Origin of the sequence: Pseudomonas sp. SAS7, assembly GCF_052112345.1 — a bacterium.
In the GTDB taxonomy this organism is placed as follows: domain Bacteria; phylum Pseudomonadota; class Gammaproteobacteria; order Pseudomonadales; family Pseudomonadaceae; genus Aquipseudomonas; species Aquipseudomonas putida_Q.
In genome coordinates this window covers 1-56,803 of the sequence record NZ_JBEGGO010000010.1, presented here as the reverse complement: position 1 = coordinate 56,803, position 56,803 = coordinate 1, and the positions used below count along the sequence as shown (strand labels likewise).

Genomic DNA, 56,803 nt, shown 5'->3' with positions numbered 1-56,803 from the left:
GCATTGGTGCCACCAATGTCGCCAACCAGCAGGTCCTTCATTTGAGGTTCTCCAGGGCCGAGGTAAAGGCACTGGCGCCCTGCTCTGCCGGGCTGAACGCCATGCGCATGAAGCCGAACAGCTCGCGCCCGCAGCCCAGGTCGTTGCCCTGGGGGGCCGGCGGCAGGTCGCGGCTGGCCAGTTCTTCGGCCGACACCATCACCCGCAATGTGCCTTCGACACCATCGACCCGCACGATATCACCATCGCGCACCCGCGCCAGCGGGCCGCCATCATAAGCCTCGGGGCAAACGTGGATGGCCGCCGGGATCTTGCCCGAGGCGCCGGACATGCGCCCGTCGGTGACCAGCGCCACCTTGTAGCCACGGTCCTGCAGCACACCGAGGAACGGTGTGAGCTTGTGTAATTCGGGCATGCCGTTGCAACGCGGGCCCTGGAAGCGCACCACGGCGACAAAGTCACGCTCCAGCTCGCCGGCCTTGAACGCATCGGCCAGCGACTGCTGGTCCTGGAACACACGCGCCGGGGCTTCGACCACCTGGTGCTCGGGGGCGACAGCAGACACCTTCATCACGCCACGGCCCAGGTTGCCTTCCATCACCCGCAGGCCGCCTTCAGCCGAGAACGGCCGCGCCACCGGGCGCAGGATGCTTTCGTCCAGGCTCTGTTGCGGCCCCTCGCGCCACACCAGCTTGCCATTGTCGAGGAACGGTTCCTGGGTATAGCGGCGCAGGCCATGGCCAGCCACGGTGTTGACGTCTTCGTGCAGCAGCCCGGCATCCAGTAGCTCGCGAATCAGGAAGGCCATGCCACCGGCGGCCTGGAAGTGGTTGATGTCGGCCTTGCCGTTGGGGTAGACGTGGGACAGGGTTGGCACCACCTCGGAGAGGTCGGCCATGTCCTGCCAGGTCAGCTGGATACCTGCCGCCTGGGCAATCGCCGGGATATGCAGGGTGTGGTTGGTCGAGCCGCCCGTGGCGTGCAGGGCGACAATCGAATTGACCAGTGCCTTTTCGTCGACGATTTCGCCCAGCGGCATGAAGCTGCCGCTGGCCTTGGTCATGCGCGTGACCTGCTGCGCGGCCTCGGCGGTAAGCGCGTCGCGCAGCGGCGTGTACGGGTTGACGAACGAGGCGCCCGGCAGGTGCAGGCCCATCACTTCCATCACCAGCTGGTTGGTATTGGCGGTGCCGTAGAAGGTGCAGGTACCCGGGCTGTGATAGGAGTTCATCTCCGACTCCAGCAACTCTTCACGGCTGGCCTTGCCTTCGGCATAACGCTGGCGCACATCGGCCTTCTGTTTGTTGGATATGCCCGACACCATCGGCCCGCCCGGGACGAAGATGGTCGGCAGGTGGCCGAAGCGCAGCGCGCCCATCATCAGGCCTGGGACGATCTTGTCGCAGATGCCCAGCATCAGCGCGGCATCGAACATGTTGTGCGACAGCGCTACCGCCGTGGACATGGCGATGACTTCGCGGCTGGCGATGGCCAGCTCCATGCCAGGCTCACCCTGGGTCACGCCGTCGCACATGGCCGGCACGCCCCCGGCGAACTGCCCGACCGAACCGACCTCACGCAGGGCCTGCTTGATCTGCTCGGGGAAGTGCAGGTACGGCTGGTGGGCAGACAACATGTCGTTGTAGGCCGAGACGATAGCCACGTTGGCCGCGTTCATCAGGCGCAGCGTCTGCTTGTCCTCGCTGCCACAGCCGGCCACGCCATGGGCGAAGTTGGCGCACTGCAGGCTGGCACGCATGGGGCCTTCACTGGCCGCCCCGCGAATCAGCTGCAGGTAGCGTTCGCGGGTGGCACGGCTGCGTTCGATCAGCCGCTGGGTGACCTCAAGGATGCGCGGATGCATGTACTGGACTCCAGGCTAATTGTAAGGGCGGTTTACCGGGCATTTCCCCTCCAAACGATTGCGGCCTAGGCTCAAGGTAAGGAGCCTGCTGCATCGGTGGAAGCACATCGCCCATCCGCTCGTTGTATGTTTAAACAAAATACTGCCACTAAAAAGGCTTGTTTTCTATCGGCCAGTGAATAATCTTGTAATTCCAACAACAAAACCGTTTCAGTGAAGCTCCTTTTTGCCACAGGTTTCACTCGGACTGCCAGAGGTACTGCCATGACCCTACGCATCGCCATCAATGGATTCGGCCGCATCGGGCGCAACGTCCTGCGCGCACTGTATACCCAAGGCTACCGCCAGGACCTGCAGGTCGTCGCCATCAACGACCTGGGCGACAGCGCCATGAATGCCCACCTGCTCAAGTACGACAGCGTGCACGGCACGTTCGACGCCACGGTGGAGGCCGACCACGAAAGCCTCACGGTCAATGGTGACCGTATCGCGGTCAGTGCTATCCGCAACCCGGCCGAACTGCCCTGGAAGGCCGAGGCGATCGACGTGGTGTTCGAGTGCACGGGGCTGTTCACCGACCGCGCCAAGGCCGCAGCACACCTCGCGGCAGGGGCGGGCAAGGTGATTGTCTCGGCGCCGGCCAAAGGTGCCGATGCCACCGTGGTGTACGGGGTCAACCATGACATCCTGCGGGCCTCGCACCAGGTCATTTCCAACGCCTCCTGCACCACCAACTGCCTGGCACCGATCGCCCAGGTGCTGCACCGCGAGTTCGGCATCGAGCAAGGCCTGATGACCACCATTCACGCCTACACCAACGACCAGGTGCTGACCGACATGTACCACAGCGACCCGTACCGCGCGCGCTCGGCCACCCAGTCGATGATCCCGAGCAAGACCGGCGCCGCCGAGGCCGTGGGCCTGGTGCTGCCGGATCTGGCCGGCAAGCTGACCGGCATGGCAGTGCGGGTGCCGGTGATCAACGTGTCGTTGGTGGACCTCACCGTCAACCTCAAGCGCGAGGCCACGGCCGAGCAGGTCAACCAGCTGTTCCTTGAAGCCAGCCAGCATTCCAAGGTATTGGGCTACAACGCGTTGCCATTGGTTTCCTGCGATTTCAACCACAACCCGCTGTCGTCCATTTTCGATGCCAACCATACCCGGGCCAACGGGCGCATGCTCAAGGTGCTGGCGTGGTATGACAACGAGTGGGCGTTCAGCAACCGCATGCTGGATAACTGCCTGGCGTTGTGCCAGGCCCGCTAAGATCTGGCACGCTCCCTGTAGGAGCGGCCTTGTGTCGCGATGGGCTGCGCAGCAGCCCCACAATCTCAGCTACACAGCACATATTGCAGGGGGCTGCTGCGCAGCCCATCGCGACACAAGGCCGCTCCTACAGGGGACCGCACAGGGCGGGGACTCACAATCTTTACCATTTCCTAACACATCCACACTTGACCAACGGCACAGATGATAAGCATTATCATTAACCTTTCGTCGGCCAGGTCCCACCGTGAGTCAGTCCCGGTTCAACTCCGTCTTCCTCGTCCAGCGCCTTACCCTGTTGCGCACCTTGCAGCGCATGGTTGGCAACCCCAGCACGGCCGAAGACCTGCTGCAGGAAACCTACCTGCGGGTGTCACGCGCCCTGGGCGAGCGGCCCATCGAGCACATCGAGCCGTTCGTGTTCCAGACCGCGCGCAACCTGGCACTGGACCACCTGCGCGCACGCCGGGTGCAGGCACGCATGCTGGTCGACGACGTGCCCGACGAAGTGCTGCACAGCGTGGCCGCACCCGCCACCAGCAGCGAGGATGCAGCCCATGCCGAGCAGTTGCTCAAGCACCTGAGCGTCAGCCTCAATCAACTGAGCGAACGCCAGCAGCGCATTTTCATCCTCAGCCGCCTGCATGGCGCCACCTACCTGGAAATTGCCGAACAACTCAGTGTCTCGCCGAGCACGGTGCAAAAGGAACTGAAACTGATCATGGCGATCTGCATGGGTGTTGCCGAACGCCTCAAGTAAGCTGACCGCAGGCGAAGGGCGACGCAAAGCCCTTGCCACACCCCGCCTTAGCCTTGATCATTCGCAAAAAACCATTCAAGGATTCACCGTGACTGACAGCCCTGCCCCTCGCCCGTCACCTGCCGGGCCAAGTGCCCGTGCTCGTGCCATGGACGAGGCGCTGGACTGGCTGGTGCGCCTGCAATGCGCCGATGCCGCAGACACCCAGGCCTTTGAAGCCTGGCTGAGCGCCGCGCCAGAAAACGCCGAGGCCTATGTAGAGGCAGAGGCACTGTGGAACGGCACGCCGTTGCATCAGGCTGCCACGCAGATGCACCAGCAGCAGCGCCGCTCCTGGCGCGGGCGCCTGCGCAGCCACTGGAAGCCCCTGGCCTCTGCAGCGATGCTGCTGGTCGGACTGTTCACCGTCGGCAACCTGCCCACCCGCCTGCAGGCCGACCACCTGACTGTGGTGGGCGAGCGCCAGCGCCTGCAACTGGAAGACGGTGCAAAAGTGCTGCTCAACACCAACTCGGCATTTGCCAGCGACCGCCGGGACGGCCGCCCGGTCGCCCGCCTGCTGCAGGGTGAGGCCTACTTCCAGATACCCGAGGGCGCGCTGCTGCCACTTGAGGTAGAGGCCGGGCCGTTGCGCGCACAGGTGCGCGATACTGACTTTGCCGTGCGCTACCTCGATGGCGAGGCCCAGGTGCGGGTGCAACGCGGCGATGTCGACCTGCAAGGGGCACGCGACCAGCGCATCCGCCTGAGTGCCGGCGACAGCATCAGCGTGGGCCCGCAGGGCTTCGGCCAGCGCCAACGCGCCGACATGCAAAAGGACCTGGCCTGGGTCGACGGCCGCCTGGTGTTCGAGAATTGCCCGCTGAGCCAGGTGCTGGCTGAAGTGCGGCGCTACTACCCGGGCTGGATCATCAACCGCAATGCGCAGCTCGAAGACGTTGCAGTAACTGGTAACTACCGCCTCGACCAGCCGTTGGAAACCCTGCGCGCACTGGCCCACATCACCTCGGCACAGCTGCATGAGTACCCTGCGCTGGTGATTCTGAACTGACCCCGAAATTATTTTTACGCGATCGCCCTGCCCCGTCCGTCTCGTTATAGCCAATGCAACTGATTCTTGTTTGAAAACGAGAACAGCAATCGCCTATAACAGCCCGCGCATCAGGGAGCGCTTTCGATGTCCACTGGTCCTACCCGCTCGTCCACCCTTCCCCGCCGAACCGGGCAACTGTCCCTGTTGACCCTGGCCCTGCTCGCCAGCGGCGCCTGCAGCCTGCCGGCGCTGGCCGCCGAACCGGCCCAGGCCAGCAGCCCGCGCATGGGTGACTACCGCTTCAGCATCGGCCAGCAGCCGCTGGTATCGGCGATCAACGCCTTCAGCCAGGTCACCGGCTGGCAGGTCGGCTTCAGCGCCGAGCTGGCCGACGGCGTGGCGTCGCCGGGTGTGCAAGGCTCGCTGCCACCAGATGCCGCCCTCAAGCGCCTGCTGCAGGGTACCGGGCTGAGTTTTCGCAAGATCAGCAACGGCAACGTGGTGCTTGAGCGCCAGACTGGCGGCAACGTAATCGCCCTGCAGCAGGTGACCGTCAGCGCCACCCGTAGTGCCCAGGACGTCAGCCAGGTGCCAAGCACCGTCAGCGTGCAGACCCGCGAGCAACTGGACCGGCAGAACGTCAACAACATACAGGACCTGGTGCGCTATGAGCCGGGCGTGTCGGTGGCCGGTACCGGCCAGCGCAGCGGCCTGAACGGCTATAACATCCGTGGTATCGACGGCGAGCGGATCCTTACCCAGGTCGATGGTGTATCGATCCCGGACAGCTTCTTCTACGGCCCCTACGCCCAGACCCAACGCAACTACGTCGACCCGGAAATCGTCAAGCGCGTGGAAATCCTCCGCGGCCCGGCCTCGGTGCTGTACGGCAGCAACGCCATCGGCGGCGCGGTGAGCTACTTCACCCTCGACCCCGACGACATCATCAAGCCCGGCAAGGACGTAGGCGCGCGGCTGAAGACCGGCTACAGCTCGGCCGACGAAAGCTGGCTGACCTCCGCCACCGTCGCCGGCCGCGAGGGTGATTTCGATGGCCTGCTGCACCTGAGCCAGCGTAACGGCCACGAGACCGAAACCCACGGCAGCCAGAGCGGTGCCGGCCTGTCGCGCACCGAAGCCAACCCGATGGATGTGCGCACTACAAACGTGCTGGCCAAGCTGGGCTGGAACTACGGCGACGACGCGCGCCTGGGCTTCACCTACGAACGCTACAAGGATGACCGAGACCAGAACATCCTCAGCGCGGCGGGCGGGCCGTTCATTCCGGGCTTTGGTGGCATGGGTTACTACAAGGCGCGCAGTGGCAACGACACCATCACCCGCGAGCGCTTTGGCATCAACCATGAGTTCGGCCTGGATTCGCTGGTCGCTGACCACGTCAAGTGGAGCCTCAACTACCAGATCGCCAAGACCGACCAGCACACCGAAGAAGTCTACGCACCGCCTGGCCGCCAGGTATTGCGCACGCGTGACACGACCTACAAGGACCGCCAGTGGGTGTTCGATGCCCAGCTGGACAAGGCCTTCAGCATCGGCGCCACCGACCACCTGCTGACCTATGGCACCACGATCAAGCACGAAAAAATCACCGGTACGCGCAGCGGCACGGGCACCTGCCTGGCCGTGGGCTCCGGTTGCTCCGCCGCCGGCGCCGAACGCCCGGCAGACGGCCAGGTTCTGGTCAGCGACTTCCCGGACCCGACCGTGAACACTTACAGCCTGTTCGTGCAGGATGAAATCCGCTGGAACAACTGGACCTTCATGCCCGGTGCGCGCTACGACTACACGCGCATGGAACCTAAGTTCACCGACGAATTCCTGCGTGGCCTGGAGTCCACCGGCACAGCGCCCACCTCCCAGGACGACTCGGACAAGAAGTGGCACCGCGTCTCGCCCAAGTTCGGCCTGACTTACGCCTTCAACGACAACTACACCTGGTATGGTCAGTACGCCGAAGGCTTCCGCACCCCGACCGCCAAGGCCATGTACGGAAAGTTCGTGAACCTTGAGGAAGGTTACCGCGTAGAAGGCAACCCGGGCCTGGAACCGGAAAAGAGCAAGAGCTACGAAACCGGCCTGCGTGGCAACTTCGACGCGGGTAACTTCGACGTGGCGGTGTTCTACAACAAGTACCGCGACTTCATCGACGAAGATGCGGTGCAAAGCGCCAATCTGGAACAGACCTTCCAGGCCAATAACATCAAGCACGCCACCATCAAGGGTGCCGAGGTCAAGGGCCGCCTGAACCTCGACCACTTCGGCGCGCCGCAAGGCCTGTATACCCAGGGCTCGATTGCCTACACCTATGGTCGTAACGACGACACCGGTGAGCCGCTGAACACCGTCAACCCGCTGAAGGGCGTGTTCGGTCTCGGTTACGAGCAGCAGAACTACGGCGGCCTGCTGAGCTGGACACTGGTGAAGCGCAAGACCCGTGTCGACGACTCCAGCTTCTACTCGCCAGATGGTTCGAGCGCGAAGTTCCGCACCCCGGGCTACGGCGTGCTGGACCTGACCGGCTACTACAAGGTCACCGACGACGTGACCATCAACGCCGGCCTGTACAACCTCACCGACAAGAAATACTGGCAGTGGGACTCGGTGCGCAGCTACGACGGCCAGGGTGAAGCGGCTGTGACCCAGCCAGCCAACATCGACCGCCTGACCATGCCGGGGCGCAACTTCGGTATCAATGTGGTTTGGGATATCTGAAGCCTTTCTCCTACAGGCCTGCGCAATGCCTGTAGGAGCGGCCTTGTGTCGCGATCGGGCCGCGAAGCGGCCCCGGCAATCTTTGTATGAGTGCTGAAATCCTGGGGCCGCGCTGCGGCCCGATCGCGACACAAGGCCGCTCCTACAAAAAGCTCTGCGGCCTGCAGGAACGATGTAAAACCCGGTTTTTTTACTGTCCCGCCGCCGCTGTTTCGTCTTGTATCTAGACGCCCCTCTTTCCAAGGACTGCCCCCATGACCGAACGCCCAGCCCTGCGCTCCCAGCGCCTGAACCAGATCACCCACGCCCCGCACGCCGAGCTGGATGCCCTGGTCAAATCTCACGCACCCTTCGACAGCCGCGAAAGCTTCGCCCGCTTCGTCGTTGCCCAGTACCTGTTCCAGTCCGAGCTGCAAGCCCTGTACAACGATCCGCAGCTGATCGCCATCGTCCCCGACCTGGCCGAGCGCTGCCGTGCCGACCAAGCCCGCCTGGACCTCGCCGACCTCAACACCGAAGTGCCGGCCGCCGTGCCAGGCGCCGTGGGCAAGCCGAGCCTGGGCGAGGCAATGGGCTGGATCTTCGTCTCTGAAGGCTCCAAACTGGGCGCTGCGTTTCTGATCAAGCGTGCCGTGGCCCTGGAGCTGTCCGACACCTTCGGTGCCCGCCACCTGGGCGAGCCTGCCGGTGGCCGTGCCGAAGGCTGGAAGCAGTTCACCCGCATCCTCGATGGCCTTGAGCTGTCGGCTGAAGAGGAAGCCGCTGCCGAACGCGGTGCAGTTGCCGCATTCGAGCGTTTCACCGAACTGCTCAAGCATGCCTATGCTGCGGATGCCGCGCTGGTCTGATATGCCGTACCCGGCCACCCTACCGGTGGCCGAACCGCTTTTTGCAGTGAGACCATGACCCAACCTGCCCGCTCGAAGATCGCCCGCCTGTTGTATGGAATCCTGGCTTACGTGAGCCTCGGGGTGGGCTTGGTCGCGATCGTCATACCCGGTTTGCCGACCACCGAATTCATCCTGCTGGCCGCCTGGGCGGCGACCCGCAGTTCGCCGCGCCTGTCGGCCTGGCTGGAGAACCACCGGCTGTTCGGGCCAATCCTCTACAACTGGCGCAATGGCAAGGTGATCCAGCGCCGGGCCAAGGTAAGCGCGACCATCAGCATGCTGCTGTGTGCAGGCCTGATGCTGACGTTTCTGGAACACCACTGGCCGGTGTTCCTGGCGATCGCCGGCATGACCCTGGGCAACCTGTGGATCTGGTCACGCCCGGAGCACGCCTGCCCTGCCCCGTCACAAGCTCAGCAACCCTGAATACAGGCCGTAGGCCGCCAGTGCAGCGCCTGCCAGCACGGCGGCGAAAATCAGCTTTTCCCAGGTGGTGAACAACGCCTGGCCCTGCTCATGCTTGGCCCTGGCAAACAGGATTACGCCGGGGGCATACAGCAGCGCCGACAGCAGCAGGTACTTGAGCCCGCCGGCATACAACAGCCACACGGCATACAGCAAGGCAACCAGCGCCACCAGCAAATCCTTGCGCCGCAACCCCGTTTGCCCGGCGTAGGTTTCTGCACGCACCGCCAGCAGCACGGCATACGCCGCCGACCACAGGTAAGGCACCAGGATCATCGACGAAGCCAGGTAGATGAGGCTGGTGTAGGTACCGGCCGAGAACAGCGTAATCAGCAAGAAGCCCTGGATCATGCAGTTGGTCAGCCACAGGGCGTTGGCAGGCACATGGTTGGCGTTTTCCTTGGCCAGAAAGCGCGGCATGGTCTTGTCCCGAGCCGTGGCAAACAGGATCTCGGCACACAGCAACGCCCACGACAGCAACGCGCCCAGCAGCGAAACCGCCAGGCCGAGGCTGATCAGCAACGCCCCCCAAGGGCCGACGATATGCTCCAGCACCGACGCCAGCGACGGGTTCTGCAAACCGGCCAGTTCCGGCTGGGTCATCACCCCTAGCGAAAGCACGTTGACCAGCACCAGCAGCGCCAGCACACCAAGAAAACCAATGACGGTAGCCTTGCCCACATCCGAACGACGCTCGGCGCGCCCGGAGTACACGCTGGCGCCCTCGATGCCAATGAACACGAACACGGTCACCAGCATCATATTGCGCACCTGCTCCAGCACGCTGCCGAATTGCGGGTTGCTCAAGCCCCAGATGTCACGGGTGAAGATATCGGCACGAAAGGCGAACGCCGCAATCACCACGAACATCAGCAACGGCACCACCTTGGCCACCGTGGTCACCTGGTTGATGAACGCGGCTTCCTTGATGCCGCGCAGCACCAGAAAGTGGACTGACCACAGCAGCAACGAGGCACAGCCGATGGCGATCGGCGTGTTGCCTTCGCCGAAAACCGGAAAGTAGAAGCCCAGGGTGCTGAACAGCAGCACGAAATAGCCGACATTGCCCAGCCAGGCGCTGATCCAGTAGCCCCAGGCCGAAGAGAAGCCCATGTAGTCGCCGAAACCCGCCTTGGCGTAGGCGTACACCCCCGAGTCCAGTTCCGGCTTGCGGTTGGCCAAGGTCTGGAACACGAAGGCCAGGGCCAGCATGCCGACGGCGGTGATGCCCCAACCGATCAGCACCGCCCCGACATCGGCACGCGCCGCCATGTTCTGCGGCAGCGAGAAGATCCCGCCACCGATCATCGAGCCGACCACCAGTGCGATCAGCGCGCCCAGGCGCAGCTTCTGTCCCGGTTCGCTCATGCATCCCCCATTTTTTTACGCGCTGTCATGCCTTTGAAACAGCCCTGCGGGCCATATAAATGTGGTTACTTATAATAGAACACGCCATTCAAGCTATAGCACTCATAACTGCTTTGTCTATGCACCATTCCTTAAAAGCTAGCAGCTGGACAGCAACTAGAACAGTTCCTGATAAAACTCAAAATTTTTGTGAAAAATTTGCGAAAGCGTCAAAAGCGGCTAGCTTCAAGCATCGCAGGCTGAACAGAGCGTTTGCTCTAGAAAGACATGGAGGTGCCAGCGCGCAAGGCTTGCAGCTTAAGCTGTCGGCACTCTCCAGGAGCACCCGTGAAGGAAATTTCCTACCTTCACGTCGCCTTAAACTGACACAAGTCAGCTTACGGCAACGGCGTCGGATTTATGCTGACGTCAACTTTCTCCTGGCAGGAGTTGTTAAATGTCTGATTCATCCGGAAAACTAAAGCTCGGCGCGTTAGTTGCACTTGTCGTCGGCTCGATGATTGGCGGCGGGATCTTCTCGCTGCCGCAAAACATGGCCGCCAGCGCAGGGGTTGGTGCTGTGCTGATCGGCTGGGGCATCACCGCGGTCGGCATGCTGACCCTGGCGTTTGTGTTCCAGACCCTGGCCAACCGCAAGCCTGACCTGGATGGCGGGGTGTATGCCTACGCCAAGGCCGGTTTCGGCGACTATATGGGCTTTTCCTCGGCCTGGGGCTACTGGATCAGTGCCTGGCTGGGTAACGTCGGCTACTTCGTGCTGCTGTTCAGCACCCTGGGTTACTTCTTCCCGATCTTCGGTGAAGGCAACACGCCAGCCGCCATCATTGGCGCGTCGGTGCTGTTGTGGGCGGTGCACTTTCTGGTGCTGCGCGGCATCAAGGAAGCCGCATTCATCAACCTGGTCACCACGGTGGCCAAAGTGGTGCCGCTGGTGCTGTTCGCGCTGATCTGCCTGTTTGCCTTCAGGCTAGATATCTTCACTGCCGACATCTGGGCCTTGGGTACGCCAGAGTTGGGCAGTGTGATGAACCAGGTGCGCAACATGATGCTGGTCACCGTGTGGGTGTTCATCGGCATCGAGGGCGCAAGCATCTTCTCGTCCCGGGCGGAAAAGCGCTCTGACGTGGGCAAGGCCACGGTCATCGGCTTTGTCACCGTGCTGCTGTTCCTGGTGCTAGTCAACGTGCTGTCGCTGGGCATCATGACCCAACCGGAACTGGCCAAGCTGCAGAACCCATCGATGGCTGCCGTACTGGAGCATGTGGTCGGCCACTGGGGCGCGGTACTGATCAGCGTCGGCCTGATCATCTCGCTGCTGGGGGCCCTGCTGTCGTGGGTACTGCTGTGCGCCGAGATAATGTTCGCCGCCGCCAAAGACCACACCATGCCGGAGTTCCTGCGCCGCGAAAACGCCAACCAGGTACCGGCCAACGCCCTGTGGCTGACCAATGCCATGGTGCAGATCTTCCTGGTGATCACGCTGTTCTCCAACAGTACCTACCTGTCGCTGATCTACCTCGCCACCTCGATGATCCTGGTGCCTTACCTGTGGTCGGCGGCCTATGCGTTCCTGCTGGCCCTGCGCAGCGAAACCTACGAACAGGCCCTGGCCGAGCGCAAGAAGGACCTGATCATCGGCGGCATCGCCCTGCTGTACGCCATCTGGCTGCTGTACGCCGGCGGCGTGAAATACCTGTTGCTCTCGGCCCTGCTCTACGCACCTGGCGCCATCCTGTTCGCCAAGGCCAAGCGTGAGGTCGGCCAACCTGTCTTCACCAACGTGGAAAAACTGATCTTCGCAGCCGTGGTCATCGGCGCCCTGGTGGCAGCCTTTGGCCTGTATGACGGCTTCCTGACGCTTTGATCCACGTCTTCGTTCAATTGGAGGAATGAAACCATGTCCGCTGAAAAACAGAAGTACGGTGTCCACTCCGAAGCCGGCAAACTGCGCAAAGTGATGGTTTGCTCGCCGGGCCTGGCGCACAAGCGCCTGACGCCGAGCAACTGTGACGAATTGCTGTTCGACGATGTGATCTGGGTCGACCAGGCCAAGCGCGACCATTTCGACTTCGTCACCAAAATGCGCGAGCGTGGCGTGGATGTGCTGGAAATGCACAACCTGCTGACCGACATCGTGCAGCAACCCGAAGCCCTCAAGTGGATCCTTGACCGCAAGATCACCTCTGACACCGTGGGTGTCGGCCTGACCAACGAGGTGCGTAGCTGGCTCGAAGGGCTGGAACCACGCCACCTGGCGGAGTTCCTGATTGGCGGCGTGGCAGGCCAGGACCTTCCAGTAAGCGAAGGCGCCGAAGTGATCAAGATGTACAACAAGTATCTTGGCCACTCCAGCTTCATTCTGCCGCCACTGCCTAACACCCAGTTTACCCGCGACACCACCTGCTGGATCTACGGTGGCGTGACGCTCAACCCGATGTACTGGCCTGCGCGACGCCAGGAAACCCTGCTGACCACAGCCATTTACAAGTTCCACAAGGAATTCACCGGTGCTGACTTCCAGGTCTGGTATGGCGACCCGGACAAGGATCACGGTAACGCCACCCTCGAGGGCGGCGACGTGATGCCGGTCGGCAAGGGCATCGTGCTGATCGGCATGGGTGAGCGCACCTCGCGCCATGCCATCGGCCAACTGGCTCAGAACCTGTTCGAGAAAGGCGCGGCCGAGAAAATCATCGTCGCTGGCCTGCCGAAGTCCCGCGCGGCGATGCACCTGGACACCGTGTTCAGCTTCTGCGACCGCGACCTGGTAACGGTATTCCCGGAGGTGGTGAAAGAGATCAAGCCATTCATCATCACCCCAGATTCCAGCAAGCCCTATGGCATGAACATCGCGCCGCAGGATGCTTCGTTCCTGGAGGTGGTATCCGAGCAGTTGCTGGGCAAGAAAGACAAGCTGCGCGTGGTCGAGACCGGCGGCAACAGCTTTGCCGCCGAGCGCGAACAGTGGGATGACGGCAACAACGTGGTGGCTATCGAGCCGGGCGTGGTCATCGGCTACGACCGCAACACCTACACCAACACCCTGCTGCGCAAGGCCGGCGTCGAGGTCATCACCATCAGCGCCGGCGAACTGGGCCGGGGCCGTGGCGGCGGCCACTGCATGACCTGCCCGATTGTGCGTGATCCGATCGACTACTAACGACCATTGCACCCGGCCGCGCCCACAAAGTGCCGGCCGGGACACTACCGAACTCAAGGAGAAGCAATCATGGCGTTCAACATTCACAACCGCAACCTGCTCAGCCTGGAACACCACACCACTCGCGAGCTGCGCTACCTGCTGGACCTGTCCCGCGACCTCAAGCGTGCCAAGTACACTGGCACCGAGCAGCAGCACCTGAAGGGCAACAACATCGCGCTGATCTTCGAAAAAACCTCCACCCGTACCCGCTGCGCCTTCGAAGTGGCGGCCTACGACCAGGGCGCGAACGTTACCTACATCGACCCCAATTCCTCGCAGATCGGCCACAAAGAGAGCATGAAAGACACCGCCCGCGTGCTTGGGCGCATGTACGACGCCATCGAGTACCGTGGCTTCAAGCAGGAAATCGTCGAAGAGCTGGCCAAGTTCGCTGGCGTGCCGGTGTTCAACGGCCTCACCGATGAATACCACCCTACCCAGATGATCGCTGACGTGCTGACCATGCGCGAGCACAGCGACAAGCCGCTGCATGACATCAGCTACGCCTACCTGGGCGACGCCCGCAACAACATGGGTAACTCGCTGCTGCTGATTGGCGCCAAGCTCGGCATGGACGTGCGCATCGCTGCCCCCAAGGCATTGTGGCCACATGACGACCTGGTCGAGCGCTGCAAGAAATACGCTGAGGAAAGCGGCGCGCGCATCACTCTAACCGAAGACCCGGTGGCTGCTGTCAAGGGCGTGGACTTTGTCCACACCGACGTGTGGGTATCGATGGGTGAGCCAATCGAGGCCTGGGGTGAGCGCATCAAGCAACTCAAGCCGTACCAGGTGAATGCTCAGCTGATGAAGTCCACCGGCAACCCACGGACCAAGTTCATGCACTGCCTGCCGGCGTTCCACAACTCCGATACCAAGGTAGGCAAGCAGATTGCCGAACAGTACCCGGACCTGGCTAACGGCATCGAAGTGACTGACGACGTGTTCGAGTCGCCGGCCTGCATCGCCTTCGAGCAGGCGGAAAACCGCATGCACACCATCAAGGCGATCCTGGTGTCGACCCTGGCTGACCTCTGACAACCACCCCGCTCCTGTGGGAGCTGGCTTGCCGGCGATGCAGGCAACCCGGTGCATGGCACCGGCTTCGCCGGTGATCGCCGGCAAGCCAGCTCCCACATAGGACCGGGGTGCTCACCCCATCTGCGTAAAGGACATTCCCCATGCGTATCGTTGTTGCATTGGGCGGCAACGCCCTGCTGCGTCGCGGCGAGCCCATGACCGCTGACAACCAGCGCGCCAATATCCGCACCGCCACCGAACAGATCGCCAAGATTCACCCTGGCAACGAACTGGTCATCGCCCACGGCAACGGTCCGCAAGTCGGCCTGCTGTCGCTTCAGGCCCTGTCCTACAAGCCTGATGAGGCCTACCCACTGGACGTCCTGGGTGCCGAAACCGAAGGCATGATCGGCTACATGATCGAACAGGAACTGGGCAACCTGCTGGATTTCGAGGTGCCGTTTGCCACCCTGCTGACACAGGTGGAAGTGGACGCCAACGACCCCGCCTTCAAGGACCCGACCAAGTTCATCGGCCCGGTCTACAGCAAGGAAGAGGCCGAGCGCCTGGCCAAGGAGAAAGGCTGGGTGGTCAAGGCCGATGGCGACAAGTACCGCCGTGTGGTGGCCAGCCCGAAACCCAAGCGCATCTTTGAAATCCGCCCGATCAAGTGGCTGCTGGAAAAGAAAAGCATCGTGATTTGCGCAGGCGGTGGCGGCATACCCACCATGTACGATGAAAACCGCAAGCTCAAGGGCATCGAAGCGGTCATCGACAAGGACCTGTGCTCTGCGCTGCTGGCCGAGCAACTGGAAGCCGACCTTCTGATTATCGCCACCGACGTCGACGCGGCCTACATTGACTGGGGCAAGCCCACGCAAAAAGCCATTGCCCAGGCCCATCCGGACGAACTCGAGCGCCTCGGCTTCGCTGCAGGCTCCATGGGGCCGAAGGTGCAAGCTGCCAGTGACTTTGCCCGCAACACCGGCAAGGTAGCGGTGATCAGTTCGCTGGAGAACATTGAAGACATTGTCAAAGGTACTGCCGGCACACGGGTTTCCACCGCGAAGCCTGGGATCAGCTACCGTTGAATGCAGTTGGCGGGTGCCAAGTGCCCGCCATTTTCGACCTCCGGGAGGATTCGCCATGGCTCAGTTTCGATCCGGTCACGTGCATATCGAGCGCACTGCGCTGAACAGCGCCGACCACAGTTACGACCTCAACATCGAGTACGAAGCGACGCAAGATCCCAAGGAAGGCCGCGGCATACAGTTCCATATGCATGGCAGCATCGAAGGCAAGACGGTTGATGAAAAGTTCTTTCTACCCAAAGATCGGGTACTACCCAGCTTTTTGATGGAGCTGAGCCGCAGGGCCCAGGCTCAACTTGCACCCCCCAAGAAATTCGAAACCCTCAGCTCACCGCACAAGATCTACGACGCGATGTTCGAAGATATCCGCGCCAAACTGGATGTGAAGTCGGGCGACTCGATCAAGCCTGAACATCTGGAGTGATCTCAGAATTTTGGGGCTGCTTTGCAGCCCATTCGCGGCACAAGGCCGCTCCTACAGGAGAATGCGTAAACTTTGTGTCGCGATAGGGCCGCACAGCGGCCCCGGCAATGTTGAGGCATACTACCGCCCTCACCGGCCACCACTTTGCCCGTTCCCATGCGCATCCACGTCAGCTTCATCGACCGCGTCGGCATCACCCAGGAAGTCCTCGCCCTGCTCGGTGCCCGCAACCTCAACCTGGACGCCGTGGAGATGGTCCCGCCGAACGTCTACATCGACGCCCCCACCCTCAGCCCCGCCGTGCTCGAAGAACTGCACGACGCGCTGTTCGAGGTGCAGGGCGTGCAATCGGTGGACGTGGTCGACATCCTGCCCGGCCAGCGCCGCCACCTGCAGCTCGACGCCCTGCTGGCAGCGATGAGCGATCCGGTGCTGGCGGTGGACAGCGCAGGCTTGGTGCTGCTGGCCAACCCGGCGCTGATCGCCCTGTGCGGCCGCGAATCGGCCGGGCGCTCCGTGGGTGAACTGTTCGGCGCCCCCGCGCTGCTGCAGGCGCTTTTGGACAACAACTTCCACCTGCCCATGCGCGAGATGCAGCTCAACGGCCAGAGCCTGCTGCTGGACGCCATGCCGATCACCAACGCCGGTGGCCTGCTGACGCTGTACCCCCCAACGCGCATGGGCGAACGCCTGTCGGCGCTGCACCACGACCATGCCGAAGGCTTCGATGCCCTGCTCGGCGAGTCGCCCGCCATCCGCACCCTCAAGGCCCGCGCCCTGCGCGTGGCGGCGCTCGATGCACCGCTGCTGGTGCATGGCGAAACCGGCACCGGCAAAGAGCTGGTAGCCCGCGCCTGCCACGCCATCAGTAGCCGCCATGCGGCACCGTTCCTGGCCCTGAACTGCGCCGCACTGCCCGAGAGCCTGGCCGAGAGCGAGTTGTTCGGTTACGCCCCTGGCGCCTTCACCGGCGCGCAACGCGGTGGCAAGCCCGGGCTGATGGAGCTGGCCAACCAGGGCACAGTGTTCCTTGATGAAATTGGCGAAATGTCACCGTATTTGCAGGCCAAGCTGCTGCGTTTTCTAAGCGATGGCAGCTTCCGTCGGGTGGGCGGCGACCGCGAAGTAAAGGTGGATGTGCGCATCATCAGCGCCACCCACCGCGACCTGGAGCGCATGGTTGCCGAAGGCAGCTTCCGCGAAGACCTGTTCTACCGCCTCAACGTACTCAACCTGCAGGTACCGCCCCTGCGCGACAGGGGCCAGGACATCCTGATGCTGGCGCACTTCTTCATGCAGCAAGCCTGCACACAGATCCAACGCCCAGCCTGCCGGCTGACCCCCGCCACCCACTCTGCACTGCTGGCCAACCCTTGGCCGGGCAACGTGCGCCAGCTACAGAACGTGATTTTCCGCGCTGCGGCCATCTGCGAGGGCAACCTGGTGGATATCGGCGACCTGGACATCGCCGGCACCTCGGTAGCCCGCGGGCAGGACGGTGAAGTGGCCAGCCTGGAACAGGCCGTGGGTGATTTCGAGCGTGAACTGTTGCAGCGTCTCTATGTCAGTTATCCCTCGACACGGCAACTGGCCGGGCGCCTGCAAACTTCGCATACCGCTATTGCACAACGCCTGCGCAAATATGGAATACCCGGAAAACCTTGATAGTCGTCGTCAAATCCGACAATTCATTCAGACTTTTCCTAGCCGCGTAGCCGCAATTGACTGGAGTGCTCGCCGTAGAATGGTGACATCGTAATTTCGCATGTCACCTTGAACGAAGAGTACCCTGATGTTTGAACTCGATTTTTACGGGACACTTGTAGCCGCCTCTTTAGTACTGCTACTGGGGCGCGGACTGGTCGCACGCATTGGTTTCCTGCGCGTTTACAATATTCCGGAACCCGTTGCAGGCGGTCTGGTCGTTGCCTTGTCGCTCCTGGCATTGCGCAGCTTCGATGTCCACGTCCAATTTGATACCTCGTTGCAAACACCGTTGATGCTGGCGTTCTTCGCCACCATCGGTTTAAGTGCAGACTTCGCCAGCCTGAAGAAAGGCGGACGTGTGGTCGCCGTGTTCCTGCTGGTGGTGACTGGCTTGCTGCTGGTGCAGAACGCCATGGGCATCGGCCTGGCAACGGCATTGGGGCTAGACCCCTTGATGGGCCTGCTGGCCGGTTCAATCACCCTGTCGGGTGGCCATGGCACCGGCGCCGCCTGGGGCGCGACTTTTACCGAGAAGTTTGGCCTGGCTTCAGCTTCCGAACTGGCGATGGCCTCTGCCACGTTCGGCCTGGTGCTGGGCGGTCTGATTGGTGGCCCGGTCGCCAGGCTGCTGATCAAGCGGGTAAAGACCCATGGCGTCGAAGAAGAAGTACCCCAACTGCCAAAAGGCTTTGAACAGCCGAACAAAGAGCGCCTGATTACATCATTTTCATTTATCGAAACCTTGGCACTGATTGCCGTCAGCTTGCTGGCGGGCACTTTGCTTAACGGTTTGTTGAAAGGTACTGCATTTGAATTACCGACTTTCGTGTGTGTGTTGTTCGTCGGCGTATTGTTACGCAACGGCCTTTCCGCATTCGGCTTTTATCACGTGTTCGAACGTGAAATCTCGGTACTGGGCAATGTCAGTTTGTCGCTGTTCCTGGCCATTGCCTTGATGTCGTTGAAGTTGTGGGACCTGGCCGCACTCGCCTTACCCTTCTTTATCTTGCTGGCCGCGCAAACACTGGTCATGGCGCTGTTCGCGATTTTCGTGACGTTCAGGGTAATGGGCCGCAACTACGATGCGGCAGTGCTGGCCGCCGGGCATTGCGGATTCGGCCTGGGGGCAACGCCGACGGCCATCGCCAACATGCAGGCGGTGACCCAGCGCTACGGCGCCTCGCACATTGCCTTCCTGGTGGTGCCGATGGTGGGCGCGTTCTTTATCGACATCATCAATGTGATCGTGATCAAGCTGTACTTGGCATTGCCCTTCCTTACTGGCGGTTGAATCCCGACACCACCCCAGCTGTATCGATTTCAATACATCGGATTGAAATCGATACACACGCATACGAATGCGCCTGCACAAGGGTTTGATCCCAAAACCCTTTCCTCCTCCTCGCCAACTGTAGCGTTTTCATTCCACAAAAATGACAAATGTATTGCATTCATTATATAAATATCTGATTTAAAAGGATTTTTTGTTATTGGCCGCATTGTTGCTTAGGGAATCCCACCCCAAGAGCGCGGAGCCACCGCGCCCAACGCCCTGCTTCCCGAGGATTCCCCATGAGCGAGTTGCGTTTCACTGAAGATCACGAATGGCTGCGCGTCGAAGCCGATGGCAGCGTCACCGTGGGCATCACCGCCTACGCCCAGAACGCCCTTGGCGATGTGGTTTTCGTGCAACTGCCCGAGTTGCAGCAGTATGAGAAAGGTAGCGAAGCGTCCACCGTCGAGTCGGTCAAGGCCGCCAGCGGCGTGTACATGCCACTGACCGGCGAAGTGGTCGAGGTCAACGGCCAGCTCGAAAGCAGCCCGGAACTGGTCAACGAAGACCCGATGGGTGAAGGCTGGTTCTTCCGCTTCAACCCGGCCGACATGAGCGAAGTCACCGCCCTGCTCGACCAGGACGCCTACGACCGCCTGATCAAAGCCAACGACGACGCTTGAGGAATCCCGCCATGACCATCAACCTCGGCACCGCCAACGAATTCATCGCCCGTCACATCGGCCCGCGCGCCGCTGACGAGCAGGCCATGCTCGCCGCCCTGGGCTTCGACTCGCTGGACGCCATGACCGCCGCAGTCATCCCCGACAGCATCAAGGGCACCAGCGTACTGGGCTCCCACGACGGCCAGAGCGAAGCCGACGCGCTCGCCGCGCTCAAGGCCATCGCCGGCAAGAACCAGCTGTTCAAAAGCTACATCGGCCAGGGCTACTACAACACCCACACCCCGGCGCCGATCCTGCGCAACCTGCTGGAAAACCCGGCCTGGTACACCGCCTACACCCCGTACCAGCCAGAAATTTCCCAAGGCCGCCTGGAAGCGCTGCTGAACTTCCAGACCCTGATCAGCGACCTGACCGGCCTGCCCATCGCCAACGCCTCCCTGCTCGACGAAGCCACAGCGGCGGCCGAGGCCATGACCTTCTGCAAGCGCCTGTCGAAGAACAAGGCCAGCCATGCCTTCTTCGCCTCTGTGCACTGCCACCCGCAAACCCTCGACGTACTGCGCACCCGTGCCGAGCCGCTGGGTATCGAGGTGGTGGTTGGCGACGAGCGCGAGCTGGGCGATGTAAGCGCCTTCTTCGGCGCCCTGCTGCAATACCCCGCCAGCAACGGTGAAGTGTTCGACTACCGTGAAGTGGTACAGCGCTTCCACGCCGCCAACGCGCTGGTCGCCGTCGCGGCCGACCTGCTGGCCCTGACCCTGCTGACCCCACCGGGCGAATTCGACGCCGACGTGGCCATCGGCAGCGCCCAGCGTTTTGGCGTACCACTGGGCTTCGGTGGCCCGCACGCGGCTTACTTCGCCACCCGTGACGCGTTCAAGCGCGACATGCCGGGCCGCCTGGTCGGCGTATCGATCGACCGCTTCGGCAAAACCGCCCTGCGCCTGGCCATGCAGACCCGCGAGCAGCACATCCGCCGCGAAAAGGCCACCAGCAACATCTGCACCGCCCAGGTGCTGCTGGCCAACATCGCCAGCATGTTCGCCGTTTACCACGGCCCGGCCGGCCTCAAGCGCATTGCCGAACGCACCCATGCACTGACCGCGATCCTGGCCGCCGGCCTGAAGACGCTGGGGGTACAGGTAGTGGGCGCCAGCGCCTTCGACACCCTGACCCTGGCCACTGGCACCGCCACCGCAACCCTGCATGACAAGGCACGCGCCCAGGGCATCAACCTGCGCCAGGTCGATGCCGCCCACGTGGGCCTGTCGCTGGACGAAACCAGCAGCCAGGCTGACGTTGAATCCCTGTGGCAGCTGTTCGGCGACGCCAAGGCCCAGCCTGACTTCGCCGCCCTGGCCGCCAGCACCGGTTCGCTGCTGCCTGCCGCCCTGCTGCGCCAGTCGGCCATCCTCGAACACCCGGTGTTCAACCGTTACCACAGCGAAACCGAGCTGATGCGCTACCTGCGCCGCCTGGCCGACAAGGACCTGGCGCTGGACCGCAGCATGATCCCGCTGGGCTCGTGCACCATGAAGCTGAACGCGGCCAGTGAAATGATCCCGGTCACCTGGGCCGAGTTCGGCAACCTGCACCCGTTCGCCCCGGCCGCGCAAAGCCAGGGCTACCTGCAGATGACCACCGAGCTGGAGGCCATGCTGTGCGCCGCCACCGGCTATGACGCCGTGTCGCTGCAGCCCAACGCCGGCTCCCAAGGCGAGTACGCAGGCCTGCTGGCCATCCGCGCCTACCACCGCAGCCGTGGCGAAAGCCACCGCGACATCTGCCTGATCCCGTCGTCGGCCCACGGCACCAACCCGGCCACCGCACACATGGCAGGCATGCGTGTCGTTGTCACCGCCTGCGACGCCCGCGGCAACGTCGATGTCGAGGACCTGCGCGCCAAGGCTATCGAGCACCGCGAGCGCCTGGCCGCGATCATGATCACCTACCCGTCGACCCACGGTGTGTTCGAGGAAGCGATCGGCGAAATCTGCGCGATCATCCACGACAACGGTGGCCAGGTGTACATCGACGGCGCCAACATGAACGCCATGGTCGGCCTGTGCGCCCCGGGCAAGTTCGGCGGCGACGTGTCCCACCTGAACCTGCACAAGACCTTCTGCATCCCCCACGGTGGCGGCGGCCCGGGCGTTGGCCCGATTGGCGTCAAGTCGCACCTGGCGCCGTTCCTGCCAGGCCATGCGCAGCTGGAAAACACCGAAGGGGCGGTGTGCGCCGCACCGTTCGGCAGCGCCAGCATCCTGCCGATCACCTGGATGTACATCCGCATGATGGGCGGTGCCGGCCTCAAGCGTGCCTCGCAGATGGCGATCCTCAACGCCAACTACATCGCCCGCCGCCTGGAAGAGCACTATCCTGTTCTGTATACCGGTGGCAATGGTCTGGTGGCCCACGAGTGCATCCTCGACCTGCGTCCGCTGAAAGACACCAGCGGCATCAGCGTTGACGACGTGGCCAAGCGCCTGATCGACTTCGGCTTCCACGCCCCGACCATGTCCTTCCCGGTGGCCGGCACGCTGATGATCGAACCGACCGAAAGCGAGTCCAAGGAAGAACTGGACCGCTTCTGCGACGCGATGATCCAGATCCGCGAGGAAATCCGTGCGGTCGAGAGCGGAACCTTGGACAAGGACGACAACCCGCTGAAAAACGCCCCGCACACTGCGGCCGAGCTGGTTGGCGAATGGGCCCACGGCTACAGCCGCGAACAGGCGGTCTACCCGCTGCCAAGCCTGGTGGAAAGCAAGTACTGGCCGCCGGTCGGCCGGGTCGACAACGTGTTCGGCGACCGCAACCTGGTGTGCGCCTGCCCGTCGATCGAGAGCTATCAGGACGCCTGATTGCGCTCAGGCCCGCTACCTGACTTGAGGTGTGGACCTCTGTGGGAGCGGGCGCGCCCGCGAATGCGATGATGACTTCACCGACGCATTCGCGGGCACGCCCGCTCCCACAGGGTTCACCGTCCGCCTAATTTTCCTGGCTGGAGGAACCACCATGTCACTGAGCGTCTTCGACCTGTTCAAGATCGGCATCGGCCCCTCCAGCTCCCACACGGTCGGCCCGATGCGCGCCGCCGCGCGGTTCGCCGAAGGGCTGCGCCGTGATGACCTGCTCACCCGCACCGCCAGCGTCAAGGCCGAGCTGTATGGCTCGCTGGGCGCCACCGGCAAGGGCCACGGCAGCGACAAGGCCGTGCTGCTAGGCCTTGAAGGTGAACACCCCGACACCGTCGACACCGACGCCATCCCCGGCCGCCTGCAGGCCATCCGCGACAGCGGCCACATCAACCTGCTGGGCGAACAGCGCATTGCGTTCATCGAAAAGCAGCACCTGGCAATGATCCGCAAGCCGCTGGACTACCACCCCAACGGCATGATTTTCCGCGCCTTCGACGACGCCGGCCTGCAAATCCGCAGCCGCGAATACTACTCGGTGGGCGGTGGTTTCGTGGTCGACGAGGATGCCGCCGGCCACGACCGTATCATTGAGGACAGCACCGTGCTGCCCTACCCGTTCAAGACCGCCAAGGAACTGCTTGGCCACTGCACCACGCACAACCTGTCAGTCAGCCAGGTGATGCTGGCCAACGAGGCCGCCTGGCGCCCGGAGGTAGAAACCCGCGCCGGGCTGCTGCGTATCTGGCAGGTGATGCAGGATTGCGTCGAAGCGGGCTGCCAGCATGAAGGTATTTTGCCGGGCGGGCTCAAGGTCAAGCGGCGGGCACCAGCCCTGTATCGCCAGCTGAGCCGCCATCCGGAGGCCAGCCTGCGCGATGCGCTGTCGGTGCTGGACTGGGTCAACCTCTACGCCCTGGCAGTGAACGAGGAAAACGCCAATGGCGGGCGTGTGGTTACCGCACCCACCAACGGCGCGGCGGGCATCGTCCCGGCGGTGCTGCACTACTACATGCGCTTCGTGCCGGGCGCCAGCGACGACGGGGTGGTGCGTTTTCTGCTCACCGCCGCGGCGATCGGCATCCTGTACAAGGAGAACGCCTCCATCTCCGGCGCCGAAGTGGGCTGCCAGGGCGAGGTCGGTGTGGCTTGTTCCATGGCCGCCGGGGCGCTGTGCGAAGTGATGGGTGGCAGCGTGCAACAGGTGGAGAACGCTGCCGAAATCGGCATGGAACACAACCTGGGCCTGACCTGCGACCCGATCGGCGGGTTGGTCCAGGTGCCCTGCATCGAGCGCAATGCCATGGGCTCGGTGAAGGCCATCAACGCGGTGCGCATGGCCTTGCGCGGCGACGGCCAGCACTTCGTGTCGCTCGACAAGGTCATCCGCACCATGCGCCAGACCGGCGCCGACATGAAAAGCAAATACAAGGAGACCGCCCGCGGCGGTCTTGCCGTCAACATCATCGAATGTTGACCCAACAATAAAACCAAGGAGTCACCGATGTCCGAAACATTGCTCAAGACCCCACTGCATGCCCTGCACCTGGAACTGGGTGCGCGCATGGTGCCGTTCGCCGGCTACGACATGCCGGTGCAGTACCCGCTGGGGGTGCTCAAGGAGCATTTGCACACCCGGGAGCAGGCCGGCCTGTTCGATGTCTCGCACATGGGCCAGATCATCCTGCGCGGTGCCGATGCCGCCAAGGCCCTGGAAAGCCTGGTGCCGGTGGATATCATCGACCTGCCGGTGGGCATGCAGCGCTATGCCATGTTCACCAATGAACAGGGTGGCATCCTCGACGACCTGATGGTTGCCAATCTGGGCGACGACAGCCTGTTCCTGGTAGTCAACGCCGCCTGCAAGGACCAGGACCTGGCCCACTTGCAAGCGCACATCGGTAGCCGTTGCGAGGTGCAGCCGCTGTTCGAACAACGTGCCCTGCTGGCCCTGCAAGGGCCGGCAGCGGTCAAGGTGCTGGAGCGCCTGGCCCCAGAAGTGGCCGGCATGACCTTCATGCAGTTCCGCCCGGTAAAACTGCTGGGTGAAGACTGCTTCGTCAGCCGCTCGGGCTACACCGGCGAAGACGGCTACGAAATTTCGGTACCGGTCCTGGCCGCAGAAGCCTTGGCCCGCCGCCTGCTGGCCGAGCCCGAAGTACAGCCTATCGGCCTGGGCGCACGCGACTCGCTGCGCCTGGAAGCCGGCCTGTGCCTGTATGGCCATGACATGAATACCGAGACCACCCCGATCGAAGCCAGCCTGCTGTGGGCGATATCCAAGGTGCGCCGTGCCGACGGTGCACGTGCGGCCGGCTTCCCCGGCGCCGAAGAGATCTTCGCCCACCAGCGCGACGGAGTGGCGCGCAAACGTGTTGGCCTGTTGCCACAAGAGCGCACGCCAGTACGTGAAGGCGCCGATATTGTCGATGCCAACGATAAACCGGTGGGCAAAGTGTGCAGCGGTGGCTTCGGCCCGACACTCGGCGCCCCCGTCGCAATGGGTTATGTCGATAGTGAACATGCTGCACTCGACACCGCACTGTTTGCAGTGGTGCGCAGCAAGAAGGTTGCCTTGAAAGTCAGCAAAATGCCTTTCGTGGCGCAACGTTACTACCGTGGCTGAAACTGTTTTGTGAAGGTTGTGGTCAGGTTTGAATATTCGATTTCGAACCTGCCCAATAACTTTTGAACATGGCGCCAGGCCAGGCGCCATGCCGTTTCCGACAATCCGGTCGGTTATCGGCAAACGGTCGATTTTCCCTGCGAGCAAGGGCTTGTTTTTCGCTCGGGAGTTGGCGTAGAGTCACTGCACTGTGTTTGCATGGGTCGCAACAGTTCGTGACCTGGGCCAGTAGCCGCAATCTGCTACAACCCGTTCGACGTCTCTTACTTTCCTGCAACCCAGCCCAGTAATCTTTTGCTCACAAACAATGCAGAAGAAACTGTCATCAAAAATTAAGTTTCATAGGAAATAAGACAATGGCTGAGCGTCAGAACGGTACCGTCAAGTGGTTCAATGACGAAAAAGGTTACGGTTTCATCACCCCAGAGAGCGGTCCGGATCTGTTCGTGCACTTCCGCGCCATCCAGGGCAACGGCTTCAAGAGCCTGAAAGAAGGCCAGAAAGTGACCTTCGTTGCTGTGCAAGGCCAAAAAGGCATGCAGGCTGACGAAGTCCAGGCTGAAGCCTGATACTTCTAAAAAAGAGCCCCTGCGTTGACGCGCAGGGGCTTTTTTTTGCTTGCAATTCCATAGAATGAGCTTTTCCCCCTGGAGTTGCCGAGCGATGCGCAAGCCCCACCTTATCCCTCAGGGCGACTTCCCCGCCGCTGGCCTGGGCCGGCGACTGGCCGCGATGTTCTACGACTTCCTGCTTTGTACTGCGCTACTGATCGTGACTGCCGGTGCCTACAAGCTGATCCAGATGGCGATCATCGGCGAAGCGCGCATGCGTGAGCTGACCGAAGCCGGCGCGCTGGATGGCGACCCGCTGCTGTCGACGGTACTGCTGTTCGCCTTGTTCGGCTTCTTTGCCAAGTTCTGGACCCATGGCGGGCAGACGCTGGGCATGCAGGTGTGGGGCGTGCGGGTGCAGAATGCCGATGGCTCAGCCATCAGCCTGTGGCAGGCGTTATTGCGCTTCGTGGTATCGATTGCCTCATGGCTGTGTCTGGGGCTGGGTTTTTTCTGGGTGTTGATCGACAAGCGCAAGCGTGGCTGGCATGACATCTATTCGGAAAGCCAGCTGGTGCGGGTACCGAAGCAGAAGAAATGATCCGAGCGTTGTGCTGCCTGTGCTGGCCTCTTCGCGGGCAAACCCGCTCCCACAGGTACAGCACAGGATTCGAACCCTATGTGATTCCTGTGGGAGCGGGTTTACCCGCGAAGAGGCCTGAACAGGCAACACCCATGAAAAAGCCGACACTGAGGTCGGCTTTTTTGTACAACTCAGGCCACTATCCTGCCCGACGCAACAGCCAGACACCGGCGAGGGCGCAGATCCCCGCCGGGATCACCACCGCCAGCAGCGGCGGGAAGCCGAACACCTGGCTGGATGGCCCCAGCAGGTCCTGGGCGATGCGGAACACGAAACCCACCAGCACACCTGTGAACACGCGCTGGCCAAGGGTTACCGAGCGCAGTGGGCCGAAGATGAAGGAAATCGCCATCAGCACCAGCGCTGCGGTGACCATCGGCTGCAGCACCTTGCTCCAGAACGCCAACCAGTACCGGGCGTTGTTCAAGCCCTGGTCGGACAGGTAGTGAATGTAGTCCCACAACCCGGTAATGGACAACGACTCCGGCGCCAGGATCACGGTATTGAGCAGTTCGGGCGTGAGCGAAACGTCCCAGCGCTCCTGCGGCGCGTTGACCACTTCGGTGTGGTCGCCACGGAAGTAGGTGGTACGCACGTCGGCAAGCAACCAGTGGTCGGTCTGGTACTGCGCGCGGCGAGCGAAGCTCGAAGTGACGATCTTGCGCTCGTTGTCGAAGCGGTAGCGGGTCACCCCCAGCAGCAGGCCGTTGGGCTGCACGGCGTTGATGTGCACGTACTCCTCCCCCTGGCGGTGCCACATACCGCGCTTGGAGCTCTGCGCCTCACCACCGCCCTGGGCCAGGGAACGGTCAGCCTGGGCTTTGTTCTCGGTCACAGGTGCCACGTATTCGCCAATCAGCAGGCCAACCAGCATCAGCACCAGCATCGGCTTCATCACCGCCCAGACAATGCGGCCGATGGACACCCCGGCCGCACGCATGATGGTCAGTTCGCTGCTGCTGGCCAGGCTACCCAGGCCGATCAGGCAACCGATCAAGGCGGCCATCGGCAGCATGTCGTACAGCCGCCGAGGTGCGGTGAGCAGGACGAAGTTGCCCGCCTCCATCACCGTGTAGGTGTCACTCAAGTCGCCCATCTCGTCGATGAAGGCGAATAGCGAGGCCAGGCCGAGAATGATGCCCAGCACGGCCAGGATGGCCAGCAGCACGCTCTGGCCGATGTAGCGGTCCAGCTTACCCATGGGCCACCTCCGCACGACGGGCGGCGCGCTTGAGGCGCATCGGTTCCCAGTACAACAGGCCGAGGCCGATCAACAGGAACAGGCCGTGGACCCACCACATGCCCAGGCCAATCGGCAATTTGCCCTTCTCGAGGGCGCCACGTACGGAAATCAGCATTGTCAGGTAGGCCATGTACAAGAGAATTGCCGGTAGCAGCTTGAGGAAGCGCCCCTGACGGGGGTTGACCCGGGACAGCGGCACTGCCAGCAGGGTAACGACGAATACCAGAATCGGCAGCGACAGCCGCCACTGCAACTCGGCGCGCTCTCGCAGGCCCTCCTTGCCGATCAGCTCGGAGGTGGGGATGGCTTCGCGCTCGGTCACTTCCTCGGCCACTTCCGGTTTGGGCAGCAGCACACCATAAGTGTCGTACTTGATCGCACGATAATCGGCCTGGCCCGGGTTACCGTCATAGCGATAGCCGTTTTCCAGCACCAGGTAGCGGTTGCCGTCGGCCTGGATTTCCTGGTGACCTTTTTCAGCGACCAATACCGACGGGGCGCGGTCCTTGGTCTTGTCCTGGTTGAAGCGCTTCTCGGAGATGAACACCCCGGCCAGGTTGACGCGGTCGTCAGACAGCTGCTCGGTGTAGGTGACCCGCGAGCCATCACGCAAGGTCTGGAAGCGGCCCGGCACCAAGGTGTCGAACTCGGTCAGCGTGTCCTGCTGGGCGATGATCTGCTGCACCTGGGCCACGCCCAGAGGTGCCAGGCTCAGGCTCAGCCAGGCCACCAGCAGGGCGACCAGGGCCGCCGGCGCCATGGTCAGCCCCAACAGGCGCTGCTGGCTCATACCGGTTGCGGACAGCACGGTCATCTCGCTTTCCAGGTACAGCCGCCCGTAAGCCAGCAAAATGCCGAGGAACAGCCCCAGAGGCAGGATCAGTTGCAGGAAACCCGGCAGCCGAAAGCCCATGATCAGAAACAGCACACCCGGGTCGAGCACGCCCTGGGCCGCCTGGGCCAGATACTTGATGAAGCGCCCGCTCATGATGATCACCAGCAGCACAGCGCTGACGGCGCTCAAGGTCACCAGGACCTCGCGGGACAGATAACGAAAGACGATCAAACCAGACACTCCTGGGTTGTCAGGGCGGACTGCCATGCAATGGCGCCAAACAATGACTTAGTACAGCCAAGACCAATGCCGGTTCGCCAAAGGCGAACCTCCATGTAAAGTGCGCGCATTATCCTGTGATTGACCGCGCCTGTCACTTGGCCGCGCATGAAGGCGCATAACGGGGTTGTCAGCACGCTTGCCGCAGGCTCAAACTGGCAGCTTTTCCGCTGGCGCGCGACTACGCCGCCAGGCCCGTCCAGAGCGCTGGAACACACAGCGCCATTTGTATCGATCATTCGGGGACCCTGACATGGAACTGGTTGTAAAAAGCGTAGCTGCTGCATCCGTAAAAACCGCCACCCTGGTCATTCCGGTGGGTGAAGGCCGCAAGCTTGGCGCGGTTGCCAAGGCAGTCGATCTGGCCAGCGAAGGTGCCATCAGCGCCGTGCTCAAACGCGGTGACCTGGCAGGCAAGCCAGGCCAGACCCTGCTGCTGCAGAACCTGCAGGGCCTGAAGGCTGAGCGCGTACTGCTGGTAGGCAGTGGCAAGGAAGAAGCCCTGGGCGACCGCGCCTGGCGCAAACTGGTCGCCAGCGTGGCCGGCGTGCTCAAGGGCCTGAATGGGGCCGATGCAGTGCTTGCCCTGGACGACGTCGCCATCAACAACCGCGATGCACATTACGGCAAATACCGCCTGCTGGCCGAAACCCTGCTCGACGGCGAGTACGTGTTCGACCGTTTCAAAAGCCAGAAGGTCGAGCCGCGCGCCCTGAAAAAAGTCACCGTGCTGGCCGACAAGGCCGGCCAGGCCGAGGTCGAGCGCGCCGTCAAGCACGCCAGCGCCATTGCCACCGGCATGGCCTTCACCCGCGACCTGGGCAACCTGCCGCCCAACCTGTGCCACCCAAGCTTCCTCGCCGAACAGGCCAAGGAGCTGGGCAAGGCGCACAAGGCGCTGAAGGTCGAGGTGCTGGACGAGAAGAAGATCAAGGACCTGGGCATGGGCGCGTTCTACGCCGTGGGCCAGGGCAGCGACCAGCCACCCCGCCTGATCGTGCTCAACTATCAGGGCGGCAAAAAGGCTGACAAGCCGTTCGTGCTGGTGGGCAAGGGCATCACCTTCGATACCGGCGGCATCAGCCTCAAGCCAGGCGCCGGCATGGACGAAATGAAGTACGACATGTGCGGTGCTGCCAGCGTGTTCGGCACCCTGCGTGCGGTGCTCGAACTGCAACTGCCGGTCAACCTGGTGTGCCTGCTGGCCTGTGCCGAGAACATGCCGAGCGGCGGCGCCACCCGCCCGGGTGACATCGTCACCACCATGAGCGGCCAGACCGTCGAAATCCTCAACACCGACGCCGAAGGCCGGCTGGTGCTGTGCGACACCCTGACCTACGCCGAGCGTTTCAAGCCGCAGGCGGTGATCGACATCGCCACCCTGACCGGCGCCTGCATCGTCGCCCTGGGCAGCCACACCACCGGCCTGATGGGCAACAACGACGACCTGGTGGGCCAGTTGCTCGACGCTGGCAAGCGCGCCGACGACCGTGCCTGGCAGTTGCCGCTGTTCGATGAATACCAGGAGCAGCTGGACAGCCCGTTCGCCGACATGGGCAACATCGGCGGGCCGAAGGCCGGCACCATCACCGCAGGCTGCTTCCTGTCGCGCTTCGCCAAGGCCTACAACTGGGCGCACATGGACATCGCCGGTACCGCATGGATCAGTGGCGGCAAGGACAAAGGCGCCACAGGCCGCCCGGTACCCCTGCTGACCCAGTACCTGCTGGACCGCGCTGGCGCCTGACGCCGTGAGGCCGGTGGTGCCTTGCGCACCTCCGGCCGGCGATTACCACCATGAGCAAAGTCGACTTTTACATCCTGCCCACCGACTCGCTGTCGGCGCGGCTCGATTTCGCCTGCAAACTGTGCGAAAAGGCCTGGCGCCTCGGCCACCGGGTCTATCTGCATTGCCAGGATGAAGAACAGCGCAGCGAGCTGGACCTGCGTTTGTGGCGCTTCAAGGGTGAGGCCTTCGTGCCCCACGACCTGGCCGAGCTGCATGCCGATGCCGGCGTGGCCCTTGGCCTGGCTGACAACGCGGGCGATCACCGCGACCTGCTGATCAACCTGGGGGCCGGCGTGCCGGGCTTCGTCGGCCAGTTCGCGCGGGTGGCCGAAATCGTGGTGGAAGAGCCTGGCATCCGCCAATCAGCCCGTGAGCGATTCCGTTTCTACCGTGAACAGGGCTATGCTCTGCAAGACCACCGCTTACAGCGACTTTGACGACGATGGACAAGCCCTCCCCTTTGCCCGACTCCGCCCATCTGCTCGATGACCTCGAGTCGATCCGCCAACTGCTTGGCGACGCCGACCTGCAACCGCCACTGCTGACCGAGACGGTGGAGCAGATCCCGTTACTACTGGAAGAGCCTGCCGGTAACCCTGCGCCTGATGGCGAGCCAATCGCTGTCGAGCCCGAGGAAGACCCGCAGACACGCCGGCAGGACACCCTGCTGCATCTGGAGAGCGAGCTGCGCGCAGCGGCGCAGATGATCATGCAGGACGTGATCAACGACTTTACCCCGCATATCGAGAACGAGATCAAGCGCCGGCTGGATGCGCGGATCGAGCGGTTGATCAAGCGTACCGAGTGATATTCCGGGGCCGCTTTGCGGCCCATTCGCGGCACAAGGCCGCTCCTACAGGGATCGCGGTGCCTGTAGGAGCGGCCTTGTGCCGCGAATGGGCTGCAAAGCAGCCGCAGCGGCTGTCGCCTCAACACCCCAGCTTGGTTATACTTCCCGGCTTTCCCGAATAAATGCACAGGGTCCCGCCGCGCATGGATAAGACCTACCAGCCGCACGCTATCGAAACTTCCTGGTACAACACCTGGGAGTCCGAGAACTATTTCGCCCCACAAGGTGCAGGCGAGTCCTACACCATCATGATCCCGCCGCCGAACGTGACCGGCAGCCTGCACATGGGCCACGGGTTCAACAATGCGATCATGGATGCCCTGATCCGTTTCCGCCGCATGCAAGGCCGCGACACCCTGTGGCAGCCAGGTACCGACCACGCCGGTATCGCCACCCAGATGCTGGTCGAGCGCCAGCTCGAGGCCAAGGGCCAGAACCGGCATGACCTGGGCCGCGAGAAATTCCTGGAAAAAGTCTGGGAATGGAAGGACCAGTCCGGTGGCAACATCAGCCGCCAGATCCGCCGCCTGGGCTCGTCGGTCGACTGGAGCCGCGAGCGTTTCACCATGGATGACGGCCTGTCCGAAGCGGTCAAGGAAGCTTTCGTGCGCCTGCATGAAGACGGCCTGATCTACCGCGGCAAGCGCCTGGTCAACTGGGACACCAAGCTGCACACGGCCATCTCCGACCTCGAAGTGGAAAACCACGACGAAAAGGGCCACCTCTGGAACCTGCGCTACCCGCTGGCCGACGGCGCCAAGACCGCCGAGGGCCTGGACTACCTGGTGGTTGCCACCACCCGTCCGGAAACCCTGCTGGGTGACGCGGCCGTTGCGGTCAACCCCAATGACGAACGCTACCAGGCACTGATCGGCAAATTCGTCGAACTGCCGCTGGTTGGCCGGCGCATCCCGATCATCGCCGACGACTACTGCGACCCCGCGTTCGGCACCGGCTGCGTGAAGATCACGCCGGCTCACGACTTCAACGACTACGAAGTCGGCAAGCGCCACAACCTGCCGCTGCTGAACATCTTCGACAAGAATGCCTTCGTGCTGGCCAGCGCCCAGGCCTTCAACCTCGACGGCAGTATCAACGAGCAGGTCGACACCCGCCTGCCGGCCCAATACGCCAACCTCGACCGCTTCGTCGCGCGCAAGCAGATCGTTGCCGACCTGGACGCCCAAGGCCTGCTGGTGAGCATCGACGACCACGCCCTGAAAGTGCCGAAAGGCGACCGTTCGGGCACCGTGATCGAGCCGTGGCTGACCGACCAGTGGTACGTTTCCACCAAGCCGCTGGCAGAACCTGCCATCGCTGCTGTGGAAGATGGCCGCATCCAGTTCGTGCCCAAGCAGTACGAGAACATGTACTTCTCCTGGATGCGTGACATCCAGGACTGGTGCATCAGCCGCCAGCTGTGGTGGGGCCACCGCATCCCGGCGTGGTACGACGAGGCCGGCCAGGTCTACGTTGGCCGCGACGAAGCCGAAGTGCGTGCCAAGCACAACCTGGGCGCCGACGTGGCCCTGCGCCAGGACGACGACGTACTCGACACCTGGTTCAGCTCGGGCCTGTGGACCTTCTCCACCCTGGGCTGGCCGGAACAGACCGAGCTCCTCAAGAAGTTCCACTCCACCGATGTGCTGGTAACCGGCTTCGACATCATCTTCTTCTGGGTTGCGCGCATGATCATGCTGACCATGCACCTGATCAAGAACGAAGACGGCACCCCGCAAGTCCCGTTCAAGACCGTGTACGTGCACGGCCTGGTGCGTGACGGCCAGGGCCAGAAGATGTCCAAGTCCAAGGGCAACGTCCTCGACCCGCTGGACATCGTCGACGGCATTACCCTCGACGCCCTGCTGGAAAAACGCACCAGCGGCATGATGCAGCCCAAGCTTGCCGAGAAGATCGCCAAGCAGACCAAGGCCGAGTTCCCCGAAGGTATCGCCAGCTACGGCACCGACGCCCTGCGCTTCACCTTCTGCTCGCTGGCCTCCACTGGCCGCGACATCAAGTTCGACATGGGCCGCGTCGAAGGCTACCGCAACTTCTGCAACAAGATCTGGAACGCCGCCCGCTACGTGCTGGACAAAGGCGAAGACTGCGGCCAGAACGGCGAAGCCTACGAACTGTCGCTGGCTGACCGCTGGATCATCTCGCAGCTGCAACGCACCGAAGCCGAAGTGACCCGCCAGCTGGAGCAGTTCCGCTTCGACCTGGCCAGCCAGGCGCTGTACGAGTTCATCTGGAACCAGTACTGCGACTGGTACCTGGAGCTGTCCAAGCCGGTACTGTGGGACGAAAACGCCCCGGTCGAGCGCGCCCGCGGCACCCGTCGCACCCTGGTGCGCGTACTGGAAGTGGCGCTGCGCCTGGCGCACCCGTTCATGCCGTTCATTACCGAAGAAATCTGGCAGCGCATCGCGCCGCTGGCCGGTATCGAAGGCAAGACCATCATGCTGCAGCCGTGGCCGGTGGCCAATGAAAGCCGCATCGACGTGGCTGCCGAAGGCGACATCGAGTGGCTGAAGGAACTGATGGTCGGCCTGCGCAATATCCGCGCCGAGATGAACATCGGCCCGGGCAAGCCGCTGCCGCTGTTCCTGAAAAACGCCAACGCCGACGACCAGCGCCGCCTGCAGGAAAACGAAGCGTTGCTGAAGAAGCTGGCCAAGGTCGAGTCGTTCACCGTCCTCGGCGATGCCGACGAAGCGCCGCTGTCGGCCACTGCCCTGGTCGGTGACCTGCAAGTGCTGGTGCCCATGGCCGGCCTGATCGACAAGGATGCCGAGCTGGCGCGCCTGAACAAGGAAATCCAGCGCCTGCAAGGCGAAGTGCAACGTGTTGGCGGCAAGCTGTCCAACGCCGCCTTTGTCGACAAGGCACCGCCTGCCGTGATCGAGAAGGAACGCGCCAAGCTGGCCGAGTCCGAACAGGCACTGGCCAACTTCACCGAGCAGCATGCGCGGATTGCAGCGCTGTAACTTGACAATGCTGATCTGACCAGCGAGGGCTTCGCCCTCGTTCGCGGCACAAGGCCGCTCCTACAGGGACGGCGCCGGTTTGAACGGCGCCGCTATCCTGTAGGAGCGGCCTTGTGTCGCGAAAGGGCTGCAAAGCAGCCCCACGGCCTGCAACACCGGATCCGACCATGACTGAAAAACCCACCCTGCACCCGCGCAACCGCCACCAGGGCCGTTACGACTTCCCCAGCCTGATCAAGGCCCACCCTGACCTGGCGCGCTTCACCATCACCAACCCCCACGGCAAACCCAGCATCGACTTCGCCAACCCCGAAGCCGTGCGGGTGTTCAACCGTGCCCTGCTCAAGGCCCAGTACGGCATCCAGCACTGGGACATCCCCGCCGACTACCTGTGCCCGCCCATTCCCGGCCGCGCCGACTACATCCACGTGGCCGCCGACTTGTTGGCCGACGACAATGCGGGTGAGATCCCCAAGGGCGCCCAGGTGCGTGCGCTGGATATCGGCGTTGGCGCCAACTGCATCTACCCGCTGCTGGGCTACAGCGACTACCGCTGGCGCTTTGTCGGCTCGGACATCGACCCCGTGGCCCTGGCCTCGGCCAAAGCCATCGTCCAGGCCAATGGCCTGGGCAAGGCGATCACACTGCGCCAGCAGGCCAACCGCGCGCATATCCTCAGCGGCTTGCTGCAGGACGACGACCGCTTCGATCTGACCCTGTGCAACCCGCCCTTCCATGCCTCGCGCGAGGAAGCCACCCGTGGCAGCCAGCGCAAGTGGAAGAACCTCGGCAAGCAGGACCCCAAGCGCAAGTTGCCGGTGCTGAACTTCGGCGGCCAGAACAACGAATTGTGGTGTGAAGGCGGTGAGATCCGCTTTGTCACCCAACTGGTTGGCGAAAGCGTGCAATACGCCGAGCAGGTGTTGTGGTTCACCAGCCTGGTATCCAAGGCCAGCAACCTGCCGGGCATCGAGGCTGCGCTGCGCAAAGCAGGCGCCAAGGCGGTGCGCATCAATGAAATGGGCCAGGGCCAGAAGCAGAGCCGCATGGTCGCCTGGAGCTTCCAGGACGACGCCGCGCGCCAGGCCTGGCACGCCCAGCGTAAATCACAGGCATGAAAAAACCGCGCCTGGGCAAGCCAGGCGCGGTTTTTGTCAACGCTTCAACAATTACTTGTTGATAGCATCGGTCAGCACTTTGGCTGGAACGAACTTGACGACTTTCTTGGCAGCGATTTCGATGGCAGCGCCAGTCGAAGGGTTGCGGCCGGTACGGGCAGGACGCTCGGAGACTTTCAGCTTGCCGATGCCTGGCAGAGTGATTTCAGCGCCGTTTTCCAGCTGGTCGGCAACGATCTGGCCCAGTTGCTCCAGAGCGTTTTTAGCGGTGGCTTTTGGCGCGGCGATCGATTCGGCGATGTCGGCAATCAGTTGGTCTTTGGTCAATGCCATGGTGATGTTCCTTCCCTATCAAATTCGATGGTTATGCAGCGAACTACGACGTTATCGGGCCAGCCCCTTACAGTGGAGGGCCGCGCCAATCGCGTATGTAGATACGTAAATCGGCGTTTGGTTCGACACGACGACAGCACGCTGCCAGCACTGCGCCACACGAGGGGCGCAAGACCGCGCAAAACTACCACAGGAATGGATAAATATCCGCTGCGCACTTCGATTTAATGCAGGTTTTTCGGGGGTTTTAGCCTAAAACGCGCAAAACTGAACAAAAAACGAACAACCGACATATCTGCCAACATACGGCCACTGCATCACCTTGTGTCTAGGGTAAACTTGACGCCTTTTGCAGCTCGCCGAGAATCCCATGCCAATCCGTCATTGCATCGTTCACCTGATCGACAAAAAGCCCGATGGCAGCCCTGCTGTACTGCACGCCCGCGACGCCGAACTCGCGGCCTCCGACGCCATCGAAAACCTGCTGGCTGACCTCAACGACAGTTACAACGCCAAGCAAGGCAAGGCCTGGGGGTTCTTCCACGGTGAGTCCGGGGCGTATCCGCTGAGCGGCTGGCTGAAGCAGTACCTGGACGAAGAAAAAGACTTTACCGCCTTCAGCCGCGTGGCAGTGGAGCACCTGCAAAAGCTGATGGAAGAGTCCAACCTGTCCACCGGCGGCCACACCCTTTTTGCTCACTACCAGCAAGGCATGACCGAATACCTGGCGATTGCCCTGCTGCACCACAGTGAAGGCGTGGCGGTGAACGCCGAGCTTGATGTGACCCCTTCGCGCCACCTTGACCTTGGCCAGTTGCACCTGGCAGCGCGCATCAACCTGTCGGAGTGGAAGAACAACAAGAGTTCCAAGCAGTACATTTCGTTCATCAAGGGCAAGAACGGCAAAAAGGTTTCGGACTATTTCCGCGACTTCATCGGCTGCCAGGAAGGCGTCGACGGCCCGGGCGAAACCCGCACCCTGCTCAAGGCTTTCAGTGACTTTGTCGAGAGCGAAGACTTGCCCGAAGAGTCCGCCCGCGAGAAGACCCAGACCCTGGTCGAATACGCCACTACCCAGACCAAAATGGGCGAACCGGTAACGCTGGAAGAACTGTCCAGCCTGATCGACGAGGACCGGCCAAAGGCGTTCTACGATCATATCCGCAACAAGGATTACGGCCTGTCGCCGGAAATCCCCGCAGACAAGCGCACCCTCAACCAGTTCCGCCGCTTCACCGGGCGTGCCGAGGGGCTGTCGATCAGCTTCGAGGCGCACTTGCTGGGCGACAAGGTGGAGTATGACGAAGAGGCAGGCACACTGATCATCAAGGGCTTGCCTACAACCCTGGTGGATCAGCTGAAGCGGCGCAAGGACTGATACCCCCAAGGCCGCTGAAGGAGGCCACCAGCGCCTCCTTGGCCGATTTGCGCAGCCGCTTCACCAACCGCTCCTGGCGCAACGCTTCGCCTTTGTCCGGCCATTGCTCGACATACACCAGCGCCTGGGCCGGGCTGGTCTTGAAGTAACGCGCGCCCTGCCCTTTCTGATGCGCGGTAAACCGGCGCTGCGGGTCATCACTGATGCCGCAGTACAGCGAGCCATTGGCAGCCCTTACCAGGTAGACATACCAGGGTTTGCCAACAACTGTCTCAAGGGCATCACTCACCTTGGGCCTGCTGGAATGCGCGCAATCCCTTGAATGCCTGCAGGCGTACTTTGTTCTGCACCAGTGGCGACCAGCCCAGCAACATACCCGGCACACCCAGCGCCTGCCGCGACCAGCGCCACAGGTCGAAGGTATCGTCATGCTGGCAGATCAGCCCATCGCGGATCACAAAGCGGGCCTGGATGTCGTTGACCACAATACGGCCGGTCTGGCTGAACAGGTAGGTCGCCACCCAGTGCGCGCCGCCGCTGCGCTCGTCGGCACGCACACTGTCGAATGCCAGGGTGAAGTCTTTGGCGCGGCTGGTGAGCATGCGCCACATGTCCCCCGCATCCTTGCCGCGCAGGGTGCCGAAAACCGGGTCGCTGAAAACGATATCGTCGCTGTAGCACGCCACCATGGCCTCGGCGTCCAGGCGCTGGAAGGCCTGATAGAAGCGGGTGATCAGGTCGCGGTTGGCGTCGCTCATGGGGGCAGGTCCTTCCTGGGCTCGAAAGCAGCACGATAATCTGCCCCGGCGGCTCACGCCAGTAGGCTCAGACCTTCTCGCTGGTCACCTGCACATGCAACGCTCGCCCGGCACCCAGCCCGAACACGATTGCACCTACCCCCAGCACAGCAAAGATCCACCCTACTGCCGCCCAGCCCCCGGTCAGGTCATGCACCAGGCCCACCGCAAACGGCCCCATCGACGCCAGGGTATAACCGACCCCCTGGGCCATGCTCGACAGGTTCGCGGCCACATGGGCATCTTTCGAGCGCAGCACGATCAAGGTCAGCGCCAGGGCAAAGGTTCCGCCCTGCCCCAGGCCCAACACCACGGCCCATCCCCACAGCCCGGACACCGGTGCATACAGGCAACCGAACAGGCCAGCCAGGGTAATCAGCATGACCAGTACGATCGCCAGCCGCTGGTCCTTGCCGCGGGTGGCCAGCCAAGGCGCACTCAGCGAGCTGACCAGCTGCACGATCACCGACCCCGACAACACCAGGCCCGCCTCGGTCGGGCTCAGGCCGCGACCGATGAGGATCGATGGCAACCAGCCGAACACGATGTAAGCCAGCGATGACTGCAGGCCCATGTAAAGGGTCACCTGCCAGGCCAGCGGGTCACGCCACAGGCCACGCACGCGATAGGCCACCTTGTGCAGGCCATGCCCCTGACGGGCCTGCGGCAGCCACACCAGCATGGCCAGCAGGGCCGGCAGCACCCAGAAGCCCAGCCCCAGCGCCCAGCTGCCGTCAAAATGTTGGGCCAAAGGTACGGTGGCACCGGCTGCCATCGCTGCGCCCAGGCACAACGCCATGGTGTACACGCCGGTCAGTGTGCCAGCGTGCTGCGGGAAGTCGCGCTTGACGATACCCGGCAACAGCACGCCGATAATTCCGATGCTGGCCCCCGCCATCAGGCTGCCAAGGAACACCCCGATGGCCCCAAAGGCGCTTCGCACCACGATGCCCAGCGCCAAGGTGACGAGGATGCCCAGGATCACTCGCTCGCTGCCAAAACGCCGCGCCAGCACCGGCGCCAGCGGGGCGAACAGCCCCAGACACAGCACCGGCAAGGTGGTCAGCAAACCGGCCTGCGAGGCACTCAGCCCCAGGCCTTCGGCAACCTGCCCCAGCACCGGCGCCATGCTCGACAACGCAGGGCGCAGGTTCAACGCCACCAACACCAGGCCAAGCAGCAACAGCCAGGGCCGCCGCAACACCACGGGCTGTTGCTGAACCTGCTCGTCGTCGGCTTCAGCGTCGATCAGCAGCTCTTCGAGGTCCCGCTCGTTGTGCGGGTTGTTACGGGTGATGAATTCAGCCATGGCCTTCTCGGAGTCAGGATTCGATGAGGGTACGGCTCAGGCGCTTGGCCCGCTCCGCATCACGTTGTTCGATGGCATCGAGGATCTGCCCATGCAGATCGAACGTGGCCTGGCATCGGGGCACGGTCGCCATGTTGTGCTGCAGAGCGGCAGCCACCACACCGGAAAAGTACCGGTACAGCTCGCTCAATGCCGGGTTGTGGGCGGCATCGACCAGCCGCTGGTGAAACACCAGGTCACACGCCACATAGGCATCGACATTCCCATGGAAATGCCCGGCACTGCCGGCCAGGGCATCGCGCAGCGCTTGCAGGTCGGCATCCGTGCGCCGCAAAGCCGCCAGGCCGATGGCCTCGGTTTCAAGGATGTGGCGGGTTTCCCGCGCCTGCTCGGGGGTGCAGCGGGACATTGCCTGCACCGCCTGCAAAGGGTCCTGCGCCGTGCGCAGGTAGCTGCCGTCGCCCTGGCGAATTTCCACCAGGCCACTGAACGCCAGCACGCGCATGGCCTCACGCACAGTATTGCGGCTGATGCCCAGCTGAAGGGCCAGTTCCGGCTCGGTGGGCAAACGCTGGCCGACTTGCCAGTCGCCCAACACGATGCGCTCGCGCATGCGCTCCACGGCCAGTTCGACCAGGGAACGCTTGGTCAACTCGGTGCTCATCTCACTCAACCAATCATCCGATGAATTGGCACAGCTTACTGGATGCCGAGTAACGCCGCAAACCACCTGGTATTTCTGCCAGTTGTGAACAAAACCCTTTGTTGCAACGCTCGTGGCGTACTTTCCAGGATGTATTCACATGCGACTAGCGAGCCTGCTGTTAATGCTGTTTCTGGCAATGCTGCCAGGTTGCGATCCCGCCAGACACCCGAGCCGCCCCAAGGCCTTGTTCATCGGGCTCGACGGTGTGCAGCTGGAGCAATACCTGCAGTTGGGCGACGCCACCAACCTGAAACAACGGCTTTACTACGGTAAGGCGTACACGGGGGGAGTCAGTGGCAGATCCAGCGAGCAACGCACCCTGAGCGGCCCCGGCTGGGCCACCTTGCTGACCGGCGTGTGGAGCAACAAGCACGGCGTTGAGTCTGACGCCGACTCGCAACGCATAAACCCGGCGTTTCCCAGCCTGTTCAAGCGGCTACGCCAAGCCTTCCCCAATGCCTACCTCTCCAGCATCGTCAACTGGTCCCCCATCAACACGGCATTCTTGCTGGAGGACGCCCATGGCGCCGACGTACGCGAAAGTGGTTTGTCGGATGAACAAGTGATCGAGCGAACGTTGCATGTCCTGGGCAACACACCCGCGGACTTCACCTTCATTCAACTGGACGAACCTGACCAGATCGGCCATGACCACGGTTACGGCGAGCACTATCAGCAGGCATTACGCAAGGCCGACAGCCAGATCGGGCGGTTGTTGGACAAGGTAGATCAGCGCCGTCGCATGTTCCCGCAGGAAGACTGGCTGGTAATCGTCAGCACAGACCACGGCCGGGACTATTGGGGAAAAGGCCATGGCAGCGCGTCGGAGCAGGAAAAGAGCATCTTCATCGCCAGCAACAAGCCATTGAACCAGGAGCTGACCATGCCGAGCATACCTGTGGAAATGCCTGGGCCCAACAACCTGTACGGCCTTCCCGCGCAGACTTCGGTGGCACCCACTGTGCTACGGCACATGGGCCTGACGCTGCAGCCGGAATGGCTACTGGATGGCACGCCTTTACTGGGCAAGACCGGTGTACGCAAGGCTCGGGCCGATGAACACACGGGGCGGTTACGCTGGAACAGCAATGCCACTGGCTACCTGACGATTCTGAAGAACGGGCAAGTGGTTGCACAGGTACCGGCCAGGGACGGGCAATGGACTGATCCGCAGGGGATGGAGAAGCAGAACGATTACGTGCTGGTGCTTGATGGCACGCCGACGGCGGTGCGCAACCGGCCAGCGGCCAAGGCGTTTGTCATTGAAGAGAGCAGCTATTAAGCCGTGCAGGAGCAGTCCTGCGTCGATTTCAAGGTTAACAAAAGCCCTGTAGTGCTGCGAAGAGGCCTTTGCAGCCAAAGAAAGTCTCTTGCCTTACCGGCCTCTTCGCAGCACAAGGCTGCTCCTACAGGGTGATGCGTCAGCCTGAGTGGCGATGCAATCAGTTCAACGCATCGAGCAGCGCCTGGTTCATCTCTGGCGTGCCGATGGTAATACGCAGGAACTGGGCAATGCGTGGCTGTTTGAAGTGGCGCACGATCACACCCTGCTCACGCAGAAGCGCAGCCAGCTCGCCGGCGTCCTGCTGCGGGTGGCGCGCGAAGATGAAGTTGGCGGCCGAGGGCAGTACCTCGAAGCCCTTGGCCTCAAGCTGCCCGACCAACACTTCGCGGCTGTCGATGACCTTGCGGCAGGTTTCCTCGAAGTATTCGCGGTCTTCAAACGCTACCGCTGCGCCAACGATCGCTGCACGGTCCAGCGGATAGGAGTTGAAGCTGTTCTTGATCCGCTCCAGCGCCTCGATCAGGTCCGGGTGCCCCACCGCCAGACCAACGCGCAGGCCGGCCAGCGAGCGCGACTTCGACAGGGTCTGGGTAACCAGCAGATTGTCGTAGCGGCCCACCAGGCTGATGGCCGTCTCGCCACCGAAATCGATGTAGGCCTCGTCGACCACCACCACCGAGTCACGGTTGGCCTGCAGCAACTGCTCCACCGCCTGCAGCGGCATCAGGCAGCCAGTCGGCGCGTTGGGGTTGGGGAAGATGATGCCGGCGTTGGGCTTGTTGTAGTCCTCGATGCGAATCTGGAACTGCGCGTCCAGCGCCACCTGCTCGAAGGCAATACCGTACAGGCCGCAATAGACCGGGTAGAAGCTGTAGCTGATGTCCGGGAACAACAGCGGTGCATCGTGCTGGAACAGGCCGTGGAAAATGTGCGCCAGCACCTCGTCCGAGCCGTTGCCGACAAACACTTGCGCCGGTGTCACGCCGTAGTACTCGGCAACCGCCTGCTTCAACCGGTCGCCGTTCGGGTCCGGGTACAGGCGCAGGTTGTCGTTCAGCTCGCCACGCATGGCCTCCAGCGCCTTGGGCGACGGGCCGTAGGGGTTTTCGTTGGTGTTGAGCTTGACCAGACGGGCCAGCTTGGGTTGCTCGCCCGGCACGTAAGGCACCAAATCCTTGACGAAGGGGCTCCAGAATCGACTCATGCTCAGTTCCCCTTCTCTTGGGTCAGGATACGGTATTCAGCGCTGCGGGCGTGGGCGGTCAGCGACTCGCCACGGGCCAGCACAGAAGCGGTGTGGCCCAGCTCGGACGCGCCCTGCTCGGAACAGAAGATGATCGACGAACGCTTCTGGAAGTCATACACCCCCAGCGGCGACGAGAAACGCGCGGTGCCGGAGGTAGGCAGCACGTGGTTGGGGCCAGCGCAGTAATCGCCCAGCGCTTCGCTGGTGTGGCGGCCCATGAAGATCGCGCCAGCGTGGCGAATGTGCGGCAACCAGGCTTGCGGGTCGGCCACCGACAGCTCCAGGTGCTCCGGGGCGATGCGGTTGGCCACATCCATGGCCTGCTGCATGTCACGCACCTGGATCAGCGCGCCACGGCCGTTGATCGATTTCTCGATGATCTCGGCACGCTCCATGGTCGGCATCAACTTGTCGATGCTGGCGGCAACGCGGTCGAGGAACGCGGCATCCGGGCTGACCAGAATGGCCTGGGCATCTTCGTCATGCTCGGCCTGGGAGAACAGGTCCATGGCGATCCAGTCCGGATCGGTCTGGCCGTCGCATACCACCAGGATTTCGGACGGCCCGGCGATCATGTCGATGCCGACCTGGCCGAACACATGGCGCTTGGCAGTGGCGACGTAGATGTTGCCCGGGCCGACGATCTTGTCCACCTGCGGCACGCTTTCGGTGCCGTACGCCAGCGCAGCGACTGCCTGGGCACCGCCGACGGTGAACACGCGGTCGACGCCGGCGATGCAGGCGGCGGCCAGCACCAGTTCGTTGACCTCACCACGCGGGGTCGGCACTACCATCACCACTTCGGCCACGCCGGCAACCTTGGCCGGAATGGCGTTCATCAGCACCGACGACGGGTACGACGCCTTACCGCCCGGCACATACAGGCCAGCACGGTCAAGCGGGGTGACCTTCTGGCCCAGCACCGTGCCGTCGGCCTCGGTGTACTGCCAGGAGTCCTGCTTCTGCCGCTCGTGGTACATGCGCACACGGTTGGCGGCCTTTTCCAGGGCTTCACGCTGCACCGGGGTAATGCGGGTCAGGGCCAGTTCAAGGCGCTCGCGACCAAGGATCAGGTCATCGATGCTGTTGGCGGCAACGCCGTCGAAACGCTGGGTGAACTCCACCAGTGCCGCATCGCCGCGCTCGCGCACGCCCTTGATGATGTCGAGCACGCGCTGGTTGACCGCGTCATCGGACACACTTTCCCAGCTCAGCAGATGATCCAGATGTCGGGCGAAATCCGGATCAGCAGCGTTGAGACGGGCAATTGCAGTGGACACGGTCATGGCGAGGGCCTCGATTATTAGCGAATGCTCAGGCGCCCTAGGCTACCAGTCCATCCGCGCGGGCACCCGAGAAAAGTGGCTATGACGCGGATAGACGGGCGCGACAGCGAAGGTCGCGCGCAGGGAGTCAGCCGCGGTGTCGCGATTCGACTGCTTGACGCAGCGTGTCGATCAGGCTCTGGATACGGGCGTGCTGCATTTTCATGGAGGCCTTGTTGACCACCAGGCGCGAGCTGATCGTGGCGATCAGGTCCTGGGGCTCCAGGCCGTTGGCACGCAGGGTGTTGCCGGTGTCGACCACGTCGATGATCTTGTCGGCGAGGTTGATCAGCGGAGCCAGTTCCATCGAACCATACAGCTTGATGATGTCGACCTGGCGGCCCTGTTCGGCGTAGTAGCGCTTGGCTACGTTGACGAACTTGGTGGCCACGCGCAGGCGGCCCTTGGGCTCGGGCGCGCCGACCACACCGGCAGTCATCAGCTTGCACTGGGCAATCTGCAGGTCCAGGGGTTCGTACATACCCTGGCCGCCGTACTCCATCAGCACGTCCTTGCCGGCCACACCCAGGTCGGCGGCACCATGCTCGACATAGGTCGGCACGTCGGTGGCACGCACGATCAGCAGGCGCACATCGTCCTGCGTGGTGGGGATGATCAGTTTGCGGCTCTTGTCCGGGTTCTCGGTCGGCACGATACCGGCCTCGGCCAGCAACGGCAGGGTGTCGTCGAGAATACGGCCTTTGGAAAGCGCGATGGTCAACATTGGAACGTCGGTCCTTAAGCGGCTGCTGCCGGCCAGGTCATCGACCTGGCCGCATTCAATTCGAAAGGTGCATCCTTGCACCTGCGGGCGATTAGCCCGGTACGCGGCGGATTTTTGCGCCGAGCATCTGCAGTTTCTCTTCGATGCACTCGTAACCACGGTCGATGTGGTAGATGCGGTCGATCAGGGTATCGCCTTCTGCAACCAGCGCCGACAGCACCAGGCTGGCGGAAGCACGCAGGTCGGTGGCCATGACCGGGGCGCCTTTGAGCGACTTCACGCCAGTGACGATGGCAGTGTTGCCTTCGACCTGGATCTGCGCGCCCATGCGGTGCATTTCGTAAACGTGCATGAAGCGGTTTTCGAAGATGGTCTCGATGACCGCGCCAGTGCCTTCGGCAATGGCGTTCAGCGAAATGAACTGCGCCTGCATGTCGGTCGGGAACGCCGGGTACGGGGCGGTACGCAGGTTGACGGCCTTTGGCCGCTTGCCGTGCATGTCCAGTTCGATCCAGTCTTCGCCGGTACTGATGTCGGCACCGGCTTCCTTGAGTTTTTCCAATACAGCTTCAAGGATGGTCGGATCGGTGTCCTTGACCTTGACGCGGCCACCGGTCACGGCAGCAGCAACCAGGTAGGTACCGGTCTCGATGCGGTCCGGCATCACGCGGTAGCTGGCCGAGTGCAGGCGCTCGACGCCATCGATGGTGATGGTGTCGGTACCCGCGCCCTGAACATTGCCGCCCATGGCATTGATGAAGTTGGCCAAGTCGACCACTTCAGGCTCGCGTGCGGCGTTCTGCAACACGCTGCGGCCCTTGGCCAGGGCAGCGGCCATCATGATGTTTTCGGTACCGGTGACGCTGACGGTGTCGAAGAAGAAGTGCGCGCCGCGCAGGCCACCCTCAGGCGCCTTGGCCTTGATGTAGCCACCTTCCACTTCGATCTTCGCGCCCATGGCCTCGAGGCCGCGGATGTGCAGGTCGACCGGGCGAGAACCAATCGCGCAACCGCCAGGCAGGGCCACTTCGGCTTCGCCGAAACGGGCAACCATCGGGCCCAGTACCAGGATCGAGGCGCGCATGGTCTTGACCAGCTCGTAAGGCGCAACCAGGGTCTTGATGGTGCGTGGGTCGATCTCCACCGACAGCTTTTCGTCGATCACAGGCTCAATGCCCATGCGGCCGAACAGCTCGATCATGGTGGTGATGTCGTGCAGGTGCGGCAGGTTGCCCACGGTGACCGGGCCATCGGCCAGCAGGGTCGCCGCCAGAATCGGCAGGGCTGCGTTCTTCGCGCCCGAAATGCGGATCTCGCCGTCAAGGCGAGCGCCGCCAGTAATAATCAGTTTGTCCATTGGAGTCTCGCCGCCAAGTTGGCTCAGGTGCGCTCAGCCCAGGCTGCGCTGCTGAAAAATTTCATGGTTACCGCATGGATGCTGCCATTGGCGATCCACGGGTTCAGGTGAGCATAGATCGCCTGCTGGCGCTTGACCGGGCTCAGGCCAGCCAACTCGTCGCTGATCACGTTCAACTGGAAGTTGCAGCCTTCGCCTTCAACTTCGACCCGGGAACCGGGCAATTTCTCTTCAAGGAAGCTTTTAACTTCTACGGCCTGCATGCTCAACCTCAATCGGCGCCCGATGCGCACGGGTCGGCCATCATACAAAAAAGCCCCTCGCCTGCGAAGCCCAACGAGGGCTTCGCTGACCGAGGGGCCATCATCCGTGCCGGGCCATCAGGTTGCCAGCACTTCATCAAGGTCATAGACCTCGGCAATTTCCCGCATGTCGTCGGGCATGCCACGCACCTCGCACGCCTTGCCGGTGGCCTGACCATCACGGATGTACGCCAGCAACAGCGACAGGCCGACACTCGACGATTTCTCGACAGCCGAACAATCAAGCACCAGGCGCGGCTCGCGCGAAGCGTCGATCAGCGCCTTGCCCTGCTTGCGCAACGCAGGGCCGCTGCGGTAGTCCAGCACGCCAGCCAGGCGCAGTACGCCCGGCTCGGCCATGCTTACAGCAGCATCACTCATTTGACGGTCTTCTCCGGGGAGCTGTCTGCAGCCTGCTTGGCCTTGGCCACTTCGCCGGCCCAGCCGTCGATGGTCTTGTCCAGGTCGTTACCGTTGCGCTGCATGGCATCGGCGAACTGGTCACGGAACAGCTTGCCGATGTTGATGCCGTTGACGATGACGTTACGTACCTTCCACTCGCCACCGATGTTTTCCAGCGTGTACTGCACCGGGTACACGGCACCGTTGTTGCCGGTGACCTTCATGCCGACGCTGGCGCGCTTGCCGTCATCGGCCTTGGCTGGGTCGACGACAATGCCCTGGTTGTTGTACTCAAGAAGCGCGTTGCCATAGAACTGCATCAGGCTGCGCTTGAAGTTTTCCTGGAAGCGCTGCATCTGCTCAGGGGTGGCCTTGCGCGAGTACTTGACGGTCATGATGCTGCGGGAAATACCGTCCGCGTCCACCACCGGGCCAAGTATGCGGTTGAGCGCATCATAGAAGGCACCAGGGTTTGACTTGTACTGCTCCTTGTTGGCCTTGAGGTCGCCCAACAGTTCGGTGGTGGTACCCTGAACCACATCGTGGGGCGACTGCGCGGCCACGGTCAGCAAGGGGAAAGCCGCCAGCAGGACCAGCAGGCCACGTCGCAGGATCGAAATCATGGAAACTCCTTAATTAGCCGGTTGCGCTTCTTTCGGTTCCTTGCCAACGGAGTTGAGCAGGAACTTGCCAATCAGATCTTCCAGCACCAGTGCCGACTGGGTGTCGTGGATGGTCGCGCCGTCCTTGAGCACTTCGTCTTCACCGCCCACGCTGATGCCGATGTACTTCTCGCCAAGCAAACCGGCGGTCAGGATCGAGGCCGTGGAGTCGGTCGGCAGGTTGTCCACCGACTTGTCCAGCTGCAACGTCACCCGACCGGTGTAGGAATCACGGTCCAGATCGATGGCGGTAACCTTGCCGATGGTCACACCGGCCATGGTCACTTTAGCTCTGACCGTCAAACCGGCGATATTGTCGAAGTAGGCATAAACTTTATAGGTATCGCTGCTCGGGCTGGCCGACAGCCCGCTGACACGCAGGGCCAGCAGCAGCAGCGCCAGGATCCCGGCCAGGAGGAACAGGCCGACACCGATTTCCAGGGTGCGGTTTTGCATCAGAAATCTCCAAACATCAAGGCGGTCAGAATAAAGTCCAGACCCAGCACTGCCAACGAGGCATAGACCACGGTCTTGGTGGTAGCACGGCTGATCCCTTCTGAAGTGGGCTCACAGTCGTACCCCTGGAATACGGCAATCCAGGTTGTGACGAAGGCGAACACCAAGCTTTTGACCAGCCCGTTGAGCACGTCGTCAGTGAAAGAAACACTGTTCTGCATGTTGGCCCAGAACGAGCCTTCGTAGACGCCCAGCCAGTCCACGGCCACCCACGAGCCACCCCAGATGCCGACCACGCTGAAGATCAGCGCCAGCAGCGGCAGCGAGATGAAGCCGGCCCACAGGCGCGGGGCGACAATGTACTTGAGCGGGTCGACGCCGATCATTTCCAGGCTCGACAGCTGCTCGGTGGATTTCATGTTGCCGATTTCGGCGGTCAGCGCTGAACCCGCACGGCCGGCGAACAGCAACGCCGTTACCACCGGGCCCAGCTCACGCAGCAGGGTCAGGGCGACCATCTGCCCCACCGCCTGCTCCGAACCGTATTTGGTCAGTATGCTGTAGCCCTGCAGCGCCAGTACCATGCCGATGAACACCCCGGACACGACAACGATCGCCAGCGACAGCACGCCGACCGAGTACAGCTGCTTGGTCAGTAACTGGAAGCCGCCGCCGATGCCGCCACGGCCAACCAGCGCATGGAACAGGAACAGGCAGGAACGCCCCAGTACCGCCAGCACGTCAATTGCCGAACGCCCCAGCAGGCGGACCCGTTCGAGTAAGGATTTTCTGCGCATCAACGCGCTCCCAGCAGGTCGGCGCGGTAGTCAGGCGCAGGAAAGTGGAAGGGTACCGGGCCGTCCGGGTCGCCCTTCATGAACTGGCGAATCCGTGGGTTGTCCGAGCCCATCAGCTCGTCAGGCGTGCCCTGCCCCAGCACCTGGCCGTCGCCTACCACATAGAGGTAGTCGGCGATGCTGGCGGTTTCCGCCAGGTCATGGGAAACGACGATGCTGGTAATGCCCAGAGCATCGTTGAGCAGGCGGATCAGGCGCACCAATACGCCCATGGCGATCGGGTCCTGGCCGACGAACGGCTCGTCATACATGAGAATCTGTGGGTCCAGGGCAATTGCCCGCGCCAGCGCCACCCGGCGCTTCATGCCACCGGACAGCTCGTCCGGCATCAGGTCGATGGCACCACGCAGGCCCACGGCCTGCAGCTTCATCAGCACGATGTCGCGGATCATCTCGTCCGACAGCTGTGTGTGCACGCGCAGCGGGAACGCGACGTTCTCGAAGACATCGAGGTCGGTGAACAGCGCGCCGCTCTGAAACAGCACGCCCATCTGCTTGCGGGCGTCGAACAGGTCACTGCGCGACAGCGTCGGCAGGTTTTGGCCGGCAACCCATACCTCACCGCCGGAAGGGCGCAGCTGCGCACCCATCAGGCGAAGCAACGTGGTCTTGCCGCAACCCGATGGCCCCATGATGCCGGTGACCTTGCCGCGCGGGATGCGAATGTCGACGTTGCTGAAAATGCTGCGCGAACCGCGTTTGAAGGTAACCCCCTTCAACTCGACCGCGTAGGCGCTATCCACACTCATCTGGACTCCTTGCTAGTGCAGCCTCGTCCTAGTGGACGCCAGCCTCCATCAGGAAGGCACAAGCGCCCCCGGCAGGCCGAATAGCGGCGAACTATAGCACCGCTGAGGGCGCCGCCCCAAGGCCGGACAAGCAGTCGTTCAGCCCTGGGACAGGCTTTGATGACATTAGCTACAGCAATCGAAGGGGTGAGGGTTTTCGTCATTGCGCGTATAATCGCGGCCTTTTCATCAGGCATTGCTTTCTTGACATGAGCCAATCCAGCGAGCTGATCCAATCCGCCCAACGCACCCTGCGCCTGGAACTCGAGGCCGTAGAGGCCCTGCTGGCGCGCATCGACGACAATTTCGTCAAAGCCTGCGAACTGATCCTGGCCAGCAAGGGCCGGGTGGTCGTGGTCGGCATGGGCAAGTCCGGGCATATCGGCAACAAGATCGCCGCCACCCTGGCCAGCACCGGTACGCCGGCGTTTTTCGTGCACCCGGCTGAAGCCAGCCATGGCGACATGGGCATGATCACCCGCGATGACGTCATCCTCGCCCTGTCGAATTCCGGTAGCACTGCCGAAATCGTCACCCTGCTGCCGCTGATCAAGCGCCTGGGCATCAAGCTGGTCAGCTTGACCGGCAACCCCGATTCGCCCCTGGCCCAGGCCGCCGAGGTCAACCTCGACGCCCGCGTAGAGCAAGAGGCCTGCCCACTTAACCTGGCCCCCACCTCTTCCACCACCGCATCGCTGGTGCTGGGCGACTGCCTGGCCATCGCCCTGCTCGAAGCCCGCGGCTTCACCGCCGAAGACTTTGCCTTCTCGCACCCGGGCGGTGCATTGGGCCGCCGCCTGCTGCTCAAGGTCGAGAACGTGATGCACAGCGGCGACGAGCTGCCCCAGGTAGCCCGCGGCACCCTGCTCAAGGATGCGCTGCTCGAAATGTCCCGCAAAGGTCTGGGTATGACCGTGATCGTCGAAGCCGACGGCACGCTGGCCGGGATCTTCACCGACGGCGACCTGCGCCGCAGCCTGGACCGTAACATCGACGTACACACCACCCTGGTCGACCAGGTCATGACCGTGCACGGCAAAACGGCCCGTGCCGAAATGCTCGCTGCCGAAGCCTTGAAGATCATGGAAGACCACAAGATCAGCGCACTGGTGGTGGTGGACCGCGAGGGCCGCCCGACCGGTGCCCTGAACATGCACGACCTGCTGCGCGCCGGTGTAATGTAAGGAGCGATGGAATGAACCAGGACCTCATGCAACGCGGCAAAGCCATCAAGCTGGCAGTGTTCGACGTAGACGGCGTGCTCACCGACGGGCGCCTGTACTTCCTCGAGGACGGCAGCGAGTTCAAGACCTTCAATACCCTCGACGGCCAAGGCATCAAGATGCTCATGGCCTCAGGTGTGACCACCGCGATCATCAGCGGGCGCAAAACCCCTGTGGTCGAGCGCCGGGCGAAAAACCTCGGCATCCCGCACCTGTACCAGGGCCGCGAGGACAAATTGGTCGTGCTTGACGGCCTGCTCGCCGAACTGGGCCTAAGCTATGATCAAGTGGCCTACCTGGGCGATGACCTGCCCGACCTGCCGGTCATTCGCCGGGTGGCATTGGGCATGGCCGTGGCCAACGCCGCCCCGTTTGTTCGCCAGCACGCTCACGGCGTGACCCAGGCACGCGGCGGCGAAGGCGCAGCCCGTGAATTCTGCGAACTGATCATGCAGGCCCAGGGCACCCTGGACGCTGCCAACGCCAATTACCTGTAAGGCTGCCCATGTTCAGCAAGAAAGCCCGCAATATTGCGCTGCTAGCAGTGATCGCCGCCCTGTTGGCGGCCGTCGGCTACTGGAATGTCAGCCCGGAAAGTTTCCTCGACAAGCCGGTGGCCCAGGTCGACGAAAGCGCCATCGACTACTATGCGATCAACGCCCACAGTGTGCAGTTTCTGCCTGACGGCAAGCTGCAGTACGAAATGACCGCTGACAAGGTCGAGCACATGAAGGCCAGTGAAATCACGTTGGTGACCACGCCGGACCTGCACATGTACCGCGGCACCGAATATCCGTGGCACGTGCAGAGCACCCGCGCCGAGGTCAATCCGGACGGCACCGAGGTCGAGCTGATCGACAAGGTACGGATTGCCCGCACCGACGAAAAACAGCGTGAAACCATCATTACCAGCTCACGCATGACCGTGTTCCCGCAGAAGCAATATGCGCAGACCGAGCAAGCCGTTAGAATCGACGGCGCCGGTGGCACGACTACGGGCAAAGGAATGAAAGCGTATTTGAAAGAAAGCAGGATGGACCTGCTCTCTAACGTAAGAGGACAGTATGAGGCTCGTTAAAACCCTCCCCCTTTTGCTCAGCCTGAGCGCAGCACTGGGAAGCGCGAGCGCCTTCGCACTGCCGAATGACCGTGATCAGCCGATCCGTATCCAGGCCGACCAGGCCCACCTGGATGACAAGCAAGGCGTGGCCACCTATACCGGTGACGTGATCATCACCCAAGGCTCGATGATGATCAAAGGCAACACCGTGACCATGACCCGTGCCGCCAACGGCGACATCGATGTGGTCACCTCGGTCGGCAACCTGGCCTACTTCGAGCAACAACAGAGCGCTGCCAAACCAGACAAGATGAAAGGCTGGGCAGTGACAATCCAGTACCAGGCGCAGAAAGACACCGTGATCCTCACCGACCGCGCCAAGGTCGAGAACGAGGGCAATACGACCGAAGGCGAGAAAATCGTCTACAACACCAAGTCCCAGGTGGCGACCGCTGGTCGTGGTGGCAACGTGACCCAACCACGTCAGCGCATCGACATGGTGATCCAGCCCAAGAAGAAGGCCGAGTAAATGGCAACCCTCAAAGCCCAGCATCTGGCCAAGAGCTACAAGGGGCGGCAGGTCGTACGTGATGTCAGTCTGTCGATCGACAGCGGCCAGATCGTCGGCCTGCTCGGGCCCAACGGCGCCGGCAAGACCACCTGCTTCTACATGATTGTCGGGCTGGTCCAGGCCGAACAGGGGCGCGTGCTCATCGACAACCTCGATGTCAGCCACCAGCCCATGCACGGCCGCGCCCGTGCCGGCATTGGCTACCTGCCGCAGGAAGCCTCGATCTTCCGCAAACTGTCGGTGGCCGACAACATCATGGCGATTCTCGAGACCCGCAAGGACCTCGACCGCGACGGCCGCCGCAAAGAGCTGGAAAGCCTGCTGCAGGAGTTCCACATCAGCCACATTCGCGACAACCTCGGCATGAGCCTCTCCGGCGGTGAACGCCGACGGGTCGAGATTGCCCGCGCGCTGGCGACCTCCCCCAAGTTCATCCTGCTGGACGAACCATTCGCCGGCGTCGACCCGATCTCGGTCGGCGACATCAAGCAGATCATCCACCACCTCAAGGCCAAGGGCATCGGTGTACTGATTACCGATCACAACGTGCGCGAGACCCTGGATATCTGCGAAACCGCCTATATCGTCAATGATGGCCGGCTGATCGCCGAAGGCGACGCCGAAACCATCCTGGCCAACGACCTGGTCAAAGAGGTTTACCTGGGTCACGAGTTCCGGCTCTGACCCCGGCATGCGCCTGGAGCACTGGCAAATAGCCGTGAAACCGCGGGTAAAGTTGTTACGGTGCTCTAGGCAAACGCTACAATTTAAGGCATAAAACTTGCTTGATCTGGCGCCCTGGCGCCCTCGTGTAGTGGATGGCGCATGCGCGCCGGCGAACAAGGTACCAAGCCCCTGCCATGAAACCATCGCTCGTCCTAAAAATGGGCCAGCAACTGACGATGACACCTCAGTTGCAACAGGCCATCCGTCTGCTCCAGCTTTCCACCCTGGACCTCCAACAGGAAATCCAGGAAGCGCTGGAGTCGAACCCGATGCTCGAACGTCAGGAAGACGGCGAGGACTTCGACAACAGCGACCCGATGGCGGACAACGCCGAGAACAAGCCGACAGCCGAAGCCCAGGACAACAGCTTCCAGGAAAGCACCGTCAGTGCCGACAACCTGGAAGACGGTGAGTGGGGCGAGCGCATCCCCAACGAGCTTCCGGTTGATACCGCCTGGGAAGACATCTACCAGACCAGCGCCAGCAGCTTGCCGAGCAACGATGACGACGAGTGGGACTTCACCACCCGCACATCGGCCGGCGAAAGCCTGCAAAGCCACCTGCTGTGGCAACTGAACCTGGCGCCGATGTCCGACACCGACCGCCTGATCGCCGTTACTCTCATCGACAGCATCAACGGCCAGGGATACCTCGAAGACACCCTTGAGGAAATCTGCGCCGGGTTCGACCCTGAGCTGGACATCGAGCTGGACGAGGTCGAAGCGGTGCTGCACCGCATCCAGCAGTTCGAACCGGCCGGCGTTGGCGCCCGCACCCTGGGTGAATGCCTGCTGCTGCAACTGCGCCAGCTCCCTGCCAATACCCCATGGATGACCGAAGCCAAGCGCCTGGTCACCGATTTCATCGACCTGCTCGGCAGCCGCGACTACAGCCAGCTGATGCGGCGTATGAAAATCAAGGAAGACGAGCTGCGCCAGGTCATCGAACTGGTACAAAGCCTCAACCCGCGCCCAGGTTCGCAGATCGAGTCCAGCGAGCCCGAGTACGTGGTGCCCGACGTCATTGTGCGCAAGGACAGCGACCGCTGGCTGGTGGAGCTGAACCAGGAAGCCATACCGCGCCTGCGGGTAAACCCGCAATACGCCGGTTTCGTACGCCGCGCCGACACCAGTGCCGACAACACCTTCATGCGCAACCAGTTGCAGGAAGCGCGCTGGTTCATCAAGAGCCTGCAAAGCCGTAACGAAACCTTGATGAAGGTTGCCACGCAGATCGTCGAGCACCAGCGCGGTTTCCTCGACCACGGCGACGAAGCGATGAAGCCGCTGGTGCTGCATGACATTGCCGAAGCGGTGGGGATGCACGAGTCGACCATTTCGCGGGTTACCACGCAAAAGTACATGCACACACCGCGTGGCATCTACGAACTGAAGTACTTTTTCTCCAGCCACGTCAGCACCTCCGAAGGCGGAGAATGCTCGTCCACGGCGATTCGCGCGATCATCAAGAAACTGGTTGCGGCGGAAAATCAGAAAAAGCCATTGAGTGACAGCAAGATCGCTGGTTTACTGGAGGCACAAGGCATCCAGGTAGCCCGTCGCACCGTCGCCAAGTACCGCGAGTCCCTCGGCATCGCACCGTCGAGCGAGCGCAAGCGACTGATGTAGCCCCTGAGATGAGCCACAGCGTTTGTGGGGCAGGTGCGAGACCTGCCTCTTTATGCACGGGCAATAAAGGAGAAGCTGTATGCAAGTCAATATCAGTGGACAGCATGTAGAAGTCACCCCACCGCTGCGTGATTATGTGGAGCAGAAGCTCAAACGCGTAGCGAGTCACTTCGACAAGATCACCAACGTGCAGGTCATCATGAAAGTCGAGAAGCTGCAGCAGAAGGTCGAAGCGACCCTGCAGATTCCTGGCGGTGAAGTGGTTGCCAATGCCGAAGACCAAGACATGTATGCAGCAATCGACGCCTTGGCCGACAAGCTCGACCGCCAACTGAAAAAACACAAGGAAAAACAGCAAAGCCTGCTGCAAGGTGCAGCTGCACGCTGATCCCCCTCATCCATGATCCGACTTGAAACCATCCTGACCCCCGGCCGTTCACTCGTGAACGTGCCGGGCGGCAGTAAGAAGCGCGCCCTGGAAAAGGTCGCCACCGTCATCGCCGACCAAGTGCCAGAACTGGAGATGCAAGACGTCTTCGAAAAACTGGTCGCCCGGGAAAAACTCGGCTCGACTGGTTTCGGCAATGGCATCGCCATCCCCCACTGCCGGCTTGAAGGCTGTTCCGCACCGGTCAGTGCCTTGCTGCACCTCGAAGCCCCAATCGATTACGACGCCATCGATGGCGCGCCCGTGGACCTGCTGTTCGTCCTGCTGGTGCCTGAAGCCGCTACCGATGCCCATCTGGAACTGCTGCGCCAGATTGCCAGCATGCTCGATCGCAAGGAGGTTCGTGATCGCTTGCGTGCCGCCAGCAGTAACGAGGCCCTGTTCCAGGTTGTCCTGGACGTACAGAACGAGCACTGAACATGCGCCTGATCATTGTCAGCGGCCGCTCCGGCTCCGGCAAGAGCACCGCCCTCGATGTACTGGAAGACAACGGTTTCTACTGCATTGACAACCTGCCCGCCGGGCTGCTGCCGGAGCTGGCGGAAGAGGCACTGATCAACACCGAACTGCTGCAACCGAAGGTTGCCGTGTCGATCGACGCCCGTAACCTGCCCAGCCACCTGACGCGCTTCCCCGAATTGCTCGAAGAAGCCCGTGCGCGCAACATCCAGTGTGATGTGCTGTTCCTGGATGCCGACGAAGACATGCTGCTCAAGCGCTTCTCGGAAACCCGCCGACGCCACCCACTGACCAATGCCAACCGCTCGCTGGCCGAAGCGATCCGCGTCGAGAGTGAGCTTCTGGGCCCGATCGCCGACCTGGCCGACCTGAAGATCGACACCACCAACCTGAACCTGTATCAGCTGCGTGATTCGATCAAGCTGCGCCTGCTCAACCAACCCGAGCCCGGCACCGCGTTCCTGGTCGAGTCGTTCGGTTTCAAGCGTGGCATGCCGGTCGATGCAGACTTGGTGTTCGATGTGCGCTGCCTGCCAAACCCTTACTGGAAGCCCGAGCTGCGCGAGCACTCCGGCCTCGACCAACCGGTAATCGACTATCTGGCCGCACAGCCGGATGTCGAAGACATGTTCAGCGACATTTCCAGCTACCTGCTCAAGTGGCTGCCCCGCTTCGCCGCCAGCAACCGCGCCTACGTTACCATTGCCATCGGCTGCACCGGCGGCCACCACCGCTCGGTGTACATCACTGAGCGCCTTGGCCAGTTGCTGCAGCAATCCCTGAAAAACGTCCAGGTCCGCCACCGCGACCTCTAGCCCAAGGATCCGCCCCACGATGCCCGCCCGCGAAATCACCATCATCAACAAGCTGGGCCTGCATGCCCGGGCGGCAGCCAAGTTCGTCGGCGTGGCAGGCCGCTTCCCCTGCCAGGTGCGGGTTGGCCGTGCGCCGGACAAGCTGGTGGATGGCAAGAGCATCATGGCGGTGATGATGCTGGCGGCCGGCAAAGGCACCCAGGTGCACCTGCACACCGAAGGCGAGCAGGACAACGACGCCATGGATGCGCTGGTCGAGCTGATCAACAACTTCTTCGACGAAGGCGAATAAAAACCTGCAGGGTCCATGTAGGAGCGGCCT

The 56,803-nt window shown here is 62.3% G+C and carries 56 protein-coding genes (1 of these 56 cut by a window edge); 36 read left to right on the top strand and 20 right to left on the bottom strand.

The annotated features are described in order from the left end of the window. Together ABI582_RS17220 and edd are read right to left on the bottom strand one after the other, a co-directional pair. Window positions 1–41, bottom strand: partial view of a glucokinase gene (locus ABI582_RS17220; protein WP_442119789.1) — the 5' end (the start) only. 922 nt of this gene lie to the left of the window's left edge; the window shows 41 of its 963 coding nt (coding positions 1–41); its start codon is at window positions 39–41; the stop codon falls past the left edge of the window. Further along, on the bottom strand, window positions 38–1,864 hold the full coding sequence (edd, locus tag ABI582_RS17215) for a phosphogluconate dehydratase (RefSeq protein ID WP_016501286.1): 1,827 nt from the start codon (window positions 1,862–1,864) through the stop codon (window positions 38–40). The genes ABI582_RS17220 and edd overlap by 4 nt, the downstream gene beginning before the upstream one ends. A 264-nt stretch (window positions 1,865–2,128) precedes the next feature. Between edd and gap the strand changes: the two genes are divergently transcribed. From gap to ABI582_RS17185, 6 genes are all read left to right on the top strand, one after another. Then, complete coding sequence (gene gap, locus ABI582_RS17210) at window positions 2,129–3,130, top strand: type I glyceraldehyde-3-phosphate dehydrogenase (RefSeq protein WP_442119788.1); 1,002 nt, start codon at window positions 2,129–2,131, stop codon at window positions 3,128–3,130. A 247-nt stretch (window positions 3,131–3,377) separates the two neighbouring features. Continuing rightward, window positions 3,378–3,890, top strand: coding sequence for an RNA polymerase sigma factor (locus ABI582_RS17205; RefSeq protein ID WP_003255059.1), 513 nt, complete (start codon window positions 3,378–3,380; stop codon window positions 3,888–3,890). 88 nt (window positions 3,891–3,978) lie between these two features. Beyond that, entirely contained in the window at window positions 3,979–4,941 is a 963-nt protein-coding gene (locus ABI582_RS17200) for a FecR family protein (protein WP_338746207.1), read from the top strand. A 126-nt stretch (window positions 4,942–5,067) separates the two neighbouring features. Next, window positions 5,068–7,656, top strand: coding sequence for a TonB-dependent receptor (locus tag ABI582_RS17195; protein ID WP_442119787.1), 2,589 nt, complete (start codon window positions 5,068–5,070; stop codon window positions 7,654–7,656). 254 nt (window positions 7,657–7,910) lie between these two features. Further along, window positions 7,911–8,504: a biliverdin-producing heme oxygenase gene (locus tag ABI582_RS17190; protein WP_258655430.1), complete on the top strand. Its 594-nt coding sequence runs from the start codon at window positions 7,911–7,913 to the stop codon at window positions 8,502–8,504. A gap of 54 nt (window positions 8,505–8,558) precedes the next feature. After that, a complete protein-coding gene (locus tag ABI582_RS17185; RefSeq protein WP_019471746.1) occupies window positions 8,559–8,972 on the top strand; it encodes a YbaN family protein in 414 nt (137 codons plus the stop codon). Here the strand turns inward: ABI582_RS17185 and arcD (ABI582_RS17180) are convergent. Further along, window positions 8,952–10,379, bottom strand: coding sequence for an arginine-ornithine antiporter (arcD, locus tag ABI582_RS17180; protein WP_338746205.1), 1,428 nt, complete (start codon window positions 10,377–10,379; stop codon window positions 8,952–8,954). The genes ABI582_RS17185 and arcD (ABI582_RS17180) overlap by 21 nt on opposite strands. Before the next feature lie 436 nt (window positions 10,380–10,815). Here arcD (ABI582_RS17180) and arcD (ABI582_RS17175) point away from each other — a divergent pair, with 436 nt between their 5' ends. The 13 genes from arcD (ABI582_RS17175) to ABI582_RS17115 all read left to right on the top strand — a co-directional run bounded on the left by arcD (ABI582_RS17175) (window position 10,816) and on the right by ABI582_RS17115 (window position 26,478). Then, window positions 10,816–12,243 carry an arginine-ornithine antiporter gene (arcD, locus tag ABI582_RS17175; RefSeq protein ID WP_338746204.1) on the top strand — a complete coding sequence of 476 codons (1,428 nt, stop codon included), beginning with the start codon at window positions 10,816–10,818 and terminating at the stop codon, window positions 12,241–12,243. Window positions 12,244–12,276: 33 nt separating this feature from the next. Further along, window positions 12,277–13,539: an arginine deiminase gene (arcA, locus tag ABI582_RS17170; RefSeq protein ID WP_338746203.1), complete on the top strand. Its 1,263-nt coding sequence runs from the start codon at window positions 12,277–12,279 to the stop codon at window positions 13,537–13,539. 69 nt (window positions 13,540–13,608) lie between these two features. Then, on the top strand, window positions 13,609–14,619 hold the full coding sequence (locus tag ABI582_RS17165; RefSeq protein ID WP_286112489.1) for an ornithine carbamoyltransferase: 1,011 nt from the start codon (window positions 13,609–13,611) through the stop codon (window positions 14,617–14,619). Window positions 14,620–14,762: 143 nt separating this feature from the next. After that, on the top strand, window positions 14,763–15,692 hold the full coding sequence (gene arcC / locus ABI582_RS17160) for a carbamate kinase (protein WP_442119786.1): 930 nt from the start codon (window positions 14,763–14,765) through the stop codon (window positions 15,690–15,692). A gap of 55 nt (window positions 15,693–15,747) precedes the next feature. Then, complete coding sequence (locus tag ABI582_RS17155) at window positions 15,748–16,116, top strand: DUF5064 family protein (protein WP_442119785.1); 369 nt, start codon at window positions 15,748–15,750, stop codon at window positions 16,114–16,116. Window positions 16,117–16,272: 156 nt separating this feature from the next. Further along, a complete protein-coding gene (locus tag ABI582_RS17150; protein ID WP_442119784.1) occupies window positions 16,273–17,781 on the top strand; it encodes a sigma-54-dependent transcriptional regulator in 1,509 nt (502 codons plus the stop codon). Between the two features lie 127 nt (window positions 17,782–17,908). Continuing rightward, entirely contained in the window at window positions 17,909–19,114 is a 1,206-nt protein-coding gene (gene gltS / locus ABI582_RS17145; protein ID WP_442119783.1) for a sodium/glutamate symporter, read from the top strand. Window positions 19,115–19,395: 281 nt separating this feature from the next. Next, a complete protein-coding gene (gene gcvH, locus ABI582_RS17140; RefSeq protein WP_016501301.1) occupies window positions 19,396–19,779 on the top strand; it encodes a glycine cleavage system protein GcvH in 384 nt (127 codons plus the stop codon). Between the two features lie 11 nt (window positions 19,780–19,790). Beyond that, window positions 19,791–22,646 (top strand): aminomethyl-transferring glycine dehydrogenase, encoded by a 2,856-nt coding sequence (gcvP, locus tag ABI582_RS17135; RefSeq protein ID WP_442119782.1) that lies wholly within the window; start codon window positions 19,791–19,793, stop codon window positions 22,644–22,646. Between the two features lie 154 nt (window positions 22,647–22,800). Next, window positions 22,801–24,177 (top strand): L-serine ammonia-lyase, encoded by a 1,377-nt coding sequence (locus ABI582_RS17130; protein ID WP_442119781.1) that lies wholly within the window; start codon window positions 22,801–22,803, stop codon window positions 24,175–24,177. Between the two features lie 27 nt (window positions 24,178–24,204). Further along, a complete protein-coding gene (gene gcvT, locus ABI582_RS17125; protein ID WP_442119780.1) occupies window positions 24,205–25,326 on the top strand; it encodes a glycine cleavage system aminomethyltransferase GcvT in 1,122 nt (373 codons plus the stop codon). 356 nt (window positions 25,327–25,682) lie between these two features. Then, window positions 25,683–25,895: a cold-shock protein gene (locus tag ABI582_RS17120; RefSeq protein WP_016501305.1), complete on the top strand. Its 213-nt coding sequence runs from the start codon at window positions 25,683–25,685 to the stop codon at window positions 25,893–25,895. 94 nt (window positions 25,896–25,989) lie between these two features. Continuing rightward, on the top strand, window positions 25,990–26,478 hold the full coding sequence (locus ABI582_RS17115; RefSeq protein WP_019471761.1) for an RDD family protein: 489 nt from the start codon (window positions 25,990–25,992) through the stop codon (window positions 26,476–26,478). A gap of 181 nt (window positions 26,479–26,659) precedes the next feature. Here the strand turns inward: ABI582_RS17115 and lptG are convergent, their stop codons facing one another. Then, the gene (lptG, locus tag ABI582_RS17110; RefSeq protein WP_338746194.1) at window positions 26,660–27,721 is read right to left on the bottom strand and encodes an LPS export ABC transporter permease LptG; all 1,062 of its coding nucleotides are present in this window, start codon (window positions 27,719–27,721) and stop codon (window positions 26,660–26,662) included. Beyond that, on the bottom strand, window positions 27,714–28,829 hold the full coding sequence (gene lptF / locus ABI582_RS17105; protein WP_338746193.1) for an LPS export ABC transporter permease LptF: 1,116 nt from the start codon (window positions 28,827–28,829) through the stop codon (window positions 27,714–27,716). The genes lptG and lptF overlap by 8 nt, the downstream gene beginning before the upstream one ends. Before the next feature lie 301 nt (window positions 28,830–29,130). On the opposite strand from lptF, the gene ABI582_RS17100 reads away from it, so the two are divergent. From ABI582_RS17100 to rlmF, 5 genes are all read left to right on the top strand, one after another. Beyond that, on the top strand, window positions 29,131–30,624 hold the full coding sequence (locus tag ABI582_RS17100) for a leucyl aminopeptidase (protein WP_442119779.1): 1,494 nt from the start codon (window positions 29,131–29,133) through the stop codon (window positions 30,622–30,624). Between the two features lie 50 nt (window positions 30,625–30,674). Further along, a complete protein-coding gene (locus ABI582_RS17095; RefSeq protein ID WP_442119778.1) occupies window positions 30,675–31,103 on the top strand; it encodes a DNA polymerase III subunit chi in 429 nt (142 codons plus the stop codon). A 5-nt stretch (window positions 31,104–31,108) separates the two neighbouring features. Beyond that, window positions 31,109–31,474 (top strand): hypothetical protein, encoded by a 366-nt coding sequence (locus tag ABI582_RS17090; protein ID WP_016501311.1) that lies wholly within the window; start codon window positions 31,109–31,111, stop codon window positions 31,472–31,474. A gap of 185 nt (window positions 31,475–31,659) precedes the next feature. Beyond that, entirely contained in the window at window positions 31,660–34,506 is a 2,847-nt protein-coding gene (locus ABI582_RS17085; RefSeq protein ID WP_442119777.1) for a valine--tRNA ligase, read from the top strand. A gap of 167 nt (window positions 34,507–34,673) precedes the next feature. Next, complete coding sequence (rlmF, locus tag ABI582_RS17080; protein ID WP_442119776.1) at window positions 34,674–35,624, top strand: 23S rRNA (adenine(1618)-N(6))-methyltransferase RlmF; 951 nt, start codon at window positions 34,674–34,676, stop codon at window positions 35,622–35,624. A gap of 51 nt (window positions 35,625–35,675) precedes the next feature. On the opposite strand, the gene ABI582_RS17075 is transcribed toward rlmF, so the two are convergent. Further along, window positions 35,676–35,957 (bottom strand): HU family DNA-binding protein, encoded by a 282-nt coding sequence (locus tag ABI582_RS17075; protein ID WP_003255106.1) that lies wholly within the window; start codon window positions 35,955–35,957, stop codon window positions 35,676–35,678. Between the two features lie 370 nt (window positions 35,958–36,327). Between ABI582_RS17075 and yejK the strand changes: the two genes are divergently transcribed. Continuing rightward, window positions 36,328–37,335 (top strand): nucleoid-associated protein YejK, encoded by a 1,008-nt coding sequence (gene yejK, locus ABI582_RS17070; protein ID WP_338746189.1) that lies wholly within the window; start codon window positions 36,328–36,330, stop codon window positions 37,333–37,335. Here the strand turns inward: yejK and ABI582_RS17065 are convergent. From ABI582_RS17065 to ABI582_RS17050, 4 genes are all read right to left on the bottom strand, one after another. After that, the gene (locus ABI582_RS17065; protein ID WP_258911672.1) at window positions 37,295–37,624 is read right to left on the bottom strand and encodes a GIY-YIG nuclease family protein; all 330 of its coding nucleotides are present in this window, start codon (window positions 37,622–37,624) and stop codon (window positions 37,295–37,297) included. The two genes, yejK and ABI582_RS17065, sit on opposite strands and share 41 nt — an antisense overlap. Continuing rightward, window positions 37,617–38,093 (bottom strand): nuclear transport factor 2 family protein, encoded by a 477-nt coding sequence (locus ABI582_RS17060; RefSeq protein WP_442119775.1) that lies wholly within the window; start codon window positions 38,091–38,093, stop codon window positions 37,617–37,619. The genes ABI582_RS17065 and ABI582_RS17060 overlap by 8 nt, the downstream gene beginning before the upstream one ends. A 67-nt stretch (window positions 38,094–38,160) precedes the next feature. Then, window positions 38,161–39,441, bottom strand: coding sequence for a CynX/NimT family MFS transporter (locus ABI582_RS17055; RefSeq protein ID WP_442119774.1), 1,281 nt, complete (start codon window positions 39,439–39,441; stop codon window positions 38,161–38,163). Window positions 39,442–39,454: 13 nt separating this feature from the next. Beyond that, window positions 39,455–40,105 (bottom strand): FadR/GntR family transcriptional regulator, encoded by a 651-nt coding sequence (locus ABI582_RS17050; RefSeq protein WP_442119773.1) that lies wholly within the window; start codon window positions 40,103–40,105, stop codon window positions 39,455–39,457. 139 nt (window positions 40,106–40,244) lie between these two features. Here ABI582_RS17050 and ABI582_RS17045 point away from each other — a divergent pair, with 139 nt between their 5' ends. Then, window positions 40,245–41,429 (top strand): alkaline phosphatase family protein, encoded by a 1,185-nt coding sequence (locus ABI582_RS17045; RefSeq protein ID WP_442119772.1) that lies wholly within the window; start codon window positions 40,245–40,247, stop codon window positions 41,427–41,429. A gap of 160 nt (window positions 41,430–41,589) precedes the next feature. On the opposite strand, the gene hisC is transcribed toward ABI582_RS17045, so the two are convergent. The 10 genes from hisC to ABI582_RS16995 form a co-directional block, all read right to left on the bottom strand. Then, entirely contained in the window at window positions 41,590–42,636 is a 1,047-nt protein-coding gene (gene hisC / locus ABI582_RS17040) for a histidinol-phosphate transaminase (RefSeq protein ID WP_442119771.1), read from the bottom strand. Between the two features lie 2 nt (window positions 42,637–42,638). Then, on the bottom strand, window positions 42,639–43,964 hold the full coding sequence (gene hisD, locus ABI582_RS17035; protein WP_086979037.1) for a histidinol dehydrogenase: 1,326 nt from the start codon (window positions 43,962–43,964) through the stop codon (window positions 42,639–42,641). Window positions 43,965–44,091: 127 nt separating this feature from the next. After that, window positions 44,092–44,727, bottom strand: a complete 636-nt coding sequence (gene hisG / locus ABI582_RS17030; RefSeq protein ID WP_016485050.1) for an ATP phosphoribosyltransferase — start codon at window positions 44,725–44,727, stop codon at window positions 44,092–44,094. A 91-nt stretch (window positions 44,728–44,818) separates the two neighbouring features. Beyond that, window positions 44,819–46,084: a UDP-N-acetylglucosamine 1-carboxyvinyltransferase gene (gene murA, locus ABI582_RS17025; RefSeq protein WP_338746181.1), complete on the bottom strand. Its 1,266-nt coding sequence runs from the start codon at window positions 46,082–46,084 to the stop codon at window positions 44,819–44,821. A gap of 23 nt (window positions 46,085–46,107) precedes the next feature. Continuing rightward, window positions 46,108–46,347, bottom strand: a complete 240-nt coding sequence (locus tag ABI582_RS17020; protein ID WP_003255121.1) for a BolA family protein — start codon at window positions 46,345–46,347, stop codon at window positions 46,108–46,110. Window positions 46,348–46,464: 117 nt separating this feature from the next. Further along, window positions 46,465–46,767 carry an STAS domain-containing protein gene (locus ABI582_RS17015; RefSeq protein WP_338746180.1) on the bottom strand — a complete coding sequence of 101 codons (303 nt, stop codon included), beginning with the start codon at window positions 46,765–46,767 and terminating at the stop codon, window positions 46,465–46,467. Continuing rightward, window positions 46,764–47,411, bottom strand: a complete 648-nt coding sequence (locus ABI582_RS17010) for an MlaC/ttg2D family ABC transporter substrate-binding protein (protein ID WP_338746179.1) — start codon at window positions 47,409–47,411, stop codon at window positions 46,764–46,766. Before ABI582_RS17010 ends, ABI582_RS17015 begins: the two co-directional genes overlap by 4 nt. Window positions 47,412–47,420: 9 nt before the next feature. Beyond that, window positions 47,421–47,906 (bottom strand): outer membrane lipid asymmetry maintenance protein MlaD, encoded by a 486-nt coding sequence (gene mlaD, locus ABI582_RS17005; RefSeq protein ID WP_010952152.1) that lies wholly within the window; start codon window positions 47,904–47,906, stop codon window positions 47,421–47,423. Then, window positions 47,906–48,703, bottom strand: coding sequence for a lipid asymmetry maintenance ABC transporter permease subunit MlaE (mlaE, locus tag ABI582_RS17000; protein ID WP_012270663.1), 798 nt, complete (start codon window positions 48,701–48,703; stop codon window positions 47,906–47,908). Before mlaE ends, mlaD begins: the two co-directional genes overlap by 1 nt. After that, window positions 48,703–49,512 (bottom strand): ATP-binding cassette domain-containing protein, encoded by an 810-nt coding sequence (locus ABI582_RS16995; RefSeq protein ID WP_338746178.1) that lies wholly within the window; start codon window positions 49,510–49,512, stop codon window positions 48,703–48,705. Before ABI582_RS16995 ends, mlaE begins: the two co-directional genes overlap by 1 nt. 248 nt (window positions 49,513–49,760) lie before the next feature. On the opposite strand from ABI582_RS16995, the gene ABI582_RS16990 reads away from it, so the two are divergent. The 10 genes from ABI582_RS16990 (at window position 49,761) to ABI582_RS16945 (ending at window position 56,773) form a co-directional block, all read left to right on the top strand. Continuing rightward, window positions 49,761–50,735 (top strand): KpsF/GutQ family sugar-phosphate isomerase, encoded by a 975-nt coding sequence (locus ABI582_RS16990; protein WP_338746177.1) that lies wholly within the window; start codon window positions 49,761–49,763, stop codon window positions 50,733–50,735. Between the two features lie 11 nt (window positions 50,736–50,746). Beyond that, entirely contained in the window at window positions 50,747–51,271 is a 525-nt protein-coding gene (locus ABI582_RS16985; protein ID WP_043196897.1) for a KdsC family phosphatase, read from the top strand. A gap of 8 nt (window positions 51,272–51,279) precedes the next feature. Beyond that, window positions 51,280–51,852, top strand: coding sequence for an LPS export ABC transporter periplasmic protein LptC (lptC, locus tag ABI582_RS16980; RefSeq protein WP_338746176.1), 573 nt, complete (start codon window positions 51,280–51,282; stop codon window positions 51,850–51,852). Beyond that, entirely contained in the window at window positions 51,839–52,363 is a 525-nt protein-coding gene (lptA, locus tag ABI582_RS16975) for a lipopolysaccharide transport periplasmic protein LptA (protein ID WP_016485039.1), read from the top strand. Before lptC ends, lptA begins: the two co-directional genes overlap by 14 nt. Beyond that, window positions 52,364–53,089, top strand: a complete 726-nt coding sequence (lptB, locus tag ABI582_RS16970; RefSeq protein ID WP_338746175.1) for an LPS export ABC transporter ATP-binding protein — start codon at window positions 52,364–52,366, stop codon at window positions 53,087–53,089. It begins immediately after the preceding gene. A 176-nt stretch (window positions 53,090–53,265) separates the two neighbouring features. After that, a complete protein-coding gene (locus ABI582_RS16965; RefSeq protein WP_338746174.1) occupies window positions 53,266–54,759 on the top strand; it encodes an RNA polymerase factor sigma-54 in 1,494 nt (497 codons plus the stop codon). A 79-nt stretch (window positions 54,760–54,838) separates the two neighbouring features. Beyond that, window positions 54,839–55,147: a ribosome hibernation-promoting factor, HPF/YfiA family gene (hpf, locus tag ABI582_RS16960; RefSeq protein ID WP_016501336.1), complete on the top strand. Its 309-nt coding sequence runs from the start codon at window positions 54,839–54,841 to the stop codon at window positions 55,145–55,147. Window positions 55,148–55,159: 12 nt separating this feature from the next. After that, complete coding sequence (ptsN, locus tag ABI582_RS16955; protein ID WP_016501337.1) at window positions 55,160–55,624, top strand: PTS IIA-like nitrogen regulatory protein PtsN; 465 nt, start codon at window positions 55,160–55,162, stop codon at window positions 55,622–55,624. Between the two features lie 2 nt (window positions 55,625–55,626). Further along, window positions 55,627–56,481: an RNase adapter RapZ gene (gene rapZ, locus ABI582_RS16950; protein WP_016501338.1), complete on the top strand. Its 855-nt coding sequence runs from the start codon at window positions 55,627–55,629 to the stop codon at window positions 56,479–56,481. 19 nt (window positions 56,482–56,500) lie between these two features. After that, entirely contained in the window at window positions 56,501–56,773 is a 273-nt protein-coding gene (locus tag ABI582_RS16945; RefSeq protein WP_003255140.1) for an HPr family phosphocarrier protein, read from the top strand. Window positions 56,774–56,803 lie beyond the last annotated feature (30 nt).

Excerpts from the sequence above, each read along its gene's own strand:
- edd (WP_016501286.1), bottom strand. The coding sequence starts at position 1,864 with ATGCATCCGCGCATCCTTGAGGTCACCCAGCGGCTGATCGAACGCAGC.
- gap (WP_442119788.1), top strand. The coding sequence starts at position 2,129 with ATGACCCTACGCATCGCCATCAATGGATTCGGCCGCATCGGGCGCAAC.
- ABI582_RS17195 (WP_442119787.1), top strand. The coding sequence starts at position 5,068 with ATGTCCACTGGTCCTACCCGCTCGTCCACCCTTCCCCGCCGAACCGGG.
- ABI582_RS17190 (WP_258655430.1), top strand. The coding sequence starts at position 7,911 with ATGACCGAACGCCCAGCCCTGCGCTCCCAGCGCCTGAACCAGATCACC.
- ABI582_RS17185 (WP_019471746.1), top strand. The coding sequence starts at position 8,559 with ATGACCCAACCTGCCCGCTCGAAGATCGCCCGCCTGTTGTATGGAATC.
- arcD (WP_338746205.1), bottom strand. The coding sequence starts at position 10,379 with ATGAGCGAACCGGGACAGAAGCTGCGCCTGGGCGCGCTGATCGCACTG.
- arcD (WP_338746204.1), top strand. The coding sequence starts at position 10,816 with ATGTCTGATTCATCCGGAAAACTAAAGCTCGGCGCGTTAGTTGCACTT.
- arcA (WP_338746203.1), top strand. The coding sequence starts at position 12,277 with ATGTCCGCTGAAAAACAGAAGTACGGTGTCCACTCCGAAGCCGGCAAA.
- ABI582_RS17165 (WP_286112489.1), top strand. The coding sequence starts at position 13,609 with ATGGCGTTCAACATTCACAACCGCAACCTGCTCAGCCTGGAACACCAC.
- arcC (WP_442119786.1), top strand. The coding sequence starts at position 14,763 with ATGCGTATCGTTGTTGCATTGGGCGGCAACGCCCTGCTGCGTCGCGGC.
- ABI582_RS17155 (WP_442119785.1), top strand. The coding sequence starts at position 15,748 with ATGGCTCAGTTTCGATCCGGTCACGTGCATATCGAGCGCACTGCGCTG.
- ABI582_RS17150 (WP_442119784.1), top strand. The coding sequence starts at position 16,273 with ATGCGCATCCACGTCAGCTTCATCGACCGCGTCGGCATCACCCAGGAA.
- gltS (WP_442119783.1), top strand. The coding sequence starts at position 17,909 with ATGTTTGAACTCGATTTTTACGGGACACTTGTAGCCGCCTCTTTAGTA.
- gcvH (WP_016501301.1), top strand. The coding sequence starts at position 19,396 with ATGAGCGAGTTGCGTTTCACTGAAGATCACGAATGGCTGCGCGTCGAA.
- gcvP (WP_442119782.1), top strand. The coding sequence starts at position 19,791 with ATGACCATCAACCTCGGCACCGCCAACGAATTCATCGCCCGTCACATC.
- ABI582_RS17130 (WP_442119781.1), top strand. The coding sequence starts at position 22,801 with ATGTCACTGAGCGTCTTCGACCTGTTCAAGATCGGCATCGGCCCCTCC.
- gcvT (WP_442119780.1), top strand. The coding sequence starts at position 24,205 with ATGTCCGAAACATTGCTCAAGACCCCACTGCATGCCCTGCACCTGGAA.
- ABI582_RS17120 (WP_016501305.1), top strand. The coding sequence starts at position 25,683 with ATGGCTGAGCGTCAGAACGGTACCGTCAAGTGGTTCAATGACGAAAAA.
- ABI582_RS17115 (WP_019471761.1), top strand. The coding sequence starts at position 25,990 with ATGCGCAAGCCCCACCTTATCCCTCAGGGCGACTTCCCCGCCGCTGGC.
- lptG (WP_338746194.1), bottom strand. The coding sequence starts at position 27,721 with ATGGGTAAGCTGGACCGCTACATCGGCCAGAGCGTGCTGCTGGCCATC.
- ABI582_RS17100 (WP_442119779.1), top strand. The coding sequence starts at position 29,131 with ATGGAACTGGTTGTAAAAAGCGTAGCTGCTGCATCCGTAAAAACCGCC.
- ABI582_RS17095 (WP_442119778.1), top strand. The coding sequence starts at position 30,675 with ATGAGCAAAGTCGACTTTTACATCCTGCCCACCGACTCGCTGTCGGCG.
- ABI582_RS17090 (WP_016501311.1), top strand. The coding sequence starts at position 31,109 with ATGGACAAGCCCTCCCCTTTGCCCGACTCCGCCCATCTGCTCGATGAC.
- ABI582_RS17085 (WP_442119777.1), top strand. The coding sequence starts at position 31,660 with ATGGATAAGACCTACCAGCCGCACGCTATCGAAACTTCCTGGTACAAC.
- rlmF (WP_442119776.1), top strand. The coding sequence starts at position 34,674 with ATGACTGAAAAACCCACCCTGCACCCGCGCAACCGCCACCAGGGCCGT.
- ABI582_RS17075 (WP_003255106.1), bottom strand. The coding sequence starts at position 35,957 with ATGGCATTGACCAAAGACCAACTGATTGCCGACATCGCCGAATCGATC.
- yejK (WP_338746189.1), top strand. The coding sequence starts at position 36,328 with ATGCCAATCCGTCATTGCATCGTTCACCTGATCGACAAAAAGCCCGAT.
- ABI582_RS17060 (WP_442119775.1), bottom strand. The coding sequence starts at position 38,093 with ATGAGCGACGCCAACCGCGACCTGATCACCCGCTTCTATCAGGCCTTC.
- ABI582_RS17055 (WP_442119774.1), bottom strand. The coding sequence starts at position 39,441 with ATGGCTGAATTCATCACCCGTAACAACCCGCACAACGAGCGGGACCTC.
- ABI582_RS17050 (WP_442119773.1), bottom strand. The coding sequence starts at position 40,105 with ATGAGCACCGAGTTGACCAAGCGTTCCCTGGTCGAACTGGCCGTGGAG.
- ABI582_RS17045 (WP_442119772.1), top strand. The coding sequence starts at position 40,245 with ATGCGACTAGCGAGCCTGCTGTTAATGCTGTTTCTGGCAATGCTGCCA.
- hisC (WP_442119771.1), bottom strand. The coding sequence starts at position 42,636 with ATGAGTCGATTCTGGAGCCCCTTCGTCAAGGATTTGGTGCCTTACGTG.
- hisD (WP_086979037.1), bottom strand. The coding sequence starts at position 43,964 with ATGACCGTGTCCACTGCAATTGCCCGTCTCAACGCTGCTGATCCGGAT.
- hisG (WP_016485050.1), bottom strand. The coding sequence starts at position 44,727 with ATGTTGACCATCGCGCTTTCCAAAGGCCGTATTCTCGACGACACCCTG.
- murA (WP_338746181.1), bottom strand. The coding sequence starts at position 46,084 with ATGGACAAACTGATTATTACTGGCGGCGCTCGCCTTGACGGCGAGATC.
- ABI582_RS17020 (WP_003255121.1), bottom strand. The coding sequence starts at position 46,347 with ATGCAGGCCGTAGAAGTTAAAAGCTTCCTTGAAGAGAAATTGCCCGGT.
- ABI582_RS17015 (WP_338746180.1), bottom strand. The coding sequence starts at position 46,767 with ATGAGTGATGCTGCTGTAAGCATGGCCGAGCCGGGCGTACTGCGCCTG.
- ABI582_RS17010 (WP_338746179.1), bottom strand. The coding sequence starts at position 47,411 with ATGATTTCGATCCTGCGACGTGGCCTGCTGGTCCTGCTGGCGGCTTTC.
- mlaD (WP_010952152.1), bottom strand. The coding sequence starts at position 47,906 with ATGCAAAACCGCACCCTGGAAATCGGTGTCGGCCTGTTCCTCCTGGCC.
- mlaE (WP_012270663.1), bottom strand. The coding sequence starts at position 48,703 with ATGCGCAGAAAATCCTTACTCGAACGGGTCCGCCTGCTGGGGCGTTCG.
- ABI582_RS16995 (WP_338746178.1), bottom strand. The coding sequence starts at position 49,512 with ATGAGTGTGGATAGCGCCTACGCGGTCGAGTTGAAGGGGGTTACCTTC.
- ABI582_RS16990 (WP_338746177.1), top strand. The coding sequence starts at position 49,761 with ATGAGCCAATCCAGCGAGCTGATCCAATCCGCCCAACGCACCCTGCGC.
- ABI582_RS16985 (WP_043196897.1), top strand. The coding sequence starts at position 50,747 with ATGAACCAGGACCTCATGCAACGCGGCAAAGCCATCAAGCTGGCAGTG.
- lptC (WP_338746176.1), top strand. The coding sequence starts at position 51,280 with ATGTTCAGCAAGAAAGCCCGCAATATTGCGCTGCTAGCAGTGATCGCC.
- lptA (WP_016485039.1), top strand. The coding sequence starts at position 51,839 with ATGAGGCTCGTTAAAACCCTCCCCCTTTTGCTCAGCCTGAGCGCAGCA.
- lptB (WP_338746175.1), top strand. The coding sequence starts at position 52,364 with ATGGCAACCCTCAAAGCCCAGCATCTGGCCAAGAGCTACAAGGGGCGG.
- ABI582_RS16965 (WP_338746174.1), top strand. The coding sequence starts at position 53,266 with ATGAAACCATCGCTCGTCCTAAAAATGGGCCAGCAACTGACGATGACA.
- hpf (WP_016501336.1), top strand. The coding sequence starts at position 54,839 with ATGCAAGTCAATATCAGTGGACAGCATGTAGAAGTCACCCCACCGCTG.
- ptsN (WP_016501337.1), top strand. The coding sequence starts at position 55,160 with ATGATCCGACTTGAAACCATCCTGACCCCCGGCCGTTCACTCGTGAAC.
- rapZ (WP_016501338.1), top strand. The coding sequence starts at position 55,627 with ATGCGCCTGATCATTGTCAGCGGCCGCTCCGGCTCCGGCAAGAGCACC.
- ABI582_RS16945 (WP_003255140.1), top strand. The coding sequence starts at position 56,501 with ATGCCCGCCCGCGAAATCACCATCATCAACAAGCTGGGCCTGCATGCC.